The organism is Dactylosporangium sp. NPDC000244 (assembly GCF_040300725.1).
In the GTDB taxonomy this organism is placed as follows: domain Bacteria; phylum Actinomycetota; class Actinomycetes; order Mycobacteriales; family Micromonosporaceae; genus Dactylosporangium.
This window is the reverse complement of sequence record NZ_JBEPEH010000025.1, coordinates 43,743-100,879: the sequence shown is the minus strand read 5'-3', so window position 1 is coordinate 100,879 and position 57,137 is coordinate 43,743. Positions and strand designations below refer to the sequence as shown.

At 74.2% G+C, this 57,137-nt stretch carries 51 protein-coding genes (1 of these 51 only partly in view); 33 read left to right on the top strand and 18 right to left on the bottom strand.

The genetic code is table 11. The features are described 5' to 3' along the window. A protein-coding gene (locus tag ABT369_RS32955) for a DoxX family protein (protein WP_350617828.1) crosses the window boundary here: on the top strand, positions 1–116 show its end. 250 nt of this gene lie to the left of the window's left edge; 116 of the gene's 366 nt are visible here — the last part of the coding sequence; the start codon falls outside the window, past its left edge; the stop codon is at positions 114–116. A 12-nt stretch (positions 117–128) separates the two neighbouring features. Here ABT369_RS32955 and ABT369_RS32950 read toward each other — a convergent pair whose 3' ends face one another. Further along, positions 129–1,145, bottom strand: a complete 1,017-nt coding sequence (locus ABT369_RS32950; RefSeq protein ID WP_350617827.1) for an NAD(P)-dependent alcohol dehydrogenase — start codon at positions 1,143–1,145, stop codon at positions 129–131. 80 nt (positions 1,146–1,225) lie between these two features. Here ABT369_RS32950 and ABT369_RS32945 point away from each other — a divergent pair, with 80 nt between their 5' ends. Then, positions 1,226–1,804 (top strand): TetR/AcrR family transcriptional regulator, encoded by a 579-nt coding sequence (locus tag ABT369_RS32945; protein WP_350617826.1) that lies wholly within the window; start codon positions 1,226–1,228, stop codon positions 1,802–1,804. Here the strand turns inward: ABT369_RS32945 and ABT369_RS32940 are convergent. Continuing rightward, on the bottom strand, positions 1,769–2,383 hold the full coding sequence (locus tag ABT369_RS32940; RefSeq protein WP_350617825.1) for a hypothetical protein: 615 nt from the start codon (positions 2,381–2,383) through the stop codon (positions 1,769–1,771). The two genes, ABT369_RS32945 and ABT369_RS32940, sit on opposite strands and share 36 nt — an antisense overlap. Before the next feature lie 145 nt (positions 2,384–2,528). On the opposite strand from ABT369_RS32940, the gene ABT369_RS32935 reads away from it, so the two are divergent. Together ABT369_RS32935 and ABT369_RS32930 are read left to right on the top strand one after the other, a co-directional pair. After that, positions 2,529–3,677 carry a sensor histidine kinase gene (locus ABT369_RS32935; protein ID WP_350617824.1) on the top strand — a complete coding sequence of 383 codons (1,149 nt, stop codon included), beginning with the start codon at positions 2,529–2,531 and terminating at the stop codon, positions 3,675–3,677. Continuing rightward, on the top strand, positions 3,674–4,333 hold the full coding sequence (locus ABT369_RS32930) for a response regulator (protein ID WP_350617823.1): 660 nt from the start codon (positions 3,674–3,676) through the stop codon (positions 4,331–4,333). Before ABT369_RS32935 ends, ABT369_RS32930 begins: the two co-directional genes overlap by 4 nt. 1 nt (position 4,334) lies before the next feature. Here the strand turns inward: ABT369_RS32930 and ABT369_RS32925 are convergent, their stop codons facing one another. Together ABT369_RS32925 and ABT369_RS32920 are read right to left on the bottom strand one after the other, a co-directional pair. Continuing rightward, complete coding sequence (locus ABT369_RS32925) at positions 4,335–5,453, bottom strand: M48 family metalloprotease (protein WP_350617822.1); 1,119 nt, start codon at positions 5,451–5,453, stop codon at positions 4,335–4,337. Between the two features lie 16 nt (positions 5,454–5,469). Continuing rightward, positions 5,470–6,582 carry an FAD-dependent oxidoreductase gene (locus ABT369_RS32920; RefSeq protein WP_350617821.1) on the bottom strand — a complete coding sequence of 371 codons (1,113 nt, stop codon included), beginning with the start codon at positions 6,580–6,582 and terminating at the stop codon, positions 5,470–5,472. Between the two features lie 367 nt (positions 6,583–6,949). On the opposite strand from ABT369_RS32920, the gene ABT369_RS32915 reads away from it, so the two are divergent. Beyond that, positions 6,950–7,102, top strand: coding sequence for a hypothetical protein (locus ABT369_RS32915; RefSeq protein WP_350617820.1), 153 nt, complete (start codon positions 6,950–6,952; stop codon positions 7,100–7,102). Here the strand turns inward: ABT369_RS32915 and ABT369_RS32910 are convergent. After that, positions 7,076–8,497 carry a DHA2 family efflux MFS transporter permease subunit gene (locus ABT369_RS32910; protein ID WP_350617819.1) on the bottom strand — a complete coding sequence of 474 codons (1,422 nt, stop codon included), beginning with the start codon at positions 8,495–8,497 and terminating at the stop codon, positions 7,076–7,078. The genes ABT369_RS32915 and ABT369_RS32910 overlap by 27 nt on opposite strands. A 59-nt stretch (positions 8,498–8,556) precedes the next feature. Here ABT369_RS32910 and ABT369_RS32905 point away from each other — a divergent pair, with 59 nt between their 5' ends. Together ABT369_RS32905 and ABT369_RS32900 are read left to right on the top strand one after the other, a co-directional pair. Then, positions 8,557–9,186, top strand: a complete 630-nt coding sequence (locus ABT369_RS32905; protein ID WP_350617818.1) for a TetR/AcrR family transcriptional regulator — start codon at positions 8,557–8,559, stop codon at positions 9,184–9,186. A 25-nt stretch (positions 9,187–9,211) separates the two neighbouring features. Further along, complete coding sequence (locus tag ABT369_RS32900; RefSeq protein WP_350617817.1) at positions 9,212–10,132, top strand: TerC family protein; 921 nt, start codon at positions 9,212–9,214, stop codon at positions 10,130–10,132. On the opposite strand, the gene ABT369_RS32895 is transcribed toward ABT369_RS32900, so the two are convergent. Both ABT369_RS32895 and ABT369_RS32890 read right to left on the bottom strand, forming a co-directional pair. After that, entirely contained in the window at positions 10,098–10,979 is an 882-nt protein-coding gene (locus ABT369_RS32895; protein WP_350617816.1) for an LLM class flavin-dependent oxidoreductase, read from the bottom strand. The two genes, ABT369_RS32900 and ABT369_RS32895, sit on opposite strands and share 35 nt — an antisense overlap. A gap of 160 nt (positions 10,980–11,139) precedes the next feature. Continuing rightward, positions 11,140–13,911, bottom strand: coding sequence for an AfsR/SARP family transcriptional regulator (locus ABT369_RS32890; protein ID WP_350617815.1), 2,772 nt, complete (start codon positions 13,909–13,911; stop codon positions 11,140–11,142). Positions 13,912–13,933: 22 nt separating this feature from the next. Between ABT369_RS32890 and ABT369_RS32885 the strand changes: the two genes are divergently transcribed. From ABT369_RS32885 to ABT369_RS32860, 6 genes are all read left to right on the top strand, one after another. Then, positions 13,934–14,962, top strand: coding sequence for a DNA glycosylase AlkZ-like family protein (locus ABT369_RS32885; RefSeq protein ID WP_350617814.1), 1,029 nt, complete (start codon positions 13,934–13,936; stop codon positions 14,960–14,962). 21 nt (positions 14,963–14,983) lie between these two features. Continuing rightward, positions 14,984–15,691 (top strand): hypothetical protein, encoded by a 708-nt coding sequence (locus ABT369_RS32880; protein ID WP_350617813.1) that lies wholly within the window; start codon positions 14,984–14,986, stop codon positions 15,689–15,691. Further along, entirely contained in the window at positions 15,673–15,873 is a 201-nt protein-coding gene (locus ABT369_RS32875) for a winged helix DNA-binding protein (protein WP_350617812.1), read from the top strand. The genes ABT369_RS32880 and ABT369_RS32875 overlap by 19 nt, the downstream gene beginning before the upstream one ends. A gap of 11 nt (positions 15,874–15,884) precedes the next feature. Next, a complete protein-coding gene (locus tag ABT369_RS32870; protein WP_350617811.1) occupies positions 15,885–16,451 on the top strand; it encodes a YbhB/YbcL family Raf kinase inhibitor-like protein in 567 nt (188 codons plus the stop codon). Positions 16,452–16,523: 72 nt separating this feature from the next. Then, a complete protein-coding gene (locus ABT369_RS32865; protein ID WP_350617810.1) occupies positions 16,524–17,075 on the top strand; it encodes a hypothetical protein in 552 nt (183 codons plus the stop codon). Positions 17,076–17,107: 32 nt separating this feature from the next. Beyond that, positions 17,108–17,875: a helix-turn-helix domain-containing protein gene (locus tag ABT369_RS32860; RefSeq protein WP_350617809.1), complete on the top strand. Its 768-nt coding sequence runs from the start codon at positions 17,108–17,110 to the stop codon at positions 17,873–17,875. Here ABT369_RS32860 and ABT369_RS32855 read toward each other — a convergent pair. Further along, the gene (locus ABT369_RS32855) at positions 17,851–18,492 is read right to left on the bottom strand and encodes a class I SAM-dependent methyltransferase (protein ID WP_350617808.1); all 642 of its coding nucleotides are present in this window, start codon (positions 18,490–18,492) and stop codon (positions 17,851–17,853) included. The two genes, ABT369_RS32860 and ABT369_RS32855, sit on opposite strands and share 25 nt — an antisense overlap. A 109-nt stretch (positions 18,493–18,601) precedes the next feature. On the opposite strand from ABT369_RS32855, the gene ABT369_RS32850 reads away from it, so the two are divergent. After that, complete coding sequence (locus ABT369_RS32850; RefSeq protein ID WP_350617807.1) at positions 18,602–19,576, top strand: aldo/keto reductase; 975 nt, start codon at positions 18,602–18,604, stop codon at positions 19,574–19,576. Positions 19,577–19,585: 9 nt separating this feature from the next. Beyond that, complete coding sequence (locus ABT369_RS32845; RefSeq protein WP_350617806.1) at positions 19,586–20,149, top strand: TetR/AcrR family transcriptional regulator; 564 nt, start codon at positions 19,586–19,588, stop codon at positions 20,147–20,149. A 76-nt stretch (positions 20,150–20,225) separates the two neighbouring features. On the opposite strand, the gene ABT369_RS32840 is transcribed toward ABT369_RS32845, so the two are convergent. Next, positions 20,226–20,993: a glucose 1-dehydrogenase gene (locus ABT369_RS32840; RefSeq protein ID WP_350617805.1), complete on the bottom strand. Its 768-nt coding sequence runs from the start codon at positions 20,991–20,993 to the stop codon at positions 20,226–20,228. 283 nt (positions 20,994–21,276) lie between these two features. Here ABT369_RS32840 and ABT369_RS32835 point away from each other — a divergent pair, with 283 nt between their 5' ends. Both ABT369_RS32835 and ABT369_RS32830 read left to right on the top strand, forming a co-directional pair. Continuing rightward, positions 21,277–21,957, top strand: coding sequence for a YoaK family protein (locus ABT369_RS32835; protein WP_350617804.1), 681 nt, complete (start codon positions 21,277–21,279; stop codon positions 21,955–21,957). A gap of 18 nt (positions 21,958–21,975) precedes the next feature. Further along, entirely contained in the window at positions 21,976–23,874 is a 1,899-nt protein-coding gene (locus ABT369_RS32830) for a putative bifunctional diguanylate cyclase/phosphodiesterase (protein WP_350617803.1), read from the top strand. Here ABT369_RS32830 and ABT369_RS32825 read toward each other — a convergent pair. Further along, entirely contained in the window at positions 23,871–25,283 is a 1,413-nt protein-coding gene (locus ABT369_RS32825; protein WP_350617802.1) for an NAD(P)/FAD-dependent oxidoreductase, read from the bottom strand. The genes ABT369_RS32830 and ABT369_RS32825 overlap by 4 nt on opposite strands. A 123-nt stretch (positions 25,284–25,406) precedes the next feature. On the opposite strand from ABT369_RS32825, the gene ABT369_RS32820 reads away from it, so the two are divergent. Both ABT369_RS32820 and ABT369_RS32815 read left to right on the top strand, forming a co-directional pair. Continuing rightward, on the top strand, positions 25,407–26,072 hold the full coding sequence (locus tag ABT369_RS32820) for a TetR/AcrR family transcriptional regulator (RefSeq protein ID WP_350617801.1): 666 nt from the start codon (positions 25,407–25,409) through the stop codon (positions 26,070–26,072). A gap of 50 nt (positions 26,073–26,122) precedes the next feature. Next, entirely contained in the window at positions 26,123–26,926 is an 804-nt protein-coding gene (locus ABT369_RS32815) for a hypothetical protein (protein ID WP_350617800.1), read from the top strand. Between the two features lie 106 nt (positions 26,927–27,032). Here ABT369_RS32815 and ABT369_RS32810 read toward each other — a convergent pair whose 3' ends face one another. Continuing rightward, positions 27,033–29,540, bottom strand: a complete 2,508-nt coding sequence (locus ABT369_RS32810) for an RHS repeat domain-containing protein (protein WP_502891848.1) — start codon at positions 29,538–29,540, stop codon at positions 27,033–27,035. A gap of 665 nt (positions 29,541–30,205) precedes the next feature. On the opposite strand from ABT369_RS32810, the gene ABT369_RS32805 reads away from it, so the two are divergent. From ABT369_RS32805 to ABT369_RS32795, 3 genes are all read left to right on the top strand, one after another. Then, positions 30,206–30,472 (top strand): hypothetical protein, encoded by a 267-nt coding sequence (locus ABT369_RS32805; protein WP_350617799.1) that lies wholly within the window; start codon positions 30,206–30,208, stop codon positions 30,470–30,472. 339 nt (positions 30,473–30,811) lie between these two features. Beyond that, on the top strand, positions 30,812–30,988 hold the full coding sequence (locus tag ABT369_RS32800) for a hypothetical protein (protein ID WP_350617798.1): 177 nt from the start codon (positions 30,812–30,814) through the stop codon (positions 30,986–30,988). A gap of 288 nt (positions 30,989–31,276) precedes the next feature. Beyond that, positions 31,277–31,813, top strand: a complete 537-nt coding sequence (locus ABT369_RS32795) for a hypothetical protein (protein ID WP_350617797.1) — start codon at positions 31,277–31,279, stop codon at positions 31,811–31,813. A gap of 76 nt (positions 31,814–31,889) precedes the next feature. Here ABT369_RS32795 and ABT369_RS32790 read toward each other — a convergent pair whose 3' ends face one another. Then, complete coding sequence (locus ABT369_RS32790) at positions 31,890–33,362, bottom strand: hypothetical protein (RefSeq protein WP_350617796.1); 1,473 nt, start codon at positions 33,360–33,362, stop codon at positions 31,890–31,892. 14 nt (positions 33,363–33,376) lie between these two features. Further along, positions 33,377–35,656 (bottom strand): LamG domain-containing protein, encoded by a 2,280-nt coding sequence (locus ABT369_RS32785; protein WP_350617795.1) that lies wholly within the window; start codon positions 35,654–35,656, stop codon positions 33,377–33,379. Here ABT369_RS32785 and ABT369_RS32780 point away from each other — a divergent pair. Then, complete coding sequence (locus tag ABT369_RS32780) at positions 35,598–36,290, top strand: hypothetical protein (protein ID WP_350617794.1); 693 nt, start codon at positions 35,598–35,600, stop codon at positions 36,288–36,290. The two genes, ABT369_RS32785 and ABT369_RS32780, sit on opposite strands and share 59 nt — an antisense overlap. Here ABT369_RS32780 and ABT369_RS32775 read toward each other — a convergent pair. Next, positions 36,259–37,026, bottom strand: a complete 768-nt coding sequence (locus ABT369_RS32775; protein ID WP_350617793.1) for an ATP-binding protein — start codon at positions 37,024–37,026, stop codon at positions 36,259–36,261. The two genes, ABT369_RS32780 and ABT369_RS32775, sit on opposite strands and share 32 nt — an antisense overlap. Before the next feature lie 218 nt (positions 37,027–37,244). Between ABT369_RS32775 and ABT369_RS32770 the strand changes: the two genes are divergently transcribed. From ABT369_RS32770 to ABT369_RS32755, 4 genes are all read left to right on the top strand, one after another. Then, positions 37,245–37,751 carry a sigma-70 family RNA polymerase sigma factor gene (locus ABT369_RS32770; protein ID WP_350617792.1) on the top strand — a complete coding sequence of 169 codons (507 nt, stop codon included), beginning with the start codon at positions 37,245–37,247 and terminating at the stop codon, positions 37,749–37,751. Positions 37,752–38,014: 263 nt separating this feature from the next. Next, positions 38,015–39,124: a hypothetical protein gene (locus tag ABT369_RS32765; RefSeq protein ID WP_350617791.1), complete on the top strand. Its 1,110-nt coding sequence runs from the start codon at positions 38,015–38,017 to the stop codon at positions 39,122–39,124. Next, positions 39,121–43,587, top strand: a complete 4,467-nt coding sequence (locus ABT369_RS32760) for an FtsK/SpoIIIE domain-containing protein (RefSeq protein WP_350617790.1) — start codon at positions 39,121–39,123, stop codon at positions 43,585–43,587. Before ABT369_RS32765 ends, ABT369_RS32760 begins: the two co-directional genes overlap by 4 nt. Positions 43,588–43,687: 100 nt before the next feature. Then, positions 43,688–44,239, top strand: a complete 552-nt coding sequence (locus ABT369_RS32755; RefSeq protein ID WP_350617789.1) for a Uma2 family endonuclease — start codon at positions 43,688–43,690, stop codon at positions 44,237–44,239. 4 nt (positions 44,240–44,243) lie between these two features. On the opposite strand, the gene ABT369_RS32750 is transcribed toward ABT369_RS32755, so the two are convergent. Beyond that, complete coding sequence (locus ABT369_RS32750) at positions 44,244–45,392, bottom strand: epoxide hydrolase family protein (RefSeq protein ID WP_350617788.1); 1,149 nt, start codon at positions 45,390–45,392, stop codon at positions 44,244–44,246. A gap of 97 nt (positions 45,393–45,489) precedes the next feature. Between ABT369_RS32750 and ABT369_RS32745 the strand changes: the two genes are divergently transcribed. Beyond that, positions 45,490–47,601 carry an ArnT family glycosyltransferase gene (locus ABT369_RS32745; protein ID WP_350617787.1) on the top strand — a complete coding sequence of 704 codons (2,112 nt, stop codon included), beginning with the start codon at positions 45,490–45,492 and terminating at the stop codon, positions 47,599–47,601. A gap of 8 nt (positions 47,602–47,609) precedes the next feature. On the opposite strand, the gene ABT369_RS32740 is transcribed toward ABT369_RS32745, so the two are convergent. Beyond that, positions 47,610–48,185: a TetR/AcrR family transcriptional regulator gene (locus tag ABT369_RS32740; protein WP_350617786.1), complete on the bottom strand. Its 576-nt coding sequence runs from the start codon at positions 48,183–48,185 to the stop codon at positions 47,610–47,612. An 89-nt stretch (positions 48,186–48,274) separates the two neighbouring features. Here ABT369_RS32740 and ABT369_RS32735 point away from each other — a divergent pair, with 89 nt between their 5' ends. Next, on the top strand, positions 48,275–49,765 hold the full coding sequence (locus ABT369_RS32735; protein WP_350617785.1) for an MDR family MFS transporter: 1,491 nt from the start codon (positions 48,275–48,277) through the stop codon (positions 49,763–49,765). Continuing rightward, a complete protein-coding gene (locus ABT369_RS32730) occupies positions 49,684–50,790 on the top strand; it encodes an FAD-dependent oxidoreductase (protein ID WP_350617784.1) in 1,107 nt (368 codons plus the stop codon). Before ABT369_RS32735 ends, ABT369_RS32730 begins: the two co-directional genes overlap by 82 nt. A gap of 36 nt (positions 50,791–50,826) precedes the next feature. Here ABT369_RS32730 and ABT369_RS32725 read toward each other — a convergent pair whose 3' ends face one another. Then, positions 50,827–51,132, bottom strand: a complete 306-nt coding sequence (locus ABT369_RS32725) for a WXG100 family type VII secretion target (RefSeq protein ID WP_350617783.1) — start codon at positions 51,130–51,132, stop codon at positions 50,827–50,829. Positions 51,133–51,151: 19 nt separating this feature from the next. Next, the gene (locus ABT369_RS32720) at positions 51,152–52,030 is read right to left on the bottom strand and encodes a hypothetical protein (RefSeq protein WP_350617782.1); all 879 of its coding nucleotides are present in this window, start codon (positions 52,028–52,030) and stop codon (positions 51,152–51,154) included. A gap of 128 nt (positions 52,031–52,158) precedes the next feature. On the opposite strand from ABT369_RS32720, the gene ABT369_RS32715 reads away from it, so the two are divergent. The 3 genes from ABT369_RS32715 to ABT369_RS32705 form a co-directional block, all read left to right on the top strand. Beyond that, positions 52,159–52,818 carry a TetR/AcrR family transcriptional regulator C-terminal domain-containing protein gene (locus ABT369_RS32715; RefSeq protein ID WP_350617781.1) on the top strand — a complete coding sequence of 220 codons (660 nt, stop codon included), beginning with the start codon at positions 52,159–52,161 and terminating at the stop codon, positions 52,816–52,818. Between the two features lie 74 nt (positions 52,819–52,892). Further along, positions 52,893–53,498 (top strand): FAD-dependent monooxygenase, encoded by a 606-nt coding sequence (locus tag ABT369_RS32710; RefSeq protein WP_350617780.1) that lies wholly within the window; start codon positions 52,893–52,895, stop codon positions 53,496–53,498. A 93-nt stretch (positions 53,499–53,591) separates the two neighbouring features. Beyond that, on the top strand, positions 53,592–57,137 hold a 3,546-nt coding region (locus ABT369_RS32705), incomplete at its 3' end, for a putative T7SS-secreted protein (RefSeq protein WP_350617779.1).

The window sequence follows — 57,137 nt, the reverse complement described above, 5'->3', positions numbered from 1 at the left end:
AGGTCGGCGGCATCGTGACGCACGTGTCCCGCGGCGAGGCCCGCCTGATCGGGCTCAACATCGGGCTGCTGGTCGCCGCGGGCGTGGCCGTCTGGCTCGGAACGGTCTGGCTGTAGTCCCCAGTAGCCTCAGTCCAGGTCGGACAGGTCGAGGACGAAGCGGTACCGCACGTCGCCCCGCTCCAGCCGCGTGAGCGCCTCCGCGACGCGGCCGGACGGGAGCAGCTCGATGTCGGCCGTGATCCCGCGGCCGGCGCAGAACTCGAGCAGCTCGGCCGTGCCCTTGGTGCCGCCGGTGCCGGACGAGGACAACTTCTTGCGCCCCATCAGCAGGTCCATCGCGTTGACGGGGACCTGCGCGAGGTACCCCAGCAGGCTCAGCGTCCCGTCCAGCGCCACGAGCCGCAGCAGCGGGGACAGCTCGTGCGGCGCGGAGATGGTGTCCAGCACCAGGTCGAACCGGTCGCGGGCGCCGCGCATCCCCTCCTCGTCGGTGGTGAGCAGCAGGTCCCCGGCGCCGAGGGCGCGGGCGTCGGCGGCCTTGCCCGGGGTGCGGCTGAGCACGGTGACCTCGGCGCCGAGGGCGGCGGCGAGCTTGACCGCGAGGTGCCCGAGCCCGCCGAGCCCGGCGACGGCGACGCGGGTGCCGGGCCCGACGCCGGCCGCGCGCAGCGGCTCCCACACCGTGATCCCGGCGCACATGAGCGGCGCGGCAGCGGCCGGGTCGAGGCCGGCGGGCAGCGGGTAGGCGAAGGTCTCGCGCAGGACGTACTCGCGGCTGTAGCCGCCGAACGCCCCCGCCTTCCCGCCGTAGGTGAGCGCCGGGAACTCGTGGCAGTAGTTCTCCTGGCCGGCACGGCACATCGGGCACCCCCCGCAGGAGTCGACGATCGTGCCGACCGCGACCCGGTCCCCGGCCGCGAAGCGGGTCACCGCGGCGCCGGTTTCGGCGACGGTACCGGTGAACTCGTGCCCCGGCACCAGGGGCGCGCCGCCGCGGTGGATGGCGTGCAGGTCGCTGTGGCAGACGCCGCAGAAGTCGACGCGCACGGCGATGTCGTCGGGCCGCAGGTCGCGCCGCTCGATCGGCACCCGCTTCAGCGCCGTGGAGCCGTTGGTGCTCTGCCAGGCCGTGGTCGTACGCATGGATGCTCCCTAAACAAACAGACTGTTCGGTCTGTCTCGACCGTAACAGACCAACCAGTCTGTTTGCTAGGCTGGGCCGCATGCCGGAGCTGCCCTCGACCGCGCGCGGGACCGCGACGAGCCGCCGCATCCTGGACGCGGCGGCCGAGGAGTTCGCCGAGCGCGGCATCGCGGGCGCTCGCGTCGACCGGATCATCCAGGCCGCGCGCACGAACAAGGCGCAGCTCTACGCCTACTTCGGCGGCAAGGACGGCCTCTTCGACGCGGTCGTCGCGGACTCGGTCGACCGGATCACCGATGCGGTCCCGTTCGACGCCGAGGACCTGCCGGGCTGGGCCGTGCGGATGTACGACGAGTACCTCGAGCACCCCGGCCTCGTGCGGCTCGTCACCTGGATCCGCCTCGAGCGCCGCCCCACCGGCCCGCTGCTGAGCGACGCCGACCACCGCCGCAAGGTCGACGCCGTGGCCGCCGCCCAGGCCGCCGGGATGATCCGCCCCGGCGACCCGTTCGACCTGCTGGTCATGGTCATCGCGCTGTCGTGCGCCTGGTCCCCGGCCAGCGGCGTGTTCACCGCGGCCGCCGCGGACCCGGCCGAGGACCACGACCGCCGCCGCGCCCTCCTACACGACAGCGTCCGCCGCGCCATCGCCCCGTGAGCCGCGACGCACGGCGATGAGCCCAATCGCGAACAGGGCGGCGAAGAAGAGCCCGTCGGGCAGCAGGAACCAGGCGCCGGGCAGGCCCAGCGCGCCGATCACGCACGAGACGATCACCGCCACGCCGATCCACCAGGGCAGGACGCGGGCGCGCAGGATCGCGATGCCGAGGCAGAGCGAGCCGGCCACGAGGGCCAGCAACGCGACGCCCTCGAACGCGGCGAACCCGGCCGGCTCCTGCGCGGGCAGGCCGCCGTGCGCGACGAGGTACGGCTTCACGAACGCCTCCGTCGTGCCCTCCCCCAGGTTGAGCATGACCAGGGCCGCGAAGATGCCGACGTAGCCGGCGAGGTGCAGCCGCGGCGCCCGGCCGGCGAAGGTGAGCAGCACCGGCAGGCCGAGCGCGACCACGACGTCGCCGGCGAGCGCGATGCCCTCGAACAGGGGCCAGAGGTGGTAGCGGTACACCTCCTCGCCAGTGCCCGGCGCGAGCAGGTTGGCGGCCAGGTAGCCGAGCAACGCGACGATCGGGCCGGCGATGAGCGCCCAGCCGGCGAGGCGCCTCAGGTTCAGGGTCATGGTGTCCTCCAGCGGGATTTCGGGTCGGTCCACAGCGTCGGGCCCGGCGGCCGCCCGCGTCGTCGTCCCCGGGTCGCGAAGCCCGGCCGGGAATTGCGACCTCCGGATGACGTGTGCGGGCCGCCGCCGCCGTTACGGTGCCGGTGTGCTGTTCGATGCGCTGTTCGCGCTCGTGGTCACGGCGTTCGCCCAGATCGACCTCGCGCTCGGGCTCGACAACTCGACGCCGTACGGCCCGCGGCCGGTCGTCGTCGCCGTGACCCTGGTGGCCACCGCGGTGCTCGCGCTGCGGCGGATCGCGCCCCTGGGCACCGCGGTCACCGTCGCGGTCGCGGTCGGCGGCCCGATGCTCGCGGCACCGCTGACCGTCACGATCTGGGGCGACTTCCTGCCGATCCTGATCGCGGTCTACTCGGTCGCCCGGCACGCCGACCGGGTCCGGGCCCTCGCCGGCGGCGGCGCGATCGTCGCCGGGCTGGTGGTCGTGTTCGTGCGCAACCCGGAGTCGGGGACGGCGGGGAACGTTCCGTTCGTGGCGGTCCCGCTGGCCGCCTGCCTGGTCGCCGGGCGGGTCCTGCGGGCCCGGGCGCGCAGCCACTCCGACGACCGCGCCCGCGCGCTGCGGCTCGAGGCCGAGCGGGACACGGCGATCGCGGCCGCGGTGGCCGACGAGCGCGCCCGCATCGCCCGCGAGCTGCACGACATCGTGGCCCACTGCGTGAGCGTGATGGTGGTGCAGGCGGGCGCGGCCGAGGACCTGCTCGACCGCGACCCGCCCCGCGCGCGGGCGCCGCTGCGGTCGGTGCAGGAGACCGGGCAGGAGGCGGTCGCCGAGCTCGGGCGGATGCTCGGGCTGCTGCGCGGCGAACGGGCCCGCCTCGCGCTCGCGCCGCAGCCCGGCACCGCCGACCTGGCCGCACTCGTCGAGCACATGGCGGGCATCGGGCTGCCGGTCGAGCTCGTGGTGGAGGGCGAGCCGCGGGCGCTGCCGCCGGGGGTGGAGCTGACCGTGTACCGCATCGTGCAGGAGGCGCTCACCAACGCCCTCAAGCACGCCGCGCCGACCACCGCCCGGGTGCTGCTGCGCTACGACGAGCAGGGCGTGCAGGTGCGCGTCCACGACGCCGGGCGCGCGGGCGGCACCGGCTCCGCGCCCGAGACCCGGGTCGGGCACGGGCTGATCGGGATGCGCGAGCGCGTCGGGCTCTACGGCGGCTCGCTGGAGACGGCGTCCGAGCCCGGGGCCGGGTTCACGGTCCGCGCTCGGCTGCCGCTGCCGGCGGTACCCCGGTGATCCGCGTGCTGCTCGCCGACGACCAGGCACTCGTGCGGGGCGGCTTCCGCTCGATCCTCGACGGGCAGGACGACATCGACGTGGCCGGCGAGGCGGCCGACGGGGCCGAGGCGGTGTCGCTGGCCCTCACGCTGGCGCCCGACGTGATCCTGATGGACATCCGCATGCCCCGGCTGGACGGCATCGAGGCGACCCGGCGCCTGCTCGCGGGCGGGCGCAGCCGGGCCCGGGTGCTCATGCTCACCACGTTCGACGAGGACGAGTACGTGTACCAGGCGCTGCGGGCCGGGGCGAGCGGCTTCCTGCTCAAGAGCGCGCCGCCGCGGGAGCTGGCCGGGGCGGTGCGGACCGTCGCCGCCGGCGAGGCACTGCTGGCGCCCGAGATCACGCGGCGGATGATCGAGGAGTACGTCCGGCGGCCGCGGCCGGGCGCCGCACGGCCCGCCGGGCTGGAGATGCTCACCCCGCGCGAGCTGGAGGTGCTCGGGCTGATCGCGCGGGGGCGCTCCAACGCCGAGATCGGGGCGCAGCTGTACCTCAGCGAGCCCACGGTGAAGACGCACGTCACGCGGATGCTGGCCAAGCTCGGGCTCCGCGACCGCGTGCAGGCCGTCGTGTTCGCCTACGAGTGCGGCCTGGTGCGGCCCGGGGGCTGAGTCAGAGCAGCTTGAGGGTGCGGGCCGAGCGCGCGCTGGACTCGGCCAGCTCCGCGTCGATGCGCTCGTTCTGCGCCGACGACACGACGACCGCGGCCGACTCGCCGACCAGCGCCTCCATGGCCCGCGACCGCAGGCCGTTCGGCGGGTGCGAGTCGAACAGCGAGACCCGCTCCAGCGACGCCTCCCGCCGGTCCGGCAGGTTGGGCCCGACCTCGACGAGCAGCTTGGCGATCGACTCCGGCCACTCCGCGAGGGGCCGCCCGGCGCGCGCGTTGCGCTTGATGAGCATCACGACGCTCTCGCTCAGCAGCAGCACGTCGAACAGCTCGGCCGCCGCGACCCGCCCGGCCACGGTCGCGGCGAGCCGGTCGGCCCGGTACTCGGCCCGCTGCCCGTCGCGCACCGCGAGCAGCGCCATGCCGAGGCGGAACGGCAGGATCGCGGCCCGCAGCACGCCGGTCACGAGCGCCATCACGATCCGCGTGGCGATCGAGGCCGTGCCCATGCGCACCGGCACGAGCCACTCGTCGACCCGCTGCAGCGCGATGACCGCCGGCTGCACCAGCAGGCCGCGGCGCGGGTCGCCGTTGACGAAGTGCCCGAGCTCGTGGCCGAGCAGGGCGACCCGCTGCTGGGCCGAGAGCGCGTTCCACAGCGGCAGGCCGAGCACCAGCACGGGCCGGCGGCGCAGCCCGACCGCGGCGGCGCTCGCGTTGAACCAGTCCTCCTCGACGTGGACGGCGGGCACCGGGGCGCCCAGCGCCGCCGCCACCTGACCGACCAGCCGGTGCAGCTCGGGGGCGGCGGCCGGGGCGACCTCGGTCGCGTACTTCGGCACCCGCCCGAACCGCGGCCGCAGCTCCACCGCCATGGCGATCAGGACCACCCCGGGCACGAGGCCGAAGCCGGGGAACGACAGGCCGCTCAGCCACAGGCCGAGGGCCAGGATCGCGGCGATCAGCGCGTACAGCACCAGGCTCATGACGGTGAGCAGCGCCGATGCCGCGGTGCCGCCCGGGCGGCCGCCGAGCTGCGCCTCGAACGCGCTACGGCTGTGCCGCAGGGCCAGGCGGTGCGACGAGCGGCCGATCCAACGCCACAGGCGATCCGGAGTCACGGCGTGGAATCATGCCCTATTCCCCGCGAAAGAGGGAGAGCACGCCGTCGGGCGCGCTGTCGCCGAAGATGAGCTCGAAGTCGCGCCAGGCCTCGGTGCCCTCGTCGTGGCCCCGCGGGAACAGGTCCCGCTCGTAGGCGGCGAGCGCGGCCTCGGGGTCGCCCGGGTGCGCGGCGATCGCCTCGCCGAGCTCCGCGCCGTCGAGCATGGCCAGGTTGGCGCCCTCCCCGTTCGGCGGCGACAGGTGCGCGGCGTCGCCGAGCAGGGTCACCCCGGGCACCCGGTCCCACCGGTGCCCGATCGGCAGCGCGTTGATGGGGCGCAGGACCGGCGGGGTCTCGCAGTCGGTGATCAGCGCGGTGAGCTCCGGGGCCCAGCCCTCGAACTCCCGCGCGATGCGCGCCGCGGCCGCGGCCGAGTCGGTGAAGTCGATGGCGGCGAACCACTCCCGCGGCTTGGACAGCGCCACGTAGGTGTGCAGGGTCGCGCCGGTCTCACGGTGCGCCTGGATGCCCTTGCCCGGCTCGACGGCGAGCATCGACCCGCCGCCGACGGTCTTCGCGGTGGCCGGGTGGCGGACGTCGGCGTCGAACAGGTACGTCTCGACGAAGGAAAGGCCGGTGTAGGCGGGTGTGCCGCCGGACAGCACCGGGCGCACTCGCGACCAGGCGCCGTCCGCGCCGACGAGCAGGCTCGCGACGTCGGTGGAGCCGTCGGCGAACGCGATCTCGTAGCGCCCGTCGCCGATGGCCCGCACGCCGGTGACCTTGTGCCCCCAGCGCACCGTGCCGGCCGGGAGCGCGTCGAGCAGCGTCCGGCGCAGCTCCCCGCGCTGCACCTCGGGCCGCCCGCCGGTGCCGTCGTCGGGCTGGTCGAGCAGGACGGTCCCGTCCCGGCTCAGGATGCGCGTGGCCTCGCGCCCCTCCAGCACGAGGCCGCGGAACTCCTCCATCAGCCCGGCCGCCCGCAGCGCGACCTGCCCGTTGTGCTCGTGGATGTCGAGCATGCCGCCCTGGGTGCGGGCGGTCGGCGAGGCCTCGGCCTCGTAGACGGTCGCCGGGATGCCGTGGACGTGCAGCACGCGGGCGAGCGTGAGTCCGCCCAGACCCGCACCGATGATTGTCACCATCACAGGCTCCTTCCTGCTGGAACGTCGTTCCAACGCTAGTCTGGAACGCCGTTCCAGCGCCGTCAAGTGGCGATTCCGCACCCGCTACGGCAATCTGCATTAGTGCGGGATGCAGTACTTCGCAAGGCCGATCGGGACATGGCGGCCGCGAGCCCGGCACCGACCCCGCGCTCCTCGGGCCGGCGCTGAACTACTTCGGCTGCCTGCCGCCGGCGGAGGTCCTCGACGCGCTGCGGGACCGGCGCCACCGGCTCGACGCGCGCGCGGTCGCGGCCCGGGCCGCGCTGGACTCGGCCGCCCGCGACGGCCTGCCGCGGGTGCTGATGGTCGCGGGGAGATCGCGGTCTCCCCCGGCCCGACCGGCACCGTGCTGACCTACCGGGTGTTCAACGTCGCGACCCGCGCCGCGTGGGCGGTGCCGCTGGCGAACAAGCTGTTCATCGGCTACGCCAAGGGCGTGCGGGAGACCGCGGACCGGCTGGCCGAGACCCTCTCAGCCGAGCTCCGCCCGAGCGGCTGAGGGAGGGCGCAGCGGGAGGAGCAGGGCCGGGACCACGGTCAGGGCGGTGAAGGCCAGCACCCACCAGAACGTCCCGGCGTACGCGGCCGCCGGTGCCCCCGGGTGCCGGGCGAGCAGGTGCTGCAGGATCGCGGCCAGCACCGCGGCCCCCACCGACGCGCCGACGGTCTGCACCATGGTGATGGCGCTGGTCGCGGCGGGGATGGCGGACGGCTCCAGGCCCTGGTACGCGGCGGCCGACACCGGCACGGCCACCGCCGCGATACCGGCGCCCCAGACGAGGAGCGCGACGGCCAGCAGCAGCGGGCCCGGGTCGGCGGCGAGCCGCGTGTAGACGAGCGCGCCGGCGGTGCTCACCGCGATGCCGGCCAGCACCACGGGGCGGGCGCCGAGGCGGTCGGTGAGGCGGCCGACCTGCGGCAGGGCCAGCATCGTGCCGAGGCTCTGCGGGGCGAGCAGGAGGCCGGCCTCGAGCGCGGAGTGCCCGGCGACCTGCTGGTGGTAAAGGGGGATCAGCATCAGGGCGCCGAAGATGGACAGGCGGGAGATGAAGTTGAGCGTGGTCGCCGCCGCCAGCGGGCGGTGCCGGAACAGGCGGAGATCGAGCAGCGGCGCCGCGGCGGCCGTGCGCATCGCGGCGCGGCGGGCGTGCAGCGCGAAGGCCACCAAGAGCGCCGCGCCGATCGCCAGGGGCGGCCACCAGGCGACCGGGGATGCCGCGTCGCCGGTCCGCGAGAGGGCGTAGACGACCAGGGCCAGGCCCGGGCAGAGCAGCGCCACGCCCGGCAGGTCCAGGCGCCGCTTGACTCCCTGGACCCCGGCCGCAGCGGGCGGGGCGGCCGGGATGGTGCGGTACGACAGCAGCAGCGCGACCAGGCCCACCGGCACGTTGAGGAAGAAGATCCAGCGCCAGCCGGCGCCGTCGACGATCAGGCCGCCGAGCAGGGGCCCGGCGATGGGCGCGAGCTGGGCCGGCACCGCGGCGACGGCCATCACGCGGCCGCGCCGCGACTCGCCCGCGGCCGTCGCCAGGATCATCAGGCCCAGCGGGACGATCATGCCGCCGCCCACCCCCTGCAGGGCGCGGAAGGCGATCAACGAGCCGGCGTTCCAGGCGGTGCCGCACAGGGCCGAGCCCGCGATGAACACGGCCAGGGCCCACAGCCACATCACCCGGGTGCCGTAGCGCTCGGCCAGCCGGCCGGTCAGCGGGATGACCATGGCGATGGTCAGCAGGTACGCCGTGTTGACCCACTGCACCGTCGCCACCGGCACGTCGAAGGCCCGGCTCAGCCCGGCCAGCGCGACCGCCACCATCGTCATGTCGAGCATCGCGGTGATGGTTCCGGCGACGACGACGGCACTGAGCTTGAGCACTTCACGTTCCTCGATCACAACTACACTGTACGGTGTAGTGCACCGCTTGATCAAGGGACGCCCCGTATAGTGGGGCGATGGCGACCGGGACCGAGCTGCGTCAGGGGTCGCCGGCGAAGCGCGCCGCGATCGTCAGGGCCGCGCTCGAGGTGTTCGTGCGCGAGGGATACGCGCGCGCCAGCGTCGATGCCATCGCCGCGACCGCCGGGGTCTCCAAGCGCACGATCTACGACTACTACGGCGACAAGGAGCAGCTGTTCCTCGCCACGGTGCGCGAGACCGTCGAGCAGCAGACGGCCGCGTTCGAGCGGCTGCTCGACGACACCGTCGGCACCGCGGAGGACCTCGAGGGGGCGCTCGTCGCGTTCGGGCGCGCGTTCGCGACCGAGGTCGCCCGTTCGCCGCAGCGTTCGGCCCTGCTCCGGCTCATGATCGCCGAGGCCGCGCACTTCCCGCAGCTGCTGGAGCGCGGCGGCGCCACCGGGGGCACGCAGCGGGCGCTGGCCGACCGGCTCGCCGACCTGGCGGCGCGCGGGCTGCTCGACGTCGCCGACCCGATGGAGGCCGCGGAGTTCCTCGGCGTGCTGGTGACCGGGCGGGTGCACAACCACTCGTGGTACGGGACCGTCATGCTCGACGACGCCGAGATCGAGCGCCTCGCCACCGGCGGCGTCGAGGTGTTCCTGAAGGCTTACCGTCCTCGATAGACCCCGCGCTGTAAGGTGGTCGGTCGTGACCGTCTCCGCCTGGGTCTGGGCCGCGACGCTGGCCGGCGTGGGCGTGATGCTGCTGATCGATCTCGCCATCGTCGGCCGGCGGCCCCATGAGCCGTCGATGCGCGAGTCCGCCGCCTGGGTCAGCGTCTATATCCTGCTCGCCCTGCTCTTCGGGCTGTTCGTGCTGTCGATGTGGGGCCGCGACGCGGGCGGGGCGTTCTACGCGGGCTGGCTGACGGAGTACAGCCTGTCGGCCGACAACCTCATCGTCTTCGTGATCATCCTCGGCCGGTTCCGGGTGCCGCGGGCGCAGCAGCAGCGGGTGCTCATGGTCGGCATCGTGCTCGCGCTCGTGCTGCGCGGCGCGTTCATCGCCGCCGGGGCGGCCGCGATCAGCCGCTTCTCGTGGGTCTTCTACATCTTCAGCCTGTTCCTGGTCTACACCGCGGTGAAGATGGCCACCCAGGGCGAGCCCGACGACGAGGAGTTCCAGGAGAACCCGCTGGTGCGCTGGTCGCGCCGGCTCATCGGGCCGTCCGTCGTGGTGCTCATCGCGATCGGCACGACCGACCTGATCTTCGCGCTCGACTCCATCCCGGCCGTGTTCGGGCTCACCGCCGAGCCCTACCTGGTCTTCACCGCCAACGTGTTCGCGCTGATGGGGCTGCGGCAGCTGTACTTCCTGATCGGCGGCCTCCTCGACCGCCTCGTCTACCTGTCGCTGGGCCTGGCCGTGGTCCTGGGCTTCATCGGCGTGAAGCTGTTCCTCGAGGCGCTCGCGGACAACTCCCTGCCGTTCGTCAACGGCGGCCACCCGGTGCGGTGGGCGCCGCACATCGGCATCCCGCTCTCCCTCGGCGTCATCATCGGCACGCTGACCGTCACCACGGTCGCCTCGCTGATCAAGTCGCGGCGGGACGCGCGGTCGAGCCGGTGACGAGCTCGTCGGCGACCCACCGGGCCACGCCGGTCGGGTAGGGCGCGGGCAGGCCGAGGATGATGTGCCCGAACCCGGCCGCGACGGCCGCCGCGATCGCCTCGCGGGTGGGCTCGGGCCGCTCGTAGGACTCGACGGACAGGTGCATCGAGCGCGTGATCTCGGCCGGGTCGCGGCCGATCTCGGCGCAGTACCCGTCGAGCATCGCGCTGCGCCGCACGCAGTCGTCGAGGTCGCCGCCGGGGATGTTCCAGATGTCGGCGTGCCGGGCGACCTGCCGCAGCGTCGCCTTCGCCCGGCCGCCGACGAGGATCGGCGGATGCGGCCGCTGCACGGGCTTGGGGTTGCCGAACGCGCCCGTGAGCGCGACGTGCCGCCCGGCGAAGTCGAACGGCTCGTCCTCGGTCCACAGGCGCCGGATGACCGTGCAGGCCTCGTCGAGCCGCTCGGTGGCGTCGGCGGCGTCGAGGTACGGCAGCCCGTTGCCGTCGTACTCGCGCCGCGCGAGCGGATGGCCGGGCCGCGACCCGACCCCGATGCCGAAGTCGAGCCGCCCGCCGGCCACGACGTCGACGGTGGCGGCGATCTTCGCGAGCATCGCGGGCGGCCGGAACCGGTTGCTGGTGACGAGCAGCCCGAGGCGCAGCCGGCCGGTCTGGGCGGCGAGCGCCGACAGCAGCGTCCAGCCCTCGAAGATCGGCCCGGCGGGATCGCCCCCGATCGGCATGAGGTGGTCGAACAGCCAGGCGTGCTCGATCTGCTCCACCGCGTCGGCCTCCCGCCAGACGCGCACGATGTCCGCGTACCCGACCTGCATGGGCGCGGTCATGATCCCGAAGCTCACCACGGGCGGCCTCCCTCGACAACATACGGAACCCGGTTCCGTTAACCATACGGAACCGGGTTCCGGTTGCCAAGCCCGGCATTGAGCGTTTCTTGAGCGGGCCTTAGGGGCAGGCGGCGATGATCGTCGGCAACGGGGGAACCGGCGTAACCCATACGCCGGTTCAGGAAGTCAGGTTCTGCACGGCGGCGGCGACTCGCTCGGCGTCGGGCAGTGCGAGGTCCTTATAGATGGCCAGGGCGTGCCGCCAGTGGCGCACGGCCTGGTCGCGGTCGCCCGCGGCCGAGGACAGCGCGGCCAGGCCGTCGTGCGCGACGGCTTGCTCGTGCCGGTCACCGAGGCCGCGGGCAAGGTCCAGGGCCTCGGCGTGGCTCGCCCGGGCCGTGTCGGGGTCGCCGGCGGCCCGGGCCGCGGCGCCCAGGCCGTTGAGCACCTCGATGCTCAGGGGCTGCTCGCCGATGGCGCGGCACACGGCGAGGGCGCGGCGGTGGTGCTCGACGGCCTCGGCGAACCGTCCGAGCTCGCGCATGGCCAGGCCCAGGTTGTTGAGCGCGTCGGCCTCGCCGGCTCGTTCGCCGACCGAACGGTACAGCCGCAACGCCTGCTCGTGGCAGTCGAGGGACTCGTCGGGCCGGCCGAGCCGCTGGTGGCTGATGCCGAGGTTGTTCAGCACGTCGGCCTCGCCGCTCGGGTCGCCCTCGGCGCGCATGAGGTCCAGGGCGGCCAGGTGGGCCGCGACCGACGCGTCGAGCTCCCCGGCCATGCGGTGCCCGACGCCGAAGTAGGTGAGCTGGACCGCCTCGCCGTAGCGGTCGCCCGTCTCGCGGAACAGGTCCAGCGCGGCCTGGTGGTGCTCCCGCGCGGCCAGGTAGTCGCCGAGCCGCCACACCACGACGCCGAGGCGGCTCTGCGCCCAGCCCTCGCCGCGGCGGTCGCCGGCGGCGCGGTACAGCCGCAGCGCCTCCCGATGATGCCGCTCCGCCTCCTCGAACTCCCCGGCCCGGCGGCGCGCCACGCCGACGTTGTCCAGCGCCGCGGCCTCGGCGGCGATGTCGCCCGCGGCCCGGGCCGCGTCCCGGGCCGCCGTGTGCACGATGAGCGCGTCGGCGGCGTGGTCGCGGTCGAGGTACCGCTGCAGCAGCCCGGCCAGAGCGGTCGCCGGCCCGGGGCGCCCCGCGGCGGCCACCGCCACGAGGTTCGCGCGTTCGAGATCGAGCCAGGCGCGGCCGGCGCCGAACAGCTCCGCGGTCGCGGTGCGGGCGCCCTCGACGTAGTGGCCGAACAGGCGGTCCAGGGCCGGGTCGCGCTCGTCGGCGGGCACGAGCTCGGCGGCGAAGGCCTGCAGGAGGTCGTGGAAGGTGTACCGGCCCGGCACCGCCTCCGCGAGCAGGTTCGCCGCGACGAGCTCCCGCAGCGCGGCCGCGGCCGAGTGGTCGGCCAGCGCCGTGGCGGCGCCCGCGCCGATGTCGGCCCCGGGGTTGAGCCCGAGCAGCCGGAACAGCCGGGCGGCGGCCGGGCCGAGCCGGTCGTACGACCACCGGAACACGCTGCGCACGTCCGCGGTCGGCTCGCCGACGGTGAGCGCGTCCAGCCCCTCGGCGCCGAGCGACACCGCGAGATCCGCCAGCGAGGACCGGGCCGCCCGCGCCGCGACGACCGCCAGCGCGAGCGGCAGCCCGGCGCAGCGGCGCACGATCACGTCGGCCGCGGCGCGCTCGCGCTCGACCCGGTCGGCGCCGAGCCGGCGGGCCAGCAGCGCCCGGCCCTCGGCGGCGTCGAGCGGGTCGAGGTGCACGAGGTCGGCCCCGTCGACGGCGACGAGCCCGGCGAGGCCGTGGCGGCTGGTGACGATCGCGAGGCACCCCGGCGAGCTGGGCAGCAGCGGGCGCACGTGCTCGGCGTCGCGGGCGTTGTCGAGCAGGACGAGCATGCTGCGGTCGGCGAGCAGGGTGCGGTAGAGCGCCGACTGCGCGTCGAGGCCGGCGGGCACGCGACCGGCCGGCACGCCCAGCGCGGTCAGGAAGCCGTCGAGCGCGGCCTCGGCCGGCAGCGGAGCGCCGCTGGGGTGGAAGCCGCGGAGGTTGACGTACAGCTGCCCGTCCGGGAACCGGGCGCGGACGCGGTGCGCCCAGTGCACGGCGAGGGTCGTCTTGCCCACGCCCGCGGTGCCGGAGAGCGCGACGACGGCGCCGTCCTCCGCCGCGAGCGCGTCCAGCCGCGCGAGGACGTCGGCCCGTCCGGCGAACCGGCGCGCGTCGGCGGGCAGCTGGGCGGGCTGCTGCGTGGGCAGGAGCAGCCGGCGGTACACCTCCTGCAGCTCTGGTCCCGGGTCCACCCCGAGCTCGTCGGCGAGGCGGTCCCGCACGACCCCGTAGTGGGCCAGCGCCTCCGCGCCCCGCCCCGCGGCGTGCAGGGACCGCAGCAGCGCCGCGGCGAGCGGCTCGACCAGCGGGTACTCGGCCGCGAGCGCGCCCAGGGCGTCCAGGTCGGCGCCGGTGCGCGCCCAGGCGACGGCGGCGTCGACGCGGCGGCGGTGCCAGGCCGCGCGCACCGAGTCGGCCCACTCCCCCGCCACGTCCTCGAGCGGCTGGCCGCGCCACAGCGCGAGCGCCTCGCCGGGCCGGCCGGCGCGGGTCAGCTCGGCGAAGCGGTGCAGGTCCACGGCATCGGGGGCGACCTCGGCGACGTACCCGCCGGCCCGGTGCCCGATCGGCACGGGCAGGCGGCGCAGCTGGGAGACGTACACCTGGATCGCGTGCCGGGCCCGCGCCGGCGGCCGGTCGCCCCAGACCCGCTCGACCAGCGTGTCGGCGGGCACCACCCGGCCGGCGTCGACGAGCAGGGCCGCGAGCAGTGCCCGCTGCCGGGGCTGACCGGGGTCGATCGCCCGCCCCTCGGCCGTGAGCGCGATCGGGCCGAGCAGGCGGATCTCCACGTGGCTACCGTAACGTAGGCCCGTGATAACGCTCTCCCGCGCCGACGCCCGCCGCCTCGCGGTGCGCGCCCAGCTGCTCGGGGCCGAGCGTCCCACCGGACTCTTCGATACCGTGCGCGCCCTGTGGGAGCTGCAGAACGACCCGGCATCGTACGTCGCCCGCAGCGCCGACCTCGTGCTGTGGAGCCGCCTCGGCTCGTCCTACGACCCGCAGCGGCTCCGCGACGCGCTCGAGGAGCAGGCGCTCATCGAGCTGCAGGGCATGATCCTGGCGCCCGAGGACGTCGCGCTGTTCCGCGCGGAGATGGACGCCTGGCCGGTGCACGACTGGCAGGAGGGGCTGAGCGTCTGGGTGGAGGCGAACACCGGCTGCCGGCTCGACATCCTGGCCCGGCTGCGCGCCGACGGCCCGTTGCAGGCGCGCGAGCTGCCGGACACCTGCGTCGTGCGGTGGCGCTCGTCCGGCTGGAACAACAACCGCAACGTGAACCGGATGCTGGACGCGCTCATCCAGCGCGGCGAGGTGGCCGTGGCCGGGCCGCGCCTCTACGACCTCGCGGAACGGGTGTACCCGGACGCGGAGGCGCCGCCGCTGGAGCAGGCGCGGCACGAGCGCGACGTGCGCCGGCTGCGCTCGCTGGGCATCGCCCGCGGCGGATCGGCGGGCGAGCCGGCCGTCGTCGAAGGGGTCAGGGGCGAGTGGCGCGTGGACCCGGCGTTCCTGGATTCCCGGTTCTCCGGCCGTACCGCCCTGCTCTCGCCCCTGGACCGCCTGGTCTACGACCGCAAGCGCATGACCGAGCTGTTCGAGTTCGACTACCAGCTGGAGATGTTCAAGCCGGCCGCGAAGCGCCGCTTCGGCTATTGGGCGCTGCCGATCCTGCACGGCGACCGGCTGGTCGGCAAGCTCGACGCGGCCGCCGACCACCGCGCCGGAGTGCTGCGGGTGGACGCGGTGCACGAGGACGAGCCGTTCCCCAAGCGCCTCGCCGCCGCCGTGCGGGCCGAGATCGCGGACCTCGCGGAGTGGCTGCGGCTCGACCTGGCCTGAGCGAACGGTACAGTCACGGCCATGGCCACGGTGCTCGTGACGTTCGTCGATGCCGGCAGCGGGGCCGCGTTCGCCCGCAGTGAGCTGCCCGCGCAGCAGCTGCCCGAGAGCTTCGCGGCACAGACGACGCTGCAGCTCGGCGCCGATTCGTGGCTCGTCGAGCGGACCGAGCCGGCCACCCGCGCCGAGGCGGTCGCGGCGGGCGGCATGGTCCTCACGCTGCGGCGCGTCCAGGCGATGGCGCCGCAGGACATCCTGTTCTCGCTGCCGACCATCGCCGACGCCCTGCCGGCCCTGAGCGACGCGGCCGCGCCCGGGAACGTCCTGGTGCTGCACGAGGACGACTGGCGCCAAGTCGAGTTCCTCTCCCACCGCCAGCGGCCGGCGATCGACGCCGAGTGGGCCGCGATCCGGCAGATCCTCGCCGACCACCGCCGCGGCGCCGGCTTCGACCGCATCCACGTGCGCGAGATCGGCCCGATCGCCGACCCGCCGCCCTGGGCCCGGGTGCGCGCGCAGCTGGGGCGGCCGGACCACGAGTTCGCCGGCGTCCGCTTCCGCGACTCCCCGGGCCTGGTCGCGGGCTCGTTCGCGCTCGGCTTCGGCGACGCCGTGTGCTACGGCACCGTCGAGCACGACCGTGTCACGGTGCTCGGCCTGACCGCCCTGGCCCCGATCACGCCCCCGGAAGGCCTGGTGCTCGTCGACTGGTGCGCGGCGGCCTCCTAGTCGGCACGCAGGACCGGCGCAAGGTCCTGTTCGCCCTGACCGACCAGGGCCGGGCCGCGGTCACGGCCTCGCGGCAGCACCGCCGGGACTGGCTGAACAGCCGGCTCGCCGAGCTCACCGACGCCGAACGCGACGACATCGCCCGGGTCGCCGCGCTCCTGCTGCGCATCGCCGACTCGTGAACAGGAGCACCATGCACCCCGTCGAAGTCCTTCTCCTTCCCCTCGGCCGGGCGCTGCGCAACCGGCGGCCGGACGAGGCCCGGAGCATCGCCAACGCCCCCGAGCTCGCGACCGGCCACCGCATCGCGCTCACCTCGCCCAGCTTCCGCGACGGCGAGACCATTCCGGCCAAGCACTGCGGGCCGTTCATCGGCCCCGACATCTCGCCCGCCCTCGCCTGGGACGCCCTGCCCGCGGGAACGGCGGAGCTCCTCCTCGTGTTCGAGGACCTCGACACCCCGACCGCCGCCCCCGGCATTCACACCGTCGCCGCCTTCGCACCGGCCGGAGACGGCCTGGCCGAGGGGGCCCTGACACCGGACAGCCCGGCCGTGCGGTTCCTCAGGCACCTCGGCCGCGCCAAGTACGTCGGACCCCGGCCGCTGCCCGGCCACGGCCCGCACCGCTACCGCTTCCACCTCTACGCCCTCGACACCGGCATCGACCTCACGAAGGTCGCCGGCGTCAAGCAGCTGCCGCAGGCGGTCGCGGGACACGTCCTGGCCTCCGGAACGCTCATGGGCACGCGGACGTCCTGACCGCCGGAGCCGGCGGTGTGGATCAGCTCTCACCAGCCGTCGCCGGGCGCCCCGACCAGGCATGATCTGGCGGTGAGCGCCGCATCCGAGGGACTGGTCGAGATCGTGTCCGGGGACCTGCGCGTGGCGGTGGCGGCCGCACCGCCGGCGATGCTGGGGCTGTACCGCCGCCACGCCGAGCTCGTCGAGGACTTCCCCGGCGACGACGCGGACGGGTTCGCCTTCGCCGCGGTCGGGGACGGCACGCACGACTGGCCCGGGCTCGTGGTCACGCAGCGGTACTCCCCCGCCGGGCCCGGCTTCCCGCCCGGCGTGCTGCTGGTGCCGAAGCGGCGGCAGGTCTTCCTCGGCGCCGGGACGCGGCTGCTCGCGTACGAGGCGCGCTCCGGCGCCTGGCGGCGGCAGTGGCAGGACGAGGCCGCGCTCGGCTTCTGGCAGTGGCGGCGGCACGGGCGCGTGGCCCTGATGTCGGCCGAGCTGGAGCTGGCCGCGTGGACGACCGACGGCGAGAAGCTGTGGTCCACGGCCGTGGAGCCGCCGTGGTCGTACGGCGTCGACGCCGGCGAGGTCGTCCTGGACGTGATGGGCGAGATCCGCACGTTCGGCCTCACGACCGGGCCCTGACGTCGCGAAAGCCGGACTGGCAGGATCGGGGCGTGGGCGGGTTCACGGTCGGCGCCGGGTACGCCCGGTACCGCGGCCCGGCCACCGACAGCGCGATGCACGCCCACGCCGCCTTCCAGATCGCGATCGCGGTGCGGGGCGAAGTGGCGCTCGTGGACGCGGCCGGGGTCGAGCACCGGGCGGCCGCCCTGGTCGTCCCGCCGATGGTGCGCCACCGGATGCTCGCCGCGCCGCGGCTGCACACCTGGTTCATCGAGCCGCAGAGCACCTTCGCCGCCGATTTGCGGCGGCGGTACGGCCCCGGCATCGCGCCCGCCGAGGACCTCCCCGCGCTGCGCCGGCCCGACCTCGGCCCCTCGGCCGTGCTCGATCCGCGCCTGCTCGCCGCGCTGGAGTTCCTGCGGCACGGCACCCGGACGATGCCGGAGGTGGCCGCGGCGGTCGGGCTGTCCCCGCAGCGCCTGCGCGCCCTGGCCCGCGACCAGCTCGGCCTGCCGCTGCCGCGCTGGCGGGTCTGGGCCGGGCTCGCCCGCGCCGCCGAGGCGCTGCGCGCGGGTCAGGCGCTCGCCGAGGCCGCCGCGACCGCCGGCTTCACCGACCAGGCCCACCTCACCCGCCGCATGCGCGAGATGATCGGCCTCACGCCCGCGGCGGTGCTCCCGGCCCTGCGCTCTCAGCCCCACCGGCCCGTCACACCGCCGGCGGAGCTACCGGCCCGGCGCGATCCTCCCCGCCGGCCCCGCTCGCCCGCGGCGGTGCTGCCGGCCTTGCCCGATCAGCCCGTTCGGCGGCCCACGTAGACGGAGATCGAGCCGGTCGCGGTGGGCACCACCTCGGCCTCGCGGACGTCCGCGAACCCGGCCCCGGTCATCAGCCCGGGCAGGACCCCGTCGGCGTTGGGCTGGGTGTCGGCCCGCCCGTCGGCGAGCTGCACGGTGCGGAACGCGAGCCGCATGAGCCGGGTCCGCTGCCGCCCGTAGTCCGCGATCACCACCCGCCCGCCGGGGCGCAGCGCCGCGGCCATGGACGCGAGGACGGCCCGCTTCACCGGCATCGGGCACTGGTGCAGCACGAGGCTCGACACGACGGTGTCGGCCGAGCCCTCGCCGATCGACTCGCCCCGCCCGAGCCGCCACTCGATGTCCACGCGCGCGTCGTCGGCCTTGCGCCGCGCCACCGCGAGCACGCCGGGATCGGGGTCGACGCCGATGATGCGGGCCCGCGGCTCGACCCGCGCCAGGAGCAGCGCGAGCGTGCCGGTGCCGCAGCCGACGTCGACGATCACGTCGCCGGCCCGGGGTGCGGCATGGGCCGCGGCGAGGGCGCGCCACAGGCGTTCGCGGGTCAGGGCGACGACGCGGTCGTAGTACCGGATCGGGCCGAGCCGCCCGAGCGCGGGCGTGAAGGTGTCGGTCATGCCCCGCAGTCTCACGCGGCGGACGGCGCCCGGTCTTGTACCGATCGCTCGCCTGGCTTTCAGATTACAAAATTTGAAATCTGTAACCCGCGCGGGTAGCGTCGGCCCCATGCAGATGCGACGACTCGGTGCCCAGGGCCCCCTCGTGCCGGCGATCGGCCTCGGCTGCGGCCCGATGTCCCAGGGCAAGCCGGACGACGACGCGAGCGTGGCCACCATCCGCGCGGCGATCGACGCGGGGATCGCGCTCATCGACACCGCCGACTTCTACGGCAACGGCCACAACGAGGACCTGCTGCGCCGGGCCCTGCGCGCGGGCGACCGCGAGCGGGTGGTGCTCAGCGACAAGTTCGGCGGCCTGCGCGACCCGGCCGGCCGGTTCATCGGCCTGGACGCGCGCCCGGTGCACGTCAAGAGCGCGCTCGGCTACTCGCTGCAGCGCCTCGGGACCGACCACATCGACATCTACCGCCCGGCCCGGCTCGACCCCGCGGTGCCGATCGAGGACACGGTGGGCGCGATCGCCGAGATGATCGAGGCCGGCTGGGTCCGTCACATCGGCCTGTCCGAGGTCGGCGCCGAGACCATCCGCCGCGCCCACGCAGTGCACCCGATCGCCGACGTCCAGATCGAGTACTCCCTCTTCGCCCGCGGCCCCGAGCGCGCCATCCTCGACACGTGCCGCGAGCTCGGCATCGGCGTCACCGCCTACGGCGTGCTCGCCCACGGGCTGCTGACCGGCTCGTACTCCGGCGACTCGGGCGAGACCGGCCACCTGCCGTGGTTCAGCGCCGAGAACCTGCCCGCGAACCTGGCCCTGGTGGAGCGGCTGCGCCCGATCGCCGGTGACCTCGGCGTGTCGATCGCGCAGCTGGCCGTCGCGTGGGTGCTGTCCCGCGGCGACTCCATCGTGGCCCTCGTCGGCGCCAGCCGCCCGTCCCGCGTCGACTCCGCCGTGGCCGCGGCCGCCCTGGAGCTCGGCGGTGCGCAGCTCGACGCCATCGAGGCCGCGGTGCCGCCCGGGTCCGTCTCCGGCACCCGCTACGCCGCGCCGCTCATGGCGATGCTGGACAGCGAGCGCTAAGGTCCTCGCGTGCTGGACGCCGAGACGATCATGCGGGCCACCGAGGACGTCCTGCGCCGCCACGGCCCGTCGAAGGCGACCGTCGTCGACGTGGCCCGGGCGCTCGGCGTCAGCCACGCCGCGGTGTACCGCCACTTCCCGTCGAAGGCGGCCCTGCGCGAGGCGGTGACCCGGCGCTTCGTCGGACGGTCGCTGCCCGCCCTGGCCGCGATCGCCGGCGACGAAGCCCTCGCCCCGCCGGAGCGCCTGCGGGCGTGGCTGTCGGAGATGTTCGCCTCCAAGCGCGCCCTGGCGAGCTCGGACCCGGAGCTGTTCGCGACCTACCGCGTGCTGGCCGAGGAGCACAACGCGGTCGCGTCCGAACACGTCGCGGCGCTGCTCGAACAGCTCGAGTCGATGGTCGCGGCGGGCTTCGCGTCGGGCGACTTCACCGGCACCGACGCGGCGGCCGCGGCCCGGACGGTCTTCTGGGCCTCCGCCGCCTTCCACCACCCGGCCCTGGCCGCCGAGTGGAGCCGCCGCGAGGACGCCTTCGCCGACGTCTGCACCCTCATCGTCAACGGCCTGCGCTGACCATCACCGGCCGTGAGCGGCTTCAGACCGCGTTGTACTCCTCGTCGGTGACGACGAGACGTTGCCCGCCCGGGCTTCAGCGGGCGGTGTAGCCGCCGTCGACGGGCAGGGCGACGCCGACGACGAAGCCGGCGCCGGGGCTGCACAGCCACAGCACGGCGGCGGCGATCTCCTCGGCCTCGCCGAGACGGTTGATGGGCTGGTCGGCCACGGCCTCGGCGAGGTCGAGCTCACCCTTGTCGATCATGTCGGTGACCATCGGCGTGGCGATCGTCCCGGGGCAGACCGCGTTGATCCGGATGCCGCGCGGCGCGTACTCGAGTGCGGCGCTGCTGGTCAGGCCGAGCACACCGTGCTTGGACGCGTGATAGGCCGCGCGGCCCGGCAGGCCGACGAGACCGCCGAGCGAGGAGCAGTTGACGACGGCCCCGCTGCCCTGGTCGCGCATCTGGGCGAGCTCGTGCTTCATGCAGGCCCACACGCCGCGCAGGTTGATGGCATTGACCCGGTCGAAGACCTCGGCGGGCTCGTCGGCGGCGTCGCTGGGCGGCACCTGGACACCGGCATTGTTGAACGCCATGTCGAGCCGGCCGAACTGATCGACCGTCGCCCGGATCGCCGCCGCCGCGCTCGCCTCGTCGGCAACGTCGCACGGCACTCCCAGCACCTGGTGGCCGGCGTCGCGGAGCGTCCCGGTAGCGGCCCGCAGCGCGGCTTCGTCGATGTCGGCGAGCGCGACCGCGGCGCCGGCCTCGGCGAACGCCCGGGCGGTCGCCTGACCCATGCCGGAGGCGGCACCGGTGACGAAAGCGACCTGGCCGGTGAAATCGTACGTGGGGTTCATCGTCAAGCAGACCTCTCGGTTCGCGGCGCGGCCCTGTCCCGACGCCCGCTGCCGCGGAATGCCGTCGAACCACGGACAATCGCGCCGAAGATCCGCGACTACCTCGACTCCGGCCGGGCAAACTCACCCCGCAGCGGGCCGGCCCGCCCGACGCCGGCCGCCGCCGCGTGCCCGGGGGCTGCGCCGCGCCCGGCGGTAGGGAGCGGCGAGCGCGGTGACGGCACATCATCGGATCGAGTGCCCGGATCGGTTCACGCTCCGGCCGGGAAAATCGGGGGCCATCGTGAGGCGGCACGTCGCGCTGCTCCTGCTCGCGTTCAACAGCGGCGCGATCGACGCGATCGGCTTCGTGGCCCTGGGCGGGGCGTTCACCAGCGTCATGACCGGCAACATGATCCTGCTCGGCATCGCCGCGACCCAGGCCGACGCCGCCCTGGCCGCCCGGTCCGGCCTGGCCATCGTCCTGTTCATGGCCGGCGCGTACCTCGGCGCGAGGATCGCCGGGCCGCCCCGCGACGGCGACCCGCCCTGGCCGCGGCCGGCGACCTGGGCCCTGCTGACGGAGCTTGCGATCCTGGCCGCCGTGGCGGCCGGCTGGTGGGCCGGCGGCGGGCACCCGCACGGCAACGTGCAGCTGCTGCTCCTGGGCGCGGACGCGATCGCCCTGGGCATCCAGAGCAGCGCCATCCTCCGCTTCGGCGTGCCGGGCCTGTCGACCACGTACATGACGGGAACGCTGACCGGCGTGGTCGCCGCGCTCGCGCAGGGCCGCCACCCCCGCCAGGTCGCCGAGAGCGCCCGCATCCTGGTGGCCCTCATCGCCGGCGCCGGCGCCGCGACGCTGCTGGCCGGGCACGCCCCGATGCTGGTGCCGCTGCTGCAGCTGGTGCCGGTGGGCCTGGCGGTTGCGATTCAGGTGCGGATTGCGTGGCCGTCGCGGTCGGGGGCTCAGCCGCGCCCGTGACGCGACGATGAGCCGGACATGATGGGATGGGCGCGCCGGCTCGCGCGGCTGCTGCCGAGCGGCCGCCCGCTGCCCGAGCGCGACTGGAACGTGCGCCACACGGCCATCCTGTGGATCCTCGGCGTGCACATCGCCGGGCTCTTCGGCTTCGCCCTGCTGCGGCACCGCCCGGTCACCGATGCCGCGCTCGCCGTCATCCCGCTCGCCATCGCGCTGGCCGCTGCCGCTCAGCGGGTGTTCTCCCGCGGCGCGCGCGCCGCCGCGGCCACGCTGGGGGTGATGGGCAGCTCGGCGGTGCTCGTCCAGCTCGGCGACGGCATGATCGAGATGCACTTCCACTTCTTCGTCATGCTCGTGGTCATCACGTTCTACCAGGAGTGGCGGGCGTTCCTGATCGCGGCCGGGTTCGTGCTCGCCGAGCACGCGGTGGTGGGCGTGCTCGCGCCGCAGCTGGTGTACAGCCACGCCGACGCCTGGCACCACCCGGTGCGCTGGGCGATCATCCACGCCGTGTTCATCGCCGGCGCGGGGGCCGCGGCCGTGGTGAACTGGAGCTTCGCCGACCGGGCCCAGGACGCCCAGCGGCGCATCGCGGCCCGGCTGGCCTACGAGGCCGGGCACGACCCGCTGACCGGGGCGCTGAACCGGCGCGAGTTCGACCGGCAGCTGGCGACCGCCGGTGCCGGTACCCATGCGCTGATCTTCCTCGACCTCGACCGCTTCAAGATCGTCAACGACAGCTGCGGCCACGCCGCCGGCGACACGCTGCTGTGCCAGGTCACCGACCTGATGCGGGCCGAGCTGCACCCGAACGACGAGCTCGCACGGGTCGGCGGCGACGAGTTCGTGATGCTGCTGCGCAACTGCGCCGTCGGGCACGCCGCGGCGCTGGCCGAGCGCATCCGCAAGGCGGTCGCCGGGTACCGCTTCCCGTACGAGGGCCGCGTCTTCTCCGTCGGTGTCAGTGCCGGCGTCGCGGCGCTGCTCGAGGGCGACGACCCGCAGGACGCCGTGCGCTCGGCCGACGCCGCCTGCTACGCGGCCAAGCACCGCGGCCGCAACCGGGTCCAGGTCGTGGCCTCCGGCGACGGTGACCTCGACCGCCGGCGCGGCCAGGCGCACTGGGCCGAGCGGCTCATGAACGCGATCACCCACGACACGCTGGTCCTGCACTACCAGCCGATCGTCCCCGTCGGCGGCCGTGCCGGCGGCTCCGGCCCGGAGGCGGGAAGCTTCGGCGAGCTGCTGGTGCGCATGCGCGGCGACGACGGCGGGCTGATCGGGCCGGGCGTGTTCCTGCCCGCGGCCGAGCGCTACAACCTCATGACCGCGATCGACCGCTGGGTCATCGGGGCCACCCTCAAGCGCCTGGCGCGGCGGTACCGCAACGGCGCCCCGGCCGACGAGATGTTCTCGATCAACCTCTCCGGCGGCTCCCTGGGCGACCCGACGCTGCTGGCGTACATCCGCGAGCAGCTCGAGCACCACCGCGTCCCGCCCCGCACGATCTGCTTCGAGGTCACCGAGACCGTCGCGGTCGGCGACGTCGGCCAGGCCGTCGCGTTCATCGCCGAACTGCGGGCGCTCGGCTGCCGCTTCGCCCTCGACGACTTCGGCAGCGGCCTGTCGGGCTTCACGTACCTCAAGCAGTTCCCGGCCGACTTCGTGAAGATCGACGGCAACTTCGTGCGGGGCATCGTCGAGGACCGGGTGGACCGGGCGATGGTCGAGGCCGTGCACCGGATCAGCCACGAGATGGGCCTGCGCACGATCGCCGAGTTCGTCGAGGACACGACGGTGCTCGACGCCCTGCGCGCCATCGGGGTCGACTACGCGCAGGGCTTCGGCACCGGCATCCCCGTCCCGTTCGACGACTGGCTCTCAGTCGCCGGAAAGCCCCGGCTGGCGGCCGCTTAGCTGTCGAAGCCGAAGCCGATCCGGTCCATCGCGCGCAGCCACAGGTTACGCCGCCCGCCGTTGGCGTCGGCGTTGATCATCGCCTGCCGGGTCAGCTGCACCCCGGCCCAGCGCACCGGCTCGGGCGGGAACGGCAGCGGCCGCTCGCGCACCATCCGGGTGCGGGTGCGCGCGGTCGAGTCCCCGGCCAGCAGGTCGAGCATCACCTCGGCCCCGAAGCGGGTGGCGCCGACCCCGAGCCCGGTGAACCCGGCCGCGTACGCGACCCGCCCCCGGTGCGCGGTGCCGAAGAACGCCGAGAACCGCGTGCACGTGTCGATCGCGCCGCCCCAGGCGTGCGTGAACTTCAGCCCGTCCAGCTGCGGGAACGCCTCGAAGAACTGCGCGGCGAGCTTGTTGTAGGTGGCCGGGCGGTGCTCGTAGGAGGCCCGGACCTTGCCGCCGAAGTGGTACACGGCGTCGTACCCGCCCCAGAGGATCCGGTGGTCGCGGGTCTGGCGGAAGTAGTGGAACTGGTGGCCGGCGCCGGACATGCCCTGCCGGCGGTGCCAGCCGATCGCGTCGCGCTGCTCGGCCGTGAGCGGCTCGGTGACCAGCGCGTAGTCGTAGACCGGCACCACGTAGGGGCGCGTGCGGCGCAGCAGCGACGGGAACACGTTCGTGCCGAGCGCCACCTTCGCGGCCCGCAGCCGGGCGGGGCCGCCGAGCGCGTCGGTGTGCAGCACGATCCCGGCGCGGTCGCGGGTGAGGCGGGTGACCCGGGTGCCCTCGAACACGCGCACGCCGAGCCGCTCGCACGCCTCGGCCAGGCCCCACGCGAGGCGGGCCGGGTGCAGCAGGGCGGTACCGTCGCGATCCCAGAGGCCCGCGAGGAACGTCGGCGAGTCGATCTCCGCGCGCAGGGCCCCCGCGTCGAGGAAGTCCACGTCGGCACCGAGCGCGCGGGCCGCCTCGGCGTGCCCGCGCAGCTGCGCCACGTGGTGGGGCGCGGTGGCCACGTCGAGCCCGCCGGTCCGTTCGAAGTCACAGCGGATGTCGTACCGCGTGAGCGCCGCCTCGATCGCCGCCAGGTTCTCGGCCCCGAGCCGCTCCAGCTCACCCAGCTCGTCCGGCCAGCGCCGCAGCCCGTTGCCGAGGCCGTGGGTGAGGCTCGCCTGGCAGAACCCGCCGTTGCGGCCGGACGCGGCGTGCCCGATCCGGTCACCCTCGACCAGCACGACGTCGAGGCCCGGGTCGCGCTCCTTCGCGATGAGCGCGGTCCACAGCCCGCTGTAGCCGCCGCCGACCACGGCCAGGTCGCATGAGAGCTCGCCGGTCAGCGGGGCCCGCGCGCTCGGCCGACCGGGGTCGTCGAGCCAGTACGGGGTGAGCTGGACATCGGCGAGCGCGGTATGGACGGGTATGGACATGTGCTCAATCATCACCGTTGTCAGCGTCGTAGTCAACGGTGTTGACAACACAGTTGGCAGTGAACTTTCCGACTCGGCCCTAAGATTGGCTGTCGGGCTTTTCCATCTGTTCGGGAGCACCATTTGCGAACTCGCGCCGCGCTGACGCCGGAGCTGATCATCGATGCGGCCAGCCGCCTGGCCGCCACGGCCGGTGCCGACGCGCTCACCGTCCGCCGCCTCGGCAAGGAGCTCGGCTGCGATCCGACGGCGATCTATCGCCACTTCCGCGACAAGGACGAGATCGTCCTCGAGGTCGCGGACCGGCTCGTCGCGGCGACGGTGGAGGCCCTGCCGAGCGATCTCGCATGGCGGCCGCGCCTCGAGTGGCTGGCCCGGCAGACGGTGCGCACGTTCGTCGACTATCCGGCGATCGCCCCGATCGTGGCCCTGCGCACGACCCGCCGCCCGGGCGAGTTCCGCACGGTCGAGGCGGTGCTGGGCGCCCTGCGCGAGGCGGGCCTGACGGACGAGCAGGCGGCCTTCCAGCACCTCGTCTACTCGGAGACCATCTTCTCGTACGCCGCGATGTCCAGCGCCTACGCCGCGCTGGACGAGTCGAGCCGCCAGGGCGACGAGGCCGCCTGGTCGCACGAGTACCGCGCCCTGCCCCCGGCGAGGTACCCGAACATCGCGGCCGCGGCCGAGTACCTGGCCGAGATCGACGACGACATGGTCCTGGACGGCATCGTGCAGGCCCTCCTCGACCGCGTCGAGTCCCTAGCCTCCGCCCGTGGTGATGTTGTGTAGGAATCCCGCCCGTCCTCGCGCGACCCGGTGGCGCGTGGCAGGCTCACCCGGTGAGCGATGCGTTGGCGGCGCCCGGCCCCTGGTGGCGTTCGGCTCTCGTCGGTCTCGGCGCGGCCACGCCGATCGTGTGGGCGGTCTGGGGCCTCACCCCGATGGTGTCTGACTTTCTCGGCGGCATCCTCGTGTTCCTCGGCTACGGCCCGCTGATCGCGATCGGCGCCGCCCTGCTGGGCAGCGGCGTCGTCCTGGCCTCGTCCGAGCGGCGGGCGCGCTCGTGGTTGATCGCCGCGCCGTTCGTCATGTGGGTCGTGCTGCTGGTCGGCACCGGGACGAGCGGCCCGTTCAGCTCGACGACCGAGCAGCGGCTGGGCTGGTCGATGGTCGTCGCGCTCATGTACGGCGCCACCGGCGCCGCCTTCGCCCCGGGCGCGTCACGCCGGGTGCGCCTGCCGGCGGCCATCGTCGCCGTGATCGCCGCGCCCCTGATGATCGTCTACGACGACGCCTCCCAGCACCGGTGGCACCGGGCCGACTTCGCCTCGGCCCCGCACGTGTTACCGGTCATCCCGGGCTACACCGTGACGGCCGTGCGCGCCGAGCGCTCGACCCTCGAGGTCGACATGCAGGGGGCGACCCGGCTGTACGTCGCGATATGGCGATGCGGCACCTGCGCGATCACCCCGGGCACCGCGGCGCACGGCTGGATGATCGTGGACGGCCGCTACGAGCTCGAGATCTTCGCGAGCGGGAGCCAGATCCAGCCGTGGCAGCCCCCGACCGGCATCGGCGTGCGCCCGGCCACCGTCGACGAGCTGGCGTCCCTGCCCCTGGCCCCCTCCCGCGACTCCGACTAGGACGTCCACGGCGGACGGGATTCGCGATCGCAGCGGCGGAAAAGGGCCGCGGCCGCCCAGGGGGGTCATGGGCGGCCGCGGTGTCTGGAATGCCGGTCGTCTCCGCTCAGTTCTGGCCGATCTGATGGCCGTAGGTGCTCGTCACGCCGCCGCTCACGCCGAGCCCGAGCGACGTCGAGCCGCCGAACACCGGCTTGCCGGTCTTGCTGTCGAAGCCGACCGTGACGCAGCCGCTCCACGCGGCGCCGACGCAGTACGCCAGGCCCTGGTCCCGCATCGACTCCATCGGCTGCGGGTTCCAGCCGATCCCGACCGAGGAGCCGTAGGAGGGCACCATCGTCGCGCTGCCGCCGGCGAACACCCCGCCCTCGCTGGTGATCGTCAGCGAGACGCAGGCCACGATGCAGACGTTCACGGACATGTACAGCTCGCCGTGGTGGCGGTGCGACTCCTTGCGGTACGTCCACGCGTCCCCGGGCGTCGTCTCGGTCTCGCCGGCGTAGAGCGCGATCTCGGCCGCGACGGCGTGCTCGGGCAGGACGTTGACGTGGGCCGGCGGCCGCTTGTACCGCGTGCACCACCACTCGTCGCTGCCCCTGGGACCGCAGTGGTTCTCGTAGGCGTCGGCGCCCCGGGCGACCTGGGCGTCGTGCGAGCTCTTGCCGGACTTGAGCCGCTCGGCCGCGTCGAAGCCCTCGTCGCACGCCGCCGGTGAGCTGAAGCCCGCGTTGAACGAGCGGCACACCGCCCGCGGGTTCCCGCCGTGCCGCACGCCCCCCGCGTCGTTGCAGGTCAGGAAGCTGCAGAAGATCGGGCCCTGCGGCAGGTGGATGCCGTGCACGACGAACGGGCCGTAGACGCGCGGCTTGCGCGGCGGGATGTAGTGCTGGTAGGGCGGGGTCGGCTTGCGCCGCGGCGGGATGTAGTGCTGGTATACCGGCTGCTTGCCCCGCCGGTAGTACTGGATGGCGTGCACGACCGCCTTCACCACGCGGGCGACGATCCGGCCGATGGCCCCGAACAGGCCGCCGTCGCCGCGGGCCTTCTTGCCGTCCGGGTCGCTCATGGTCACCGGGGAGGCGTTGGCGTAGTTGTACCCCCGCATGGCCTGCGGATCGTCGCCGTCCAGGACCGGGTCGAGGCTCACGAACCGGCCGGTCACCTGGTCGTACTCGCGCGCGCCGAGATGCAGCAGGCCCGAGCCGTCCCTGGTGCCGTTCACGAGCCCCTTGTCGGTGACCCACGCCGCCGGGCCGCCGCGCTCCGAGCCGAACGGGGTGAGCCACCGCCGCACGACCGCCTGGGTGCTCGCGCCGACCTCGATGGTGCCCGTGCCCTGCTGGTCGTCGACCTGCCAGGTCAGCCCGCCGGCCGTGGTCCGCACGCCGACGACCTTGCCGGCGTGGGTCAGGTAGCGCGTCGCCGTGGCCTGGCCGCCGGCGAAGCGCAGCTCCTGCCCGGGCAGGCTCAGCGTCGTGCCGGACGGCTCGTGCTTGATGAGCCGGTTGCCGGCCGCGTCGTAGACGTAGGTGGCCGTGCCGCCCGCGTCGGTGCTGCTCGCCAGGGTGCCGTCGGCGTTCCAGGTGAGGGTCTGCGCCGCACCGCCGGTGCCGTTGGCCGGCCGGGTGAGCGTCTCGCCGCTCTTGTCGTAGGTGTAGGTCGCGGTGCCCACGCCCGCGGTGGTCATCGAGCGCAGCGTGTGCGGCTGGCTGCTCCTGGCCGCCGGGTAGCCGTACGTCCGCGCCACGCTCGTGCTCGCGGTGCGCTCGGTGGAGGCGGACCGGTTGCCGACGGCGTCGTAGGCGTAGGAGTTCCAGTACGGGGCGGGCCCGCCGAGCGCGGACTGGCTCCTCGCCGCGGCGCAGTCGCCGCTCGCCGGGGTCCACGCCTCGGTGAGCCGCCGGGCGTAGTCGTAGCCGAAGCACTGGTTGTCGCCGGCGACCAGCTCCCGCTCCCCCAGCACGTTGCCGGAGGCGTCGTAGCTGAGCCGGACGTCGGCGACCTCGGACGGGCCGGTCTCCTTCGTGGTGTGGATCCGGCTGAGCCGGCGGGTGCCGAGCTCGTAGTCGTAGGCGGTGTCCAGCCACGGCCCGGTGCCGTTGCGCCGGGCGATCATCGACAGCTCGCCGTAGCGGGTGTACTGGGTGCCGTTGACCACGAAGACGTCGTCGCCGGTGCTGGACACGTTCGTCTTGAGCGTGTCGAGCTGCCCGAGGGTGTTGTACCCGACCGTGAGCTTCTCCCTGGGCAGGCCCCCGACGGCCGGCATCGTGGTCGCGAGGTCCGCGCCGCCTGCGGTGTAGGCGAAGGTGTACGAGTACAGCCCGGAGATCCCCGTCTCGCCGGACGGGATGCTGATCGTCTCGCCGGTCGGCTGGTAGAGGTCGTTCATGCCGTCGATGCGGGTGGTGTAGGCCGCGCCGCCGGAGTAGCTGGTCGAGCTCAGCTGCTGCCCCTTGACGGTCAGGGTGCCGACGGTCAGCGGGATCGAGTCGTAGGCCCACTCGGCCAGCAGCGGCCCGGTCGCGCTGCCGGCCCGCTTGCTCGTGCGGCGGCCCAGGGCGTCGTAGCCGTACGCCATCACCTTGCCGTCGGCGTTCTTGCTGGTGAGCATGTCGCCGGTGTCGTTGTAGGTGCTGGAGCTCTCGCCGCTGTCCGGGTCCGTCTTGCTGGTGACGTGGCCGGCGAAGTCGAAGGTGTACGTCCACGCGTTGCCGGCGTTGTCGTCCTGCTCGACGAGGTGGTTCTTGCGGTCGTACCGGTACGTCAGGTCGGTCGTGTCGGGCCCCGCCGAGCACCGTGTGATACTGCCGCAGCCGTACGGTGCGCCCCTGGGCGTCGACGTAGGTCGACGTCGGCATGGTGCCCGCGGGCGGGACGACGTCGGTGCGGTCGCCGCCGTAGGTGGTGCTGGTGTGCCACTGCTCGACGTTCTTGACGAGGAACGTGGAGGTCTTGACCCGCCCGGCGCCGTCGTAGGCGGTGAGCGTCTGGCCCGGCACCTGCGCGTCGTCGAGGTGCTTGACCAGCGTCGGGGCGGTGAGGCTCAGCCCGCCGTCCACGATGTAGGCGCCGTTCTGCTTGTACTGCCGCCCGGCGCTGTCGTAGAAGGTGTCGGTGACGATGCGCCCGCCCTGCGTGGTGCCCTCCATCGACTGGGTCTGCCGCGCCCGGCCCTGCCCGTCGAGGAAGGCCGCGCTGCTGCGGTAGCCGGTCCCGTTGCTGTCGAGCTGGTTGGAGATGGTGACGCTGCCGGACTTGCGCACGAAGTAGGCGAACGTGATGCTCGCCGTCTGGCTCGCGCCGCGGTTCGGCAGCCACACGGCGGTGCTGCGGCCGAGCGCGTCGAAGGTCTGCCGGGTCGTCTTGCCGTTCTGGTCCACCACGACCGTCTGCTCGCCCCAGGCCGGGTCGAACGTCGTCGTGGTCGTCCAGCCCTGCTGGGTGACCTCCGACGTCGCGGTCACCGGGCCGCCGGACGCCGGCGTGTACGTGGTCGTCGTGGTGTTGCCGCGCACGTCGGTCGCGGTGAGCACGCGGCCGTAGGCGTCGAAGGTCGCCTTGGACTCGGTCTTGTACGTCGACGGGAAGCCGATGAGCTCGTCGGTCTGGGTCACCAGGCCCTTGCTGGGCGCGGCCCCGCGGGCCCAGCCGTCGTAGAGCGTGTAGGTGTCGGAGACGACGTCGGCCTCGGTGAGCCCGGTGCCCTGGGCCTTCGCGCAGTCGACGGCGTAGTGCCGCTCGCGGCTGACCCCGTCCATGATCCAGGCGGTGCCGTTGCGGGCGTAGTCGGTGATCGTGCAGCTCTGGTCGTCGGTCACGGCGTCGTCGCCCAGGTCCTCGTGCCGGATCGCCATCCCGTAGCTGTCGAAGACAGTGTTCTGGGTGGTGGTGCGCCAGCCGCGCCCGCCGTCGAGCAGGGTCCGGCCGCGCTGCTGGGTCACGGCCACGAAGCGGGCCTCGGCCGTGACGCCGTCGATGGTGCGGGTGGCGGTCGGCGGGTCGGAGCGCCACGGCACACTGACCGTCGCCGCGATCTCGCCGCCGGTCAGGTCCTGGTAGGTGCGCTGCTCGCGGACCATCCCGGCGTAGAAGTCGCTGTCGGGCACCGCCGGGGCGCCCCCGGTCGCGGGCAGCGACACCGAGCGGGTGGCGGTGCCGGTGCCGAACTTGTCGCCGTCCATGCCGCGGAAGTACGTGGTCTCGCTGCGCACGGCCTCGGCGCCGGTGCCCGTGATCGTGCGCACGAGGTCGTAGCCGCGCCACACCGACCAGGTCTTGGTCTTGTCGTTGACCAGCCCGTCGTCGTCGGTGTAGCGCCAGGCGGGCGGGTTCGGGTACTCGTAGCTGGTGACGGCCGGAACCGAGCGCTCGTCGGACGGCAGCGCGTTGTCCTGCTGCGTCACCCTGCTCACCACGTACTTGTGGAAGAAGTCCAGCGTGAGCGCGCTCGCGCCGTCGGGGGTCCAGGAGACCGGGAAGCACCGCAGGGTGTTGTTCCACAGGGCGTTCTTGTCGGGCACGCGGGAGCCGGCGACGCAGTCGGCGTCGGCGTACGTGACGTTGATCGTCCCGCCGCCCTCGGTCTCCACGGTGCTGATCCGCCACCAGTTCATCGCCGGCGCGAAGTCGGTCGCGTCGACCCGGTTCGGCTTCTGCACGCCGACGAAGTGCACGTCGGGGACGGTGACCGCGGTCCGGGTGCCGTCGGTGGTCCCGGCCAGGCCGGTGTGGCTGATCCCGTCGAGCCACAGCCCGGCGCGGGTGGTGTCGCCCGGGTCCGGGAACGTGTGCTTGAACGTCCATTGGTCGACGGGCTTGCCGCCCGCCTTGGTCGTGAGGGTGCCCAGGCGCTTGGTGCTCCAGAACGTCGGGCTGCCGACGTAGCAGGGGCTCGCCGTGCACTGCATCTTCCACGGCGTGTCCGGCCAGTTGGTCGCGTCGTGGGTGCCGCAGCTCGTGGTCACGCACCGGTCGGCCTCGCCGAGGTCGACCTGCGCCGGGGCGGTGCCGTAGGCGGTGTCGGAGCGGGTGCCGTAGTCGATGCGGTCCAGCCAGCCGCCGCGCACGTAGCCGGCCAGGGTGGTGCTGGAGCCGGCCTTCGCGTAGGAGTTCTTCTCGGTCTGGTACCAGTACGACATCGTGTTGCCGCTGGGGTCCACGACGTAGTCGAGGTTCCAGCGCCAGGCCCGGTCGCAGGCGGAGGCCGCGAAGGTGGCGGCGTGGCACGGCTCGTCGGCGTTGTTGCCGAAGACGGGGACGGTCCACACGGAGTTGGTGGTCGCCTTGCCCGACGCCCACCCGGGCAGCTGGTTGCGGCCGAACCAGTACTGGGTGCCGTCGGTCTCGGTGACGACCCACCACTGGCCGTCCTGGTCGCCGTTGACCGCCTTCTCGGTGCCGGATTGAGCTCGATCCGCGCGCCGTCCTCGGACCGGCCGTGCCACCTGCCGTCGCCGCCCTTGAGCAGCTCGGTGGACTGGCCGTTGAGGTGCAGCACGGCGTTGTCGGTCTTCCAGCACAGGTCGCCGGTCTTGGTGGTGTTGTTGGCGCCGTTGCCCATGTCGCTGTCGCAGGGCACGTACTTGCGCTCGATCGCGCCGGTGGACATCTCGAAGCCCTCGCCCAGCCACGAGGGCTGGTTGTTCGAGGCGGCCATCGAGCCGTCGATGGAGCCGGAGGAGTACGACAGGCCCAGCTCCGGGGCGGGGCCGTTCAGCGCCGGGGGCATCCGCAGCGGGTACTGCCACGTGAAGTCCCCGGCGCTGTTGCCTGCCTCCCAGGTGGAGCTGGCCTTGAGCGGGGTCGCGGTGTAGTCGCCCGCGGGGCCCTTGGGCTCCTCGACCACGGCCAGGGTCGCGGCGGCGGAGACGTCGGCGCCGACGGTGCGATGGGCCACGTCGTTGGCCGCGGGCAGGGGCTTCGCGGTGCAGGCGGACGTCAGCGGCGTACACCCGGACAGTTCGACGATGCCGAGCGAGGACGCGGCGCCGCCGCCGAAGCCGCCCTCGAAGTCGCGGTAGTCCACGTCGACGTGGACGGTCGACCCGGCCTCGCCGCCGAGCCGCACGACGACACCGTCGACGCCTGCGGCCCCGGTCGCGGCCCGGTCGAGCACCGTGACCGGCAGGTCGCCGGCCGCGAGCGCGCCGACCGCGCGGACGTACACGGGCAGCGTCCCGGCCCGGGCGCGGTCACGGCCGAGGCGCACGGTCGCGGCCCCCTCCGGCCACCGCGGCGCCCTGGCCGCGTAGGGCGTGCCGGTGCTCGTCGCCGGGGGCGCGTCGTAGCGCATAGGCTCGCCGGGCAGGGCGGCTTCGCGCTGGGCCCGCGGGTGCCCGGCGTCCGGGCGGCCGAACCCGTGGTCGGCGGCGGCCAGCGGGAGCAGCGCCAGCACGAGCGCGCCGATCCCGATCCCCTTGGCTGTGGACTTCATCCCGAGCCCCTTCCTCATCCGGCGAACAGGACGGCGACCTGGGCGGCCGGCATGGCCCCCTGGTAGGCGCGGACGTCGTCGATGGCGCCGGTGAAGAAGTCGCCGGTGCCGAAGCGCTGCCGCCCGATGTCGAACACGCCGTTGGAGGCCCACATGCGCCCGGCGATGGAGCCGTTGAGCGCCCCGTTGACGTAGATCTTGAAGGTGCCGGCGGCCGCGTCGTACACGCCGGCCAGGTGCGTCCACACGCCGACGGCGGCGTTGGCGGTGGAGCGGGCCGAGTAGTACGACGGGGTGCCGACGTCGACGGTCGGGACGAAGAACTGCCACTTCAGGGTCGCGGTGTCGTAGCGCAGGAAGATCGCGCCGCGGGCCGTGCCGCCCTGGCCGAGCACCTCCTCGTAGGCCGCGGTGCTGTCCAGGCGGACCCAGGCGGCGACGGTGTAGGACTGGTCGCTGCGCAGCACCGGCCCGGCGGTCGTCGCCGCGACCGTCGCGCCGTCGCCCTGCAGCGCCGAGTACGCCGAGCTGTCGCGGTCCTCGACGTAGAACGCGGAGGCGGTCGGGGTGGCGGTGCGCTGCCACGGCGAGGAGTCGGTGCCGTCGCCGTCCAGCGTCCAGCGGCCGACGAGGTCGGCGGCGAGCGGCGCGATCTCCCCCGGGCTCAGCACGCGGTTCCACAGCCGCAGGTCGGCCAGGCCGCCCTTCCACTTCTTCTCGAACGTCGGGCTGTCGTTCCAGAAGTCGCCCGCGAGCTGCAGCGTCGTCGAGGCGAACGCGGCCGGCTGGGCGGTGGAGCCCTCGAGGACGCCGTTGACGTAGAGGTACACCTGCTTGGCGCCCGCGTCGTAGACCGCGGTCAGGTTCGTCCACGCCCCGGCCTGGATGCTCGAGGTGCTGAACGTGTTGACGTGCGTGGGCGCGACGGTGTCGGACTGTGGCATCGCGAAGCGCCACTTGTTGGTGGAGGCGCGGCCGAGCAGGAACGCGCTGGAGTGCGTCGCCGGGGCGCTGACCACGCTGCGGTAGTCGGCGGTGTCGCCGTCGCTGCGCGCCCAGACCGAGACGGTGAAGCTGGTGGAGGTGTCGACCGCGGGCGCGTTGACGGTGGCGACGTCGTCGGTGCCGTCGAACGTCACGGTCGTCGGGGCCGCCTTGCCCGGGCCGGGCTGGAACCGGCCGGCCACGCCGGTCGTCGGGCCGCCGGCGGGCACGGCCGCCGGGGCGCTGCCGGCGCTGTTGGCGGAGACCGCGTCGTCGAGCTTGTAGGACGCGTTCTCGGGGGTGGCCGAGCCGAGGTTGAACGCGTACTCGTTGACCGGGCTGATGTGCCCGGCCGCGTCGAGGCTGACCACGTAGAGGCGGCTGAGCCCGCCCGAGGTCGGGTCGGCGGGCGCCGGGGGCGGCGGCGTGACGGCCAGCGTGGCGCTCGCGCCCGCGGCGACGCTCACCTGGGTGGTGGGCGGGTCGGCCCAGCCGTAGCGGTAGGCGGTCACGTCGCTCACGCCGGACGCGGTGAACGTGAACGGGGCGGTGCGGCCGACGGCGCCGTACACCTGGTTGAGGTCGCTGCCGTAGACCGGCGAGGAGACGCCGGGCGCCACCCCGGGGCCGATGAGGTCGACGGTGAACTCGCACCAGCCGGTCGGGGTGGAGGCGTCGGTGCCGGAGCTGGTGCCGTAGGTCCACGGGTCGACGGTCTTCACCCGCCACTGGTAGATGCCGCCCTGCACGAGGCCGCTCTTGATCTGCACCGAGCCGGTGCCGCCGTTGTGCAGGCTGTTCATCTGCCCGGAGCCGAGCGCCGACCAGGTGCCGGCGGTGCTGTTGTACTGCTGCCACTCGAACACGGCCTGCAGGTCGGTCTCGGTGTCCGGGTCGGTGACCACCGCGCGCAGGGTCGGCGTCGCGGTGGACAGCACCGGCCGGGCCGAGCCGGTGGTGCAGCCCCGCCCGTCGGTGCTGGCGCTGGTCGGCGTCGCCGGGGGCGAGTTGTAGTCGGCCGTGATCTTCGTGTCGGCGAGCTTGAACTTCTTCCACCGCTCGCCGGTCGTCTCCCCGGCGCCGCCCGAGCGCGCGGTCAGCGTGAACGCGACCTCGCTCGCGCTGCCGCCCGCGGCGGTGCTGATCGCCGAGGTCATGCTGCCGCCGATCTCGAACGGCTTGTCCGGCTGCGGGTCGTCCGAGCAGCCGGCCCCGGTGCTGGGCTTGTGCGCGTGCCCGGAGAACTCGCCCATGAGGCCGCCGAGCGCCGGCCCGCCCCACGTGAGCTTCCCGGACCCGGCGCTGGCCACCTGGTACAGGCTGAAGGGCGTGCTGCCGCTGGTCACGTCCCGCCGCGGCCTCGACGCCCCCGCCGTGGAGCTGGAGCCGTTCCCGGCCGAGGAGGCCGAGCGGCTGCTGGCCCGGGCGGTGCCCGGTGTTCCGGTCGGCGCCGACCCGGCCGCCCACCGGCGCATCGCCCGCCGCTGCGGCCACCTGCCGCTCGCCCTGGCCCTCGCGGCGGGGCAGATCGCGGGGCGGGCCGGCTGGACGGTGACCGATCACGCCGACCGGCTCGACGAGGGCGAGGCGCGCCTCGAGCTCGACGAGGGCATCGAGACGGCGCTGCTTCCGTCGTACCGCGCGCTGCCGCCCCAGTCCCAGGCGCTGCTGCGCCGCCTGGCGCTGCACCCCGGCCCCGACTTCGGCCCCGACGCCGCCGCGGCGCTGCTCGGCACCGACCCTGCCAGCGCCGCGCGGCACCTGGAGCGGCTGGCCGGCGAGCACCTCGTCCAGCGGCGCCCGCACGAGCGGTTCGCGCTGCACGCGCTGGTGCGGGCGTACGCCGCGCGCCGCGGGCACGACGAGGACCGCCCGGCCGACCGGGAGCTTGCCCGGCAGCGGCTCTACGAGCTCACGGGGCCGTGCCCCCGGGAAGGCGGATGACGGCCCAGACGGTCTTGCCGCGCCCGTCGAACGCCGAACCCCACGCGGTGGCGTTGCGGTCCACGACGTGCAGGCCGTCGCCGGGCGGGTCGGCCAGGACCGGATCGGTGCGCCGGGCCGGCAGCAGCCGGGCCGGCGCGTCCGGGCGCCCGTCGCGCACGGCCAGGTGCAGGTAGCTGCCGCGCAGGCTGACGGTGACGGCCACGTCGGTGCCCGCGTGGGTCGCGGCGTTGTGCACGAGCTCGAAGACGACCCGGCTCGCGGGCGCGGCGAGCGCCGGGAGGGCCCAGGCCCGGCAGGCGTCGTGCACGAGCAGCCGGGCGCGGCTCGAGGCGTGCCCGTCCGGCTCCAGCACCAGCCCGAACCGGTCCGGCGGCGGCGGGCCGGCCAGCGCCGCGGCCTCGGCGGCCGCGCGGTCGGCGAAGAGGTGCAGGGCGTGGCGCCAGAACCGGGTGCCGAGCTGCGCCCGCAGGGGCCCGCCGGCCGGGGTGACGAAGAGCAGGAAGACGCCGTAGTACTCGCGCGCGCTCGCGGCCGCCGCCTGCAGCAGCGACGCCGCCGTGCCCGTCTGGTCCTCGAAGCCGGTGAGGTCGACGATGACCGCGCGCGGGCAGGCGACCAGCGCCTTGCCGATCCACATGCGAAGATCCTGCTTGCGGGCGCTGGAGAGCGGGCCGGTGACGGTGATCCAGATGAGCTCGCGGTCCAGGTCGTGCACGGTCTCGGCGGTGATCATCCGGGCACGGTGCCACAGGACGTGCGTGCCGCGCACGATCTCGGAGCGCGTTCACCCGTCCGGGGGTCTGCGTTCCCGCGATGATCATGTTAACGGTCACGAACACATCGACGTCAATGACATGTCGTGGCTGGGTGGCTGTCAGGTCACGCGGTGTTCATCTTCTGTCAGCCGAGAACAGGGACATTCCACTCGGCAACGCGCGGAAGGAACCTCGTTTGAGCACCGTCGAGCGTCCCTGTCTCGGCCACGAACTGCAGCGGCAGCGGGCCGCCCTGCACCGGTACGTCACGTCGCTCGTCGCGGCGGACCCGCACCACGTCGAGGACATCGTCCAGGAGACGCTGCTGCGGGCCTGGCAGGACGCGGACCGGCTGGACCACGACGACCGCCCGATCCGGATGTGGCTGTTCCGCACCGCGCGCAACCTCGTCATCGACGCGTGGCGCAAGCGCCGGGCCGTGCCCGTGGGGCTGGCCACCGAGCTCGACGCCGACCGGCCCGACGTCGTCAACGTCGCCGACACCGTCTGCGACCGGGTGGTCCTGCTCGACGGGCTGCGCCGGCTGCCGCCCGCCCAGCGCGAGATCCTCGTCCACGTCCACCTGCTCGGCCGGGCCGGCGAGGACGTGGCCGCCGGGCTGGGCATCCCGCCGGGCACCGTGAAGAGCCGCACCCACAACGCCGTCCGCGCCCTGCGCGCCGTCCTGGATCAGGCTGCGTGAACGGTCCGGAGCGAAGCGGAGGGGCCGTGAACCAGAGGCACAGCTTGACGATCGCGCTGGCGCCGGAGCTTGCGGAGGCGTCAGCGTGAACGGTCCGGAGCGAAGCGGAGGGGCCGTGAACCAGAGGCACAGCTTGACGATCGCGCTGGCGCCGGAGCTTGCGGAGGCGTCAGCGCGAACGGTCCGGAGCGAAGCGGAGGGGCCGTGAACCAGAGGCACAGCTTGACGATCGCGCTGGCGCCGGAGCTTGCGGAGGCGGCGGCGTGATCGAGTTCTTTTCGCGGAATCGCGGGCCCATCAGTCTGCTCATCGGCGGGCTGGGGCTGTTCATTCTCGCGCTCGTGCTGGCCTCGCGCGCGGTCCGGCGCGCCGGGGGCTGGAAGGCCGTGCTGCGGCAGGGGCGGCGCGAGATCGCGCTCACCGGTGCGGCGCTCGTCCGGCCGGTCCGGGTCTGGCTGCGGTACCGCCGAAACCTCCGCCGCCTGACCAGAGCCCTTGCCGACCCCTCGGCCCGCGACACCGTCCGGCGGGCGCTGGAGGCCGCGGCCACCGGCCCGGCCCAGCCCTACGCCGTGCTCGTCGGCCCGGCGGCCGCGGGCGTCCTGCTCGCCGGCCGCGACCCGGGCACTCCCCCGCCGCCGTTCACCGCCGACGAGCACGACCCGCGGCTGTGGTGGGCCGACCTCGCCGACCTCGCCACGCTGGACGGCGAGGGGGCGGGTGAGCCGGTCGCCCTCGGCATCGCCCGGCGCGACCTCGTCGCCTACCTCGACCTGCACACCGGCCCGCCCCTGACCGCCGGCGCCGGCGACCCCCGCACGGCCCGGGCCCTGATCCAGGCGATGGCCGCCCAGCTCGACCGCGCCCGGCCGGGCCGGGTCCAGGTCACCGCCGGCGTCCATCCGCGCTTCCCGGGCGCCGGCCCCACCCCGGACACGATGTTCGTCGTGTGCCCGGAGCCGCCGGACGAGCCCGCCGGCCGGGGCGTGCGCGTGCTGGCCGTCAAGGGCGCCCACGGCCACGCCCGGCTCATCACCACCGAGCGCGGCGGCCGCGTCCGCATCGCCGGTGTGCCCCTCGACGTCGACACGGCGGCCCTGCCCAAGGCCGTCGCCCGCCTGCTGCGCGCGGCGCCCCCGTCCCCGCCCTCGGTGCTGCCCCCGGTGCTGCCGCCGGCGGTGTCGCTGGTGGAGCGGCCCGGCGAGTTCGCGGAGTTCGCGGAGGAGCCCGCCGCGGTCACCGGCGTGTCCGCGCACCAGCCGGCCGCGGCGGTCACCGGGGTGTCCGCGCATCAACCGACCACAGTGGACGAGTTCGCCGAGCCCGCGTTCGACGACGCGGCCGTCGGGCGGCGCTCCGGGGGAACCGCATGAAGCTCATGCTCACCGCGTACGACGCCGACGAGCGCGCCGCCCGCGACCACGTCGTCGAGGTGCCCGACGGCGCCACGGTGCGGGGCCTCGCCGAGGCCGTCGAGGGCCCGGTCGCCGCGGCCGGTCGCCGTGTCTTCCTCGACCGCGAGCGCCTGGAGCCCGAGGCCCCCGTGCGCGGCAGCGGCATCCGCCCGGGCAGCACCATCGGCCTGGGCGCCCCGGCCCCGGCCGCGACCGGCGGGCGCACCGACCTGACCCGCGGCGGCCCGCGGCTCGCCGAGGTCCACCTCGTCTCCGGGCCGGGCGCGGGCGCGACCTGGCTGCTCGGCGCGGGAAGCCACGAGATCGGCGCGGGCGAGCGGTGCGCGATCCGCGTCGAGGGCCCGGACGCCCCGCCCGGCGGGCTGTGGGTGACCGTCTCGCCGGACGGCACGGCGAACTGGCACATGAGCCGGCTCGACGACGGCGTGCGGCCCGCCGACGTGACCCCGCCGCCGGACCCGCACCCGGTCACCGGCCTGCCCACGGCCCAGCGCCGCGGCCGCGGCGGGCCGGGCGGGCGCTGGGCCGACGGCGCCGACCTGTGCGTGGGGCCGGCCCTGCTGCGGCTGAGCGCGCCGGTGGAGCCCGACGCGGCCGTGACCGCCTCGGCCGACGGCTTCGGGCTGGACTACAACCGGCCGCCGCGCATCGCCCCGCACCTGGACGCCGAGCGCGTCCGGCTGCCGGTCCCGCCGGGCCGCACGCCCCGCCAGCCGTTCCCGATGCTGCTCCTGCTCGCCCCGATCGTGCTGGGCCTGGTGCTCGTCGGCGTCTTCCACTCGTACTTCTACCTCGTCTTCATCCTGTTCACGCCGGTCATGGCGATCACGAACTGGATGGTCGGCCGGCGCACGAACCGCAAGCAGCACCAGGAGCAGCAGCAGCGGTACGCCGAACGGATGCGCAGCCTCGCGGTCGAGATCGACGCGGCCGTGCGCCGGGAGCGGGAGGTGCGCTGCGTCACCGGCCCCGACCCGGCGACGATCGGGCTCATCGCGACCGGCCCCGGCGCCCGGCTCTGGGAGCGGCGCCGCCGCGACCCGGACCACCTGCTGCTGCGGCTCGGCACCGTGGACGTGCCGTCGGTGAAGGAGATCGACGACCCGGCCCGCGACGAGAACCACCGCACGGTGCGCTGGACGATCCGGGACGTGCCCGTCGGGCTGGAGCTGCCGGAGTGCGGGGTCCTCGGCGTGGTCGGCGCGACCGAGCCGGTGCAGGCGCTCACCCGCTGGTTCGTGGCCCAGTCCGCGGTGCTGCACAGCCCGCGCGACCTGCGCATGGTCGTGCTCACCAGCCCGGAGCGGGCCGAGGGCTGGGGCTGGGTACGGTGGCTGCCGCACCTGCGCCCCGGTGGCGTGCACGGTCCCCACGCGGCCATCGGCAACGACCCGGAGAGCATCGCCAACCGCGTCGCCGAGCTCGTCGCCCAGGTGCAGGCCCGGCAGCGGGTGCTCGGCTCGTCCATGGGCCGGGCCATGTTCACCGACCCGGACCTGCTCGTCGTCGTGGACGGCGCGCGGGCGCTGCGCGACGTGCCCGGCATGGTGCAGATCCTCGCCGACGGTCCCCGGGTGCGGATCTTCAGCGTCTGCCTCGACGAGCAGGAGCGGCTGCTGCCGGAGGAGTGCGGGGCGGTCGTGGTCGCGGAGGCCGACACGCTGACGCTGCGGCGCACCGGTACGGCACCGCTCAAGGACATCCGCGCGGACCTCGTGCCCGTCGCCTGGTGCGACCGGCTGGCCCGGGCCCTGGCGCCGCTGCGGGACGTGAGCCCCGAGCACGACGCCGGGCTGCCGCGCGAGGTACGGCTGCTGAACCTGCTCGACCAGGAGCCCCCGAACCCGGAGGCGCTGCTGGAGCGCTGGCGGCGCCGGCCCGCGTCGACGACGTTCGTGCTCGGCAGCGGCTACGACGGCCCGCTCAGCCTCGACCTGGTCCGCGACGGCCCGCACGGCCTGGTCGCGGGCACCACCGGCTCCGGCAAGTCGGAGCTGCTGCAGTCGTTCGTCGCCTCGCTCGCCGCGACCAACCGGCCCGACGAGCTCACCTTCGTGCTCGTGGACTACAAGGGCGGCAGCGCCTTCCGGGAGTGCGCGCAGCTGCCGCACACGCTGGGCATGGTGACCGACCTCGACGCGCACCTGGTGCAGCGGGCGATGGACTCCCTCGGCGCCGAGCTGCGCCGCCGCGAGCGGATCCTGGCCGCGGCCGAGGCGAAGGACCTGCCCGCCTACCGGGCCAAGCGTGCCGCCGACCCGTCCCTGGCGCGGCTGCCGCGGCTGCTGCTCATCATCGACGAGTTCGCGACCCTGGTGCGGGAGCTGCCGGACTTCGTGCCGGGGCTGATCAGCATCGCGCAGCGGGGCCGGTCGCTGGGCATCCACCTGATCCTGGCCACCCAGCGCCCGGCCGGCGCGGTGACCCCGGACATCAAGGCCAACACCAACCTGCGCATCGCGCTGCGGGTGACCGACACGGTGGAGAGCCAGGACATCATCGACACCGGCGAGGCCGTGCACATCTCGCCGGGGACGCCGGGCCGGGCGCTCATCCGCGCCGGGCACCGCAGCGCCGTGCCGTTCCAGGCGGCCTGGGTCGGCGCCGAGCGGCCCGGCCTGCTCGACGAGGCGCCGGTGCCCAAGCACGAGCCCGTCCGCACCGCGGAACTGTCCTGGCAGCGGCTGGGCCGGCCGGTCGAGCTGGTCGCCGAGGACGTCGACCCGCTGCTGCCCGGGCCGGTCGTCCCGACGGACCTGCAGGCCCTGGTCGAGGCGATCCGCGCGGCCGCCGAGGGGCTCGAGGACTTCGTCGCCCAGCCGAGCCCGTGGCTGCCCGCGCTCGAGGACGCGGTGCTGCTGGAGGAGCTGCCGGCGGTACCGACGCCGAAAGACCGGCACGCGAGCGTCCCCGCGCCCATCCCCTATGCGCTGGAGGACGTGCCCGCGCTGCAGCAGCGGCGCGTGGCCACGGTCGACCTGGCCACCTTCGGGCACCTCTACGTCGTCGGCGCGCCCCGCTCGGGCCGCACCCAGGTCCTGCGCACCATCGCGGCCTCGGCGGCGCGCAAGGCGGCGGTCGCGGACGTGCACATGTACGGCATCGACGCCGCCGGCGGCGGCCTCGCGGCCCTGGAGACGCTCCCGCACTGCGGCGCCGTGGTGTCCCGGCACGACATGGAGCGCCTGGAGCGGCTCCTGCGCCGGCTCGGCCGCGAGCTGACCGAGCGCCAGGAGCGCAGCGCCAACGCCAACGCGGCCGGGATCGTCGAGCTGCGCCGGCGCCTGCCCGAGGCCGAGCGGCCCGCGCACATCCTGCTCTTCGTCGACGGCTGGGACGCCCTGGCCCCGATCCTCGACGAGCACGACCAGGGCCGCCTGCTCACCGACATCACCCGGCTCGTGCGCGAGGGCGCCGCGGCCGGCATCCACGTCATTGCGACCTCGGAGCGGGCCCTGCTCGGCGGCCGCCTGGCCGCGCACAACGACCACAAGCTGCTGCTGCGCCAGGCCGACCGCAACGACTACCAGCTCGTCGGCATCCTGCCCAGCAAGGTGCCCGGCACGATCGTGTCCGGCCGCGGCTGGCACGTGCTGAGCCGCACCGAGACCCAGGTGGCCCTGCTCGATGCCGACGACAGCGGCCAGGCCCAGGCCGAGGCCATCCGCCGCATCGGCGCCCGGCTGCCCGCCACCACCCCGGGGGCGCGCCCGTTCCCGGTCGCGGCGCTGCCGGGACGGGTCGACTTCACCGGCGCGTACGAGCTCGTCCCCGACGCCCAGCGCCGCCCGATGCAGGCCCTGCTCGGCGTCGGCGGCGACGAGGGCGGCGCGGTCGTGGTGGACCTGACGGCGACGTCGGCGTTCTTCGTCGGCGGCCCGGCCGGCTCGGGCCGCAGCAACGCGCTGGCCGCGATCGCCGTGTCGCTGCTGACCGGCGGCACCGGCCTCGTGGTGCTGACCCCGCGCGACTCGCCGCTGCGGGCCCTGGGCCGCCAGCCGCGGGTGCGCCTGTTCGACGATCCGGACCCGGCGGCCGACGCGGTCGCCGCGGCCCTGGACGAGCTCGGCGGCCCGGTCGTCGTCCTGGTCGACGACGCCGACCTGCTCACCGCGCCCGCCGCGGACAAGGTGCTGCGGGACGTGGCCGCGGGCGGGCGCGACCGGGGCCGCGCGGTGGTCTACGCGGGCGCGGCCGACGCGCTGTCGATCGCGCTCGGCAGCTGGCTGACCGCGGCCCGCCGCTCGCGGCGCGGCCTGCTGCTGACCCCGCGCTCGATCACCGAGGGCGACGCGATCGGGGCGCGGCTGGTGAGCAGCCAGGTGCGCATGGCCGCCCCGCCGGGCCGCGGCTTCACCGGCGGCCCGGGCGGCGCCGCCATCGCGGTGCAGATCCCACTGACCATGCTCCGCGAGGACTGAGCACCGGAATCGCTCTGCGGGGCGCGTTTCATCGCCCACTCAACTTCAACGGTTCGCCAACGTTGTAGCCTCTAAACGCACAACGAAGAGGGGAGGCATGATGAGCGCCGAAGCCGTGGGTGCGGGGATGCCGACCCATGTGACGCTGGACGACCTCGCCGCGATGGCTGCCGCTGACGAAAATCACCGTTACGAGCTGAGCCCAGAGGGAGTCCTGTCCGTCATGCCGCCAGCGGATCCCGATCACGCACTGCTCGTGTCCCGGATGTTCGCCTGGTTCCTCGCCAACGGCTACGGTCCGGAGCAGGTGGTCACCGACTGCGGCATCGACGTCGGCGGTGGCAGGGTCCCCGACATCACCGTATGGGCGAAGGATCTGCCGCCGCGCGCGGCTCGGTCGAGCTACGCCGGCACCGTCGGGCTGCTCCTCGCGGTCGAGGTCGTGTCCCGGGGTTCCGAGGTCGTCGACCGGATCATCAAGAAGACCGAGTACGCCAAGGCCGGCATCCCGCAGTACTGGTTCGTCGAACGTGACAGCACCACGTCGGTGCACCGGCACGTCCTCAACCCCAATACCGCCGAGTACGAACAGGTCCCCGGCGGCGCCCAGCCCCTCGCTTGGCTGCTGAGCACCGCACCGGACATCTCCTGAGCGGTCAGGCGCGGGTGCGGTAGGGGCGGAAGAATTCGCGCAGTTCCCGGGCGTAGGACTCGGGCTGCTCGAACGGCGCGAAGTGGCCGCCGCGGGGCGGTTCGGTCGCGTAGGTCACGTTCGCGATGCGGTCCAGCCAGGCGCGGGGTGGGCGGACGAGGTCGCCCGGGAAGAGGGAGAAGCCCGACGGCACCTCGACCCGGCGGGCGTGCTGCCCGGGCGGGATGGCGCCGTTCACGCCGTACATCCGCATAGCCGACCCGATCGTGCCGGTCAGCCAGTAGATGGTCACGTTGGTGAGGATCTCGTCCTTGGTGTAGACGCTCTCGAGGTCGCCGCCGCAGTCGCTCCAGGAGCGCAGCTTCTCCACGATCCAGGCGGCGAGCCCGGCCGGGGAGTCGTTGAGCCCGGCGGCCGCCGTCTGCGGCTTGGTGCGGTGCATGGCCGCGTAGGCGCCCTCGGCCGCGCCCCAGGCCGCGGCGGAGTCGAGGAACGCGCGCTCCTCGGGCGCCAGCTCGGCCCGGTCGCCGGTGAAGACGGGCAGGCCCGCGTCCATCCGGTGCACGGCGACGACCCGCTCGGGGTGGTCGAGCGCGAGATACCGGCTCACCCCGCTGCCGATGTCGCCGCCCGCCGCGCCGAAGCGCTCGTAGCCGAGCGCGCTCATGAGCTCGGCCCAGAGTCCCGCGACCGCGATCGTGTCCGGCGGGGTGCCCGTGGGCCGGTCGGAGTAGCCGTAGCCGGGCATGTCCGGCACGATCACGTCGAACGCGTCGGCCGGGTCCGCCCCGTGGGCGCCCGGGTCGACCAGCAGCGGGATCACCTTGGTGTACCGCCAGAAGGAGTCCGGCCACCCGTGGCACAGCAGCAGCGGGAGCGCGTCGCGCCGGTCGGCCGCGCGGGCGTGCACCACGTGGATACCGCGGCCGCCGACGGTGGCCCGGAAGCGGGGCAGCCGGTTGAGCGCGGCCTCCTGCGCGGGCCAGTCGAAGCCGTCGGCCCAGTACTCGACGAGCTCGCGCAGGTACGCGACGTCGACGCCCAGCCCCCAGCCGGCGTCCTCGGGCGCGTCCGGCCAGCGGGTGGCCCGCAGCCGGGCGCGGAGGTCCTGCAGCGCCTCGGCCGAGGCGCGCGGGGTGAACGGTTCGACCATGCCACAAAACCTACTCGACCCGAGACTCTGAGCCCGTTTTGAGGTTGTTCGGGCAGACTCCAACTCGCATCATTCGGACATATGCCATGGAGAGCCCGTGACGTCTGCATTTCGGTTCTGGCGCTCCCCCGAGGGCCAGCCCGCCTGGGCACGGCCCGCCCTGCTGGCGGTGGCCGCCCTCGCCGCGGTGCTCTACGCCTGGCGCATCCGTGACAGCGGGTTCGCGCTGTTCTACTCGGTCGCGGCCAAGAGCATGTCGGTGAGCTGGAAGGCGTTCTTCTACGGCGCCCTGGACCCGGGCGCGACCGTCACCATCGACAAGCTGGCCGGTTCCTTCGCGCCACAGGCGATCTCGGCGCGGATCTTCGGCTACCACGCCTGGTCGCTGACCCTCCCGCAGGTCGTGGAGGGTGTGATCGCGGTGCTGGTGATGTACCGCATCGGGCGCCGCCTCGCCGGCCCGGCGGCCGGGCTGCTCGCCGCGGGACTGTTCGGGCTCACCCCCGTCGTCGCCTCGATGTTCGGTCACCCGATGGAGGACGGGCTGCTCACCATGGCCCTGGTGCTCGCGGCCGACGCGTTCCAGCGGGCCCTGCTGGAGGGGCGGCTGCGCTCGCTGCTGTTGTCGGGCGTGTGGATCGGCGTCGGCTTCCAGGCCAAGATGATGCAGGCGTGGATGGTGCTGCCCGCGATGGCGCTGACCTACCTGGTCGCCGCGCCCGGCCCGTGGCGCCGCCGGCTCGGCCACCTCGGCGCGGCCGGGGTGGTGATGCTGGCCGCGTCACTGTCCTGGGTGGCGCTCTACGAGCTCACCCCGGACGCGTGGCGCCCCTACGTCGACGGCAGCACGAACAACAGCGCTCTCGCGATGGTGTTCGGGTACAACGGCTTCGACCGCTTCGGCCTGCACGTGCCGGGCGCCGTCGAGTCGATGTTCACCGGCGCCGGACCCGGCGGCGCGAACGCCGGCGGCCCGGGCGGCGGGTTCGAGCCGCCGGCCGGGCGGGGCATGGGCGGGGAGGAGGGGCTCGCCAAGCTCTTCGGGCAGCGGTACGGCACCCAGATCGGCTCGCTCTACCCGCTCGCCATGCTCGGACTGGTCGCCGGGATCGTCGCCCGCGGCCGGGCCCCGCGCACCGATCCCGAGCGTGCCGGCCTGCTGTTCTGGGGCCTGTGGCTCGTCACGGTGGCCGCGGTGTTCAGCGCCATCATGGTCCCGCACACCGCGTACATGGCCTCGCTCGCGCCGCCCCTGGCCGCGTTGTCGGCGTCGGCCCTGGTCCGCGGGTGGCGCGGCCTGCGCGACCGGCCGGCGGCGGGAGCGGCACAGCCGGAGTCCGCCGCGGCGCCGCCCGGGTGGCGGGGGCGCGCCGCGGCGGGGCTGCTCCCGGTGCTCGTCGTGGCCGAGGTGGTGTGGGCGGTGTACCTCAGCCTCCGCTTCCCCGACTTCCTGCCCTGGCTGCCGTGGGCGATCGCGGCCGCCGCGCTCCTCGCCCTGCCGGTGCTGGTCGCCGCGGCCGTGCCGCGGGCGCCCCGGCCGCGCCGGGCCGTGCTGCGCGCCGCGATGGTGCTGGCGATCGCCGCGACGGTGGCCGCCCCGAGCGCCTGGGCCGCGTCGGTCTTGCACCCGCACTACGGCGGCAGCGCGTTCGACGCCTCGGCCGGCCCGGTCGGCGCCGGCTTCGGCGACCGGCGCGGCGCCGGACCACCCGAGGGCCTGCCGGGCGCACCGGGCGGCGGCTTCCCCGGCGGCGAGCCGCCCGACGTCCGGCGGATGGTCGCGCGGGGCGGGCCCGGGGGCGGCTTCGGTGGCGGCCCGTTCGGGGAGACGAGCGAGACCCTCACGGCCGACCAGCGCCGCCTCGACGACTACCTGGTCGCCCACCGCGACGGCGCGCGGTACCTGGCCGCCGCCACCTCGTGGAGCGCGGCCGCCCCGTACATCATGGCGACCGGCCGGCCCTATCTGCCGATGGGCGGCTTCAGCGGCAGCGTCCCGAGCCCGACCCTCGCCGGGGTCCAGCGGCTCGTCGCGCGCGGCGAGCTGCACTACGTGCTGCTGTCCGGGGCCGGCGAGGGGAGGTTCGGGTTCCGGCCCGGCCGGACGGGCGGCACGACGACCGCGATCGCGGACTGGGTGCGCGCGGACTGCGCCGCGGTCCCGGACGACGTCGGCGTCGGCGACCAGGAGCTGTACCGCTGCGGATGACCGGCCCCTCAGGCCGGGCGCCAGCCGTCGGCAAGGATGCCGAAGACGACCTCGACGGCCGCCTCCGGGTCGGGGCGGCCGCGGGTGATGGCCGGGATCTGCAGCATGAACCGGGCGAGGGCCGCGCTGGCCACGTCGCCGGGCGGCGCGCCGCACGCGTCGGCGATGGCGGCGGCCAGGCTGTCCGTGTGCCGGGACCACATGCGCTCGGCGTAGTCCCGCAGCGCCGGCGTCGAGTCCACGAGGGCAGTGAAGCCGGCCAGCCGCGGGTCGTCGGCCAGCGGCAGCCAGTGGTCGCGCGCGTATCCGCGCAGCGCCTCGATCACGTCCGTCCCGGCGGGCCGGTCGCGGACCGCGGCGACGAGCCGGGCCTCGCGGTCCTCGTCCATGTCGAACACCAGCGCTTCCTTGCTCGGGAAGTGCTTGAACAGCGTGGTGGTCGAGACGTCCGCGGCGTCGGCGATGTCGCGGATGCTCACCTGGTCGTAGCCGTGCTCCAGGAACAGTCGCAGGGCCGCGTCGGCGATGGACTGCCGGGTCGCGGCTTTCTTGCGTTCGCGCCGTCCGGGCGGGGCTTCGGTCATACGCTGATCGTACCCGAGGGTGGCATCAGACACTAAGTTGACTCGTTGCACTTTTGAACTCAGTCTGCTTTTCTGGAGCCATGCGAGTCATGCGAGTCATGCGGAACGTGAACGTCCGGTGGGTCCTGCTCGGCGTGATGCTGGCGATGCTGCTGGCCATGCTCGACAACATGGTCGTGGGCACCGCGATGCCCACGATCGTCGGCGACCTCGGCGGGCTCGCCCACATCTCCTGGGTCGTGACGGCGTACACGCTCACCACCGCGATCTCCACGCCCGTCTGGGGCAAGCTCGGCGACCTCTACGGCCGCAAGCACGTGTTCCTGGCCGCGATCGCGATCTTCCTGGCCGGCTCGGGCCTCGCCGGCGCCGCGCACTCGATGGGGCAGCTCATCGGGTTCCGCGCGTTGCAGGGGATCGGGGCCGGCGGGCTCGGCGCCGGGGCCTTCGCGCTCATCGGGGCGCTCGTGCCGCCGCGGGAGCGGGGGCGCTTCCAGGGCATGACCGCCTCGGTGATGGCGATCGGCACGATCGGCGGCCCGCTGCTGGGCGGCCTGGTCACCGAGCACCTCGGCTGGCGCTGGGCCTTCTACCTCAACCTGCCGCTCGGCGTGCTCGCCCTGGTGTGGTGCGCGGTGCTGCTGCACGTGCCGGTCACGCGCGTGAAGGCCCGCATCGACTGGCCCGGCATCACCCTGCTCACCGTGGCCATCGGCAGCCTCGTGCTCGCCGCGACCTGGGCCGGGGGCACGTACTCCTGGGGCTCGTGGCCGATCCTGGCGCTCGCGGCCGGCTGCGCCCTGGCCACCGCCGCGTTCGTGGTGTCCCAGCGCCGGGCGGCCGAGCCGGTGCTGCCGCCGCGGGTGTTCACCGGGCACCGCAACTTCCCGCTGGCCCTCGTGATCGTCACCGCGGCCGGGGTCGTGATGTTCGGGTGCTCGCTGTACCTGCCGCTGTTCCAGCAGTCCGTCCAGCACGCCTCCGCGGCGAACTCGGGCCTGCTGCTGCTGCCGCTGATGATCCCGGTCGTCGTGGTGTCGCAGATCGCGGGGCGGTACATGACGCGCACCGGGCGGTACAAACTCTTTCCCTTGCTCGGCGCGGGGTTCCTGATCGCGGGCACGGGCCTGCTGGCCACCATGACCGAGCACACCTCGCGGGCCACGACCGGCGTCTTCATGGCGCTGATCGGCGCCGGCCTCGGCTGCACCATGCAGATGGCGACCACGATCGCCCAGAACAGCGTCGAGCCGCGGGACCTCGGGGCCGCCTCGGCCGCCACGAACCTGTTCCGCACGCTCGGCGGCTCCGTCGGCGTGGCCGTCTTCGGCACCCTGTTCACCAACGCGGTCGCCGGGCACGTCGCCGACCCGGACGGCATCGCCACCGGCGTCCGGCACATCTTCCTCGTCACGCTCTTCGTGTGCGCCGCCGGCCTCATCGCCGCCGCGTGCATCGAGGAGGTCCCGCTTCGCAGCGTCCAGAACGGAGCCAAGTCATGGCCAGCATCACGATCATCGGCGCCGGCCCCGGCGGCCTCACCTGCGCCCGCATCCTCCAGCGCCACGGAGTCCCGGTGACGGTCTACGACCGCGACCCGAGCCCCGACGCCCGCAACCAGGGCGGCACCCTCGACCTGCGCGCCGAGGACGGCCAGCTCGCCCTGCGCGAGGCCGGCCTGCACGAGGAGTTCCTGAGGCTCGCCCGGCCGGAGGGGCAGGAGATGCGCCAGTACGGCGCCCGGGGCGAACTGCTCTTCCACGCCGTCCCCGAGGCCGGCGAGCTGGTCAAGCCCGAGATCGACCGCGGCCAGCTGCGCGACCTGCTCCTGGACTCCCTCGAGCCCGGCACCGTGCGGTGGGGGCGGGCGCTGGAGTCCGTCGGCGGCTCCGGCGAGCTCCGCTTCGCCGACGGCACGACCGTCGAGACCGATCTCGTCGTCGGGGCCGACGGCGCCTTCTCCCGGGTGCGGCCCGCCGTTTCGGATGCGGTACCGCAGTACAGCGGCGTCAGCTTCCGGGAGGCCTGGTTCTCCGAGGTCGAGCAGCGCCACCCCGACCTCGTCGAGCTCGTCGGCGGGGGCAGCGCGGCCGCGGCCGACGGCGACCGGGGCCTGTTCGCCCAGCGCAACAGCGGCGGGCACATCCGGGTGTACGTCATCCAGCGCGCGCCCGTCGACTGGATCGCCGCGAGCGGCCTGACGATCGCCGACACCGAGGGCATCCGGGCCCGGCTGCTGGAGTCCTACGCGGCCTGGTCGCCGCGGCTGCGGCGGATACTGACCGACAACGACGGGCCGTACGTGGACCGCCCGATCTTCGCCCTGCCCGTCCCGCACACGTGGACGCACAACCCGGCCGTGACCCTGCTCGGCGACGCGGCCCACGCCATGCCGCCGCTCGGCGTCGGCGTCAACCTGGCCATGCTCGACGGCTGCGAGCTGGCCCTGGCGCTCGCGCACCACGCGAGCGTCGGCGAGGCCGTCCGCGCCTACGAGGCGACGATGCTCCCGCGCTCGGCGCAGATGCAGAAGATGACCGAGGGCGGCGCCGAGTTCCTGCTCTCGGCCGAGGTACCGGACTTCGGCTACGGCGAGCAGTCGTGACCCGGAGCCGCCCCCGTCGCGGCGTCGGCCGCCGGCTCAGCTGCCGGCGGAGCGGATCTTCCCGGCCATGTCCGTGTCCATCTCCTCCATCGAGGTGCGGATGTCGCGGAACTGCTTCGCGAAGTCGTTGATGCCCTTCATCGCCGCGAGCAGCGACGTGTTGAACTTCTCGTAGGACTCCTTCATCGCCGGGCTGGACTGCTGGAACACCAGGCCGTCCTCGAGCAGGTTCGACACGTCGCTGCGCAGCGACTCCAGCATCGGCAGGATGTCGCGGACCGCGCCGTCGAGGCGGGTCGACGTCGCCTCGATCTTCTCGTAGTCGAGGGAGATGTTGGGCATTGCTCGGCTCCAATTCCGGTCAGTACATCGGCGTCGGGTAGTAGGTGTCGTCCTCGGGACTGGTCTTGCTGGTCTCGTCCCACTTCGCGTAGCGGTCGGGGCGCGAGTACTCGGTCACGGTGCCGTCCGGCTCGCTGACGGTCATCGTGCCGCCGCCGTTCTGGTTCAGCGTGATCACGGTGTGCGTGGTCTTGCCGTCCTGGTCGGTGGTGTCGGTCGTCGACGAGCCGTTGTCGCCGGTCGTGGTCACCGAGTGCGTCTTGCTGCCGTCGCTGAAGACGGTGTCCGTGGTGTAGTTCTTGCCGCCGTCGCTGTACGTGGTCGTGGAGGTGTACTTCTGGTCGCCGTTGACGACCGTCGTCTCCTCCTTGATGACGTTGTTGTTCTCGTCCAGCGTCAGGTGCGTGTGCACGGACCCGGTCGCGGTGTTGATCGTCATGTCGGTGGGCGGCGGGCCGGGGTCGGTCGCCGAGCAGAAGTCCGGCATCTTGCCGTCGGGCCCGGGAACGCAGTCGCCGCGATGGCCCTGCAGGTAGTCCCACTCGGCCTTCTTGTCCTTCCACCGGTCCAGGTCGAGGGTGGAGCCCATCATGCCCATGCCGTCGGCGATCTGGGCGTCGACGTCGAAGTAGCCGTCCGCGACGGCCCCGAAGATGTCCCCGAGCTCGCGCAGGTCGTCCTCGGCCTTGCTCATCGGGTGCTGGGCGCGGCGGTACAGGCTGCGGAAGCTCTCGGCGAGCGTCTCGTTGCCGAAGACGCTGTCGCTGTCGCCGTACTCGATGCTGCCCACCTGCGAGAAGACGGTGTCCCCGAGCCGCGGCCCGATCCGGTCGGCCAGGTCGTGGAGGTCCTTGCGGGCCTGGTGCAGCAGTCCGTAGTCGATCGCGAAGTCGGGCACGGCACTCTCCTGACCGGTCCCCCGCCGACCGGGGTCCCGCCACGACCACGTGCGAACCCCGCTCGCGGTTCACCGCCCGCCCGCTCCGCCCCGGTCCGGGCGGGGCCGCGCTCGGTAAACTGCCGCGGGTGGGGAAGGGGATCACGCGGGAGAAGATCGTCACGGCCGCACTCGCCGTGCTGGACGACGGCGGCATCGACGCGGTGACGGTGCGCGCGGTGGCCGCCCGGCTGGACGTCAAGGCGCCCGCGCTCTACTTCCACGTGCGCAACAAGCAGGAGCTCCTCGACGAGATGGGCACCGAGATCCACCGCCGCGTCGTCGAGGCGCTCACCGGCCGGACCGGCGCCCCCCACTGGCACGACGACCTGGCCGCCTACGCGCGGGCACTGCGGGCGGAGTACCTGGCGCACCGCGACGGGGCCCGGGCCTTCAGCGGCACCCTGATCACCGACGCGGACGTGCTCAAGGCCCAGGAGCCCTGGCTGCGGCGCTGGTCGGCCGCCGGCGTGCCGGTGACCGACGCCGCCGACGCGTTCGAGATGGTCACCGCCTTCGTGGTCGGCTTCGTCATCGAGGAGCAGGAGCGGCTCCAGTCGTCGCGGACCGACCCCGAGCGCTACTCCGTGCCGCAGCGCGACCAGCGGCTCGGCGCCGAGGTTCCGCTGGTCGTCGCGGCCGGGCACGCCCGCCGCGACCACGCGGCACGCTTCGAACGGCAGCTCGGCGTCCTGATCGCCGGGATCGGCGCGCGGCTGGGCGGCGGTCCGGTCTCGTCTTCCGCCTGATCCGCACTTGACCGCTTAACTAAGTTAAACCACACTGGGCCGGTCACTACTTAACTTAGTTAAGAGGCCCACGCATGACGCCAGAGGATCTGACGCTGACGATGTCCTCCACCCTGGACGTGCTCGTCGTCGGGGCCGGTCCCGCCGGCCTCACCCTGGCCTGCGACCTTCGGCGCCGCGGTGTCGAGTGCCGCGTCATCAGCGCCGCGCCCGGCGGCTTCGAGGGATCGCGGGCCAAGGGCCTGCAGCCGCGAACCCTCGAGGTCCTCGACGACCTGGGCGTGCTGCCCGCGCTCGCGCCGCAGGCCGCCCCGTACCCGCCGCTCGGCCTGCACCTGGGCCCGCTGACGATCCCGGTCGCCATGTACCGGCGACGGCGGCCGGCCCCGGACGTCCCGCACCCCGACACGCTGCTCGTGCCGCAATACAGCACCGACGCCGCGCTGCGCGGTCGCCTCGGCGAGCTCGGCGGCCGGGTCGAGTTCGCCACCACGCTCGGCGCCGCGCTGAGGACCGTCTCGATCCCCCGCCCGCCGGCGCGGCTCAGGCGCACGTACGGCATCCGCGGCCCGGCCCAGATCCTCGTCCGGCCCGACGGGTACGTCGCCGCGGTCGCCCACGGGGGCTGGCGGGACGCGCTCGCCGAGTCCGCCGCCCGCATGGCGCCGCCCGGGCCGTGATTTCCCGGGCGCGGGCGTGAACCGGAGCGGCCCCTCGATCGTGGTCGAGGCGAGGCCGGACAACCCGGGGGCTCATGCGAAGGAGGCGAGGCCGTGGCTCGCCCGACCGACTGGGACAAGGTCGGCCTCGGATCGGACCCGACGCCGGGCGACCCGGGCCGCATCGACGAGGTCATCGCGTCCATCCGCGACCTCGGGCAGGTCGCGCGCGACGTCGACGACGGGCTGGCCGCGGTGCTCGAGACCGCCGGGCCCAACGCGTTCGTCGGGCAGACCGCCGACGCGCTGCGGGAGAAGATCTCGGACCGGCTCCGCGGGTTCGTGCAGAGCCTCGCCGAGGCGTTCGAGTGGTCGGTGACGGCGCTCACGACGTACAACTCGACCCTGCGCGATCAGCAGTGGCGCGCCGACAACGCGCTCAGCCAGGCGCGCAACCTCGCCGAGGACGACCCGAGCCGGCAGGGGTTCACCGACACCGCCAAGAACGCGGGCACCGCCGTGTCCGACGCCGCGACCACCGCCTCGAACAAGATCGTCGACGCCTACGAGCACATCAAGCAGCCCGTCTCCGGCTGCGAGGAGTTCTGGGAGATCTTCAAGTGGCTCGCGATCGCGCTGATCCTGCCCGCGCTCGTGTTCGGCGGGCCGATCGCGCTCGTCGCGCTCGGCGTGAACATGGTGCTGTTCATCAAGACGGCGGTCGACTTCGCGCAGGGTAAGGCCTCGGCGCTGGAGTTCTTCCTGTCGGCGCTGGGCATCCTGGCCCCGACCACACGGGCGGTGCCGATCTTCCAGCTCATCAAGACCGGCGCGCAGCTGGCCTGGAACGGGCTCAAGGCCGGCGCGTTCGCGGTGTTCAAGTTCTTCGGCAACACCTTCAAGGGCATCATCTCGCACCCGTTCGTGCTGTTCCCGGGCCTGCACGACATGGTCGCGCTGAGCGGCAGCTGGGTGAAGGGCGCCGGGCTGTGGGTGCAGGCCGGGATCAAGGACCTGCCCTCGTTCATGGCCACGACCCTGGGCAAGGGCGGCCTGATCGTCGTCAACGGCGTCAAGGGCATCGGCAACGTCGTGGCGGGGATCCCCGGGTTCCTGGCCAAGTTCGGCAGCTCGACGTGGACGTTCCTGCAGCGCGAGTTCGGCGGCAACAAGTGGCTGCGGCTGTTCCTGCCGGCCGAGGCCGACGAGCTGCACCTGGGCGTGTGGCAGGCGACGAAGCTCGCGGTGTGGGACCGCGGCGTGCTCGGCAAGCACATCTTCGGGCTGCCGAAGCCGCACCCGGTGCTGCCCGAGCGCGGGGTCGACATCCCGTCGATCAAGCTCGCCGAGGTGCGGGCCGGCGACCTGGCCGTGCCGCCGCGCCTGCAGATGCCGAAGCTCACCGACTTCGGCGGGCTCGGCCACCTCGGCATGAACCCGCCGAGCATGCACATCCCGACCTCGTTCGGCGACTCGCTGCACTTCAGCGGGGACGCGGTGCGCAACCTCGACGCGCTGCTGCTCTCGCCGATGGACACGATCTCGAAGGTGCGGGTCGAGGCCTGGGCCGAGCGGGCGGTGAACCCGGTCCTGGCGAACGTGGACCACATCACCGGGATTTCCTCGGCGGTACACCTGCAGCCCCCGGCGGTCGCCCACCTGGCCGGCGGCACCGCGATCTCCAGCACGGTCCACGCCCTCGACCTGCCCGGCCTGCACCTCACCCCGCCGGCCCACACCGCCGGCACGAGCACCCTGCACGCGCTGGACCTCCCGGGCCTGCACCTCAACGCCACGGCCAACGGCGCGACCACCCTGCACGCCCTCGACCTGCCCAGCGTGCACGTCAACCAGCTCGTCAACGGCGCGAACCACCTCAACCCGCCGCACCTGCAGACCCCGCACCTGGAAGTGCCGGGCCTGGGCAACGTCGGCGCCCTGCACACGGGCGCCGTCCCGCCGGCCCCGGTGCACGCGATCGACGCCCTCGGCTCCGCCGCGGTCTCCCCGCCGCCCCTGCACCTCATGAACGGCGCCCCGACGTCGGCCCTCAACGGCGCCGGCGGCCGCATCGCCGACCACACCAGCCTGGCCATCAACGCCCAGCACGTGTCCATGGACCTCGGCTCGGTGACCCGCCACCTCGACACCCCGGCGGTCCACGTGGAGACCCCCGCGGTCAACGCGATCGTCACACCGCCGGCGGTGACCCACGTGGCCTCGACGGCGCCGCCCGCACCGGTCACCCACCTGGCGACGACGACCCCGCCGGCTCCCGTCACCCACCTGGTCAACGCGCCGACGATCACCCACACGGTCGACACCACGGCCCACATCGCGGCGACTCCCCCGCCGGTCCACGTCAACCTGGCCCCCGTCGAGCACACGCCGGCGGTCCAGGCTCCGGCCGTGCACACGGCGAACACCGTCTCCACCATCCGCACGGCCGACGTGGCCACCGTCCACGCCGGCAACGTCAGTCCCACACACGTGGCCGGGGCGCCGAAGGTGGACGACCTCGTCGTGGCCGCGCCCGTCACCGCCGGCCCGAAGACCGCGGAACGCACCCCCACCGTCGTCAACCCCGCCCACAACGCCGGCGCCGACGTCCAGACCGGCGCCACCCTCGACCCGATCGGCGCGACCGCCGTCGCCGGCCTGGTGCAGACCCAGCTCGGCGGGCGCCTCGCGCGGGCCGAGACCGGCCTGGACAACGCGATCCACTCGGCGGGCAGCCCCGGCAAGACGGTCAGCCTGCCGGGCGGCGGCCTCGAGGGAGCCTGGCGCCGCGACAGCGACCGCATCGGCGAGCTGTTCGGCGGCGCCGACGACCCGCTGCGGGCGAAGAAGATCGAGACCTGGGCGGCGTACACCCGCGCGCGCAACGAGCTCGGCCGGGTCGAGCAGACCTGGAACGACATCATGGACCGCCCCGGCGGCTCCTCCCGCGGCCCGACGGCGGTCGAGGTGCGGGCCGAGCGCACGTACGCGGCCGCCATCACCCGCGTCGACCGGATCGCCCGCGACCTGAAGACCCTCGGCATCGACCCGGTGACGATGGACCTGCGCATCGCGGAGATCACCGCGGAGTCGGTCAAGGCCCGGCCCCGCCTGCTCGGCGGCGGCCAGCCGTTCTCCAAGATGGCCCCGGAGCCGTTCGACCCGCACGTGCCGCTGCGCGACGTGCACGGCTCGGCGTCGGACCTGCGCATCGAGATCCACACGGTCGGCAACGTCGAGTCGCTGCGGGTCGTCGACGCCGGCGGGGTGGGGCGGCCGGAGTACGTGGCGGTCGCCCACGGCGACGGGGGCTTCCAGGTCACCGACATGATCCGGGGCGAGGAGTTCCGCCGGTTCGACGACGTCGGCAACCTGCTCGCGACCGGCCGCCCGGTCCAGGGCCACGCCGGCTGGTCGCACGTCACCCCGACGGGCGCCCAGCCGCACCTGGAGGTCCCGGCCGGCTTCCAGGCGAACCCGCACGCGGGCGGCTTCCAGGTCGACAACCTCACCAACGCGGGCCACTTCGAGCGGTTCGACATCAACGGCACCCTCACCCACACGGGCCGCCCGGTCCAGGGCCACGCCGGCTGGTCGCACGTCACCCCGACGGGCGCCCAGCCGCACCTGGAGGTCCCGGCCGGCTTCCAGGCGAACCCG

What these genes read in the sequence shown, in the direction of transcription:
- ABT369_RS32855 (WP_350617808.1), bottom strand. Translation starts at nt 18,492, where the DNA reads ATGACCGACACCTTCACGCCCGCGCTCGGGCGGCTCGGCCCGATCCGG.
- ABT369_RS32830 (WP_350617803.1), top strand. Translation starts at nt 21,976, where the DNA reads ATGATGGGATGGGCGCGCCGGCTCGCGCGGCTGCTGCCGAGCGGCCGC.
- ABT369_RS32730 (WP_350617784.1), top strand. Translation starts at nt 49,684, where the DNA reads ATGGCCAGCATCACGATCATCGGCGCCGGCCCCGGCGGCCTCACCTGC.
- ABT369_RS32735 (WP_350617785.1), top strand. Translation starts at nt 48,275, where the DNA reads ATGCGAGTCATGCGGAACGTGAACGTCCGGTGGGTCCTGCTCGGCGTG.
- ABT369_RS32755 (WP_350617789.1), top strand. Translation starts at nt 43,688, where the DNA reads ATGAGCGCCGAAGCCGTGGGTGCGGGGATGCCGACCCATGTGACGCTG.
- ABT369_RS32945 (WP_350617826.1), top strand. Translation starts at nt 1,226, where the DNA reads ATGCCGGAGCTGCCCTCGACCGCGCGCGGGACCGCGACGAGCCGCCGC.
- ABT369_RS32940 (WP_350617825.1), bottom strand. Translation starts at nt 2,383, where the DNA reads ATGACCCTGAACCTGAGGCGCCTCGCCGGCTGGGCGCTCATCGCCGGC.
- ABT369_RS32710 (WP_350617780.1), top strand. Translation starts at nt 52,893, where the DNA reads ATGACGCCAGAGGATCTGACGCTGACGATGTCCTCCACCCTGGACGTG.
- ABT369_RS32825 (WP_350617802.1), bottom strand. Translation starts at nt 25,283, where the DNA reads ATGTCCATACCCGTCCATACCGCGCTCGCCGATGTCCAGCTCACCCCG.
- ABT369_RS32920 (WP_350617821.1), bottom strand. Translation starts at nt 6,582, where the DNA reads ATGGTGACAATCATCGGTGCGGGTCTGGGCGGACTCACGCTCGCCCGC.
- ABT369_RS32740 (WP_350617786.1), bottom strand. Translation starts at nt 48,185, where the DNA reads ATGACCGAAGCCCCGCCCGGACGGCGCGAACGCAAGAAAGCCGCGACC.
- ABT369_RS32725 (WP_350617783.1), bottom strand. Translation starts at nt 51,132, where the DNA reads ATGCCCAACATCTCCCTCGACTACGAGAAGATCGAGGCGACGTCGACC.
- ABT369_RS32790 (WP_350617796.1), bottom strand. Translation starts at nt 33,362, where the DNA reads ATGAAGTCCACAGCCAAGGGGATCGGGATCGGCGCGCTCGTGCTGGCG.
- ABT369_RS32780 (WP_350617794.1), top strand. Translation starts at nt 35,598, where the DNA reads ATGAGGCCGCCGAGCGCCGGCCCGCCCCACGTGAGCTTCCCGGACCCG.
- ABT369_RS32775 (WP_350617793.1), bottom strand. Translation starts at nt 37,026, where the DNA reads ATGATCACCGCCGAGACCGTGCACGACCTGGACCGCGAGCTCATCTGG.
- ABT369_RS32760 (WP_350617790.1), top strand. Translation starts at nt 39,121, where the DNA reads ATGAAGCTCATGCTCACCGCGTACGACGCCGACGAGCGCGCCGCCCGC.
- ABT369_RS32905 (WP_350617818.1), top strand. Translation starts at nt 8,557, where the DNA reads ATGGCGACCGGGACCGAGCTGCGTCAGGGGTCGCCGGCGAAGCGCGCC.
- ABT369_RS32810 (WP_502891848.1), bottom strand. Translation starts at nt 29,540, where the DNA reads ATGCTCACCAGCAAGAACGCCGACGGCAAGGTGATGGCGTACGGCTAC.
- ABT369_RS32950 (WP_350617827.1), bottom strand. Translation starts at nt 1,145, where the DNA reads ATGCGTACGACCACGGCCTGGCAGAGCACCAACGGCTCCACGGCGCTG.
- ABT369_RS32870 (WP_350617811.1), top strand. Translation starts at nt 15,885, where the DNA reads ATGCACCCCGTCGAAGTCCTTCTCCTTCCCCTCGGCCGGGCGCTGCGC.
- ABT369_RS32880 (WP_350617813.1), top strand. Translation starts at nt 14,984, where the DNA reads ATGGCCACGGTGCTCGTGACGTTCGTCGATGCCGGCAGCGGGGCCGCG.
- ABT369_RS32750 (WP_350617788.1), bottom strand. Translation starts at nt 45,392, where the DNA reads ATGGTCGAACCGTTCACCCCGCGCGCCTCGGCCGAGGCGCTGCAGGAC.
- ABT369_RS32840 (WP_350617805.1), bottom strand. Translation starts at nt 20,993, where the DNA reads ATGAACCCCACGTACGATTTCACCGGCCAGGTCGCTTTCGTCACCGGT.
- ABT369_RS32850 (WP_350617807.1), top strand. Translation starts at nt 18,602, where the DNA reads ATGCAGATGCGACGACTCGGTGCCCAGGGCCCCCTCGTGCCGGCGATC.